Origin of the sequence: Brevibacillus sp. WF146, from assembly GCF_001673705.2 — a bacterium.
Lineage (GTDB): Bacteria > Bacillota > Bacilli > Brevibacillales > Brevibacillaceae > Brevibacillus > Brevibacillus thermoruber.
In genome coordinates this window covers 648,699-706,369 of record NZ_CP109943.1, presented here as the reverse complement: position 1 = coordinate 706,369, position 57,671 = coordinate 648,699, and the positions used below count along the sequence as shown (strand labels likewise).

The following is a 57,671-nucleotide window of genomic DNA, read 5'->3' as shown; positions in this document are numbered from 1 at the left end:
CAGGGCCACAGCCGTCTGCTCCCCCACCTCCATGCGCAAAAAGGTCCGATAGAGCCAGTTTTTCCAGGAGAGAAACGGCGTATAGCGGGCGATCTGAATCACGAGAAAGTTTTTGACCACTTTCCAAAAGCTGACGGTTCGGTACAACTGCCACAACGGGTTGGCCCCGTGGACGGGAAAGCGCCTGGTCTGTCTCATCTGCTCGTCCTTTCTGCCTCGCCTTCTACAAGTCGGAATCGCTGTCTTCCAGGATCATGTCAGACTGTTTCTTGGAAAAGTGGACGGCGGCATTGTAGCCCATCCGCTTCAAACGGAAATTCATCGCCGCCACCTCGATGATGACGGCCAGGTTGCGGCCGGGGCGGACCGGCACGGTAATGATCGGGATTTCCGTGTCCATGATCTTGATTTTTTCTTCATCCAGTCCCAACCGCTCGTACTGCTTGTGCGGTTCCCACAGCTCCAGTTGGACCACCATGGCGATGTTCTTCACATTGCGCACGGCGCCGGCACCGAACATCGTCATCACGTTGATGATCCCGACCCCGCGGATCTCCAGCAGATGCTGGATCAGCTCCGGCGCGCTGCCGACCAGTTGGCCGCCCTGGGTCTGGCGAATCTCCACGGCGTCATCCGCCACCAGGCGGTGCCCCCGCTTCACCAGCTCCAGCGCCGCCTCGCTTTTGCCGATCCCGCTCGAACCGATGATCAGCACGCCCACCCCGTAAATATCGGTGAGCACGCCGTGGATCGTCGTCGTCGGCGCCAGCCGGTTTTCCAGGTAGTTGGTCACTTTTCCGACCAGGGTGGTCGTCGCCAGCGGGGATTGCAGCACGGGAACGCCGCGTTCGTTGGAGACCTCCAGCACTTCTTCCGGGACCGGCTGGTTGCGCGTCACACAAAAACAGGGCGTCCGCTCCTGCATCAAGAAGCGCATCCGTTCCAGCCGTTCTTCCCGGCTCAACGTCTGAAAAAAGTTGATTTCCGTCAAGCCGAGGAGTTGGATCCGTTCGTCCGCGTAATAGGAGTAGTAGCCGGCGAGCTGCAGTCCCGGCCGGCTCAAATCCGTAACGGTAATCTCCCGGCCCAGCCCCTCTTCGCCGCTTAACACTTTCATATGGAAATGCTCTGCCAGATGACTCACTTTTGTCTTGCGCACGTTTGATCCCCCTTGGGCAATATCCTCGTCCTGTTTCTGTATTTTCATTGTAGCGAAACGGCCGCCAAAGCGACAACCTTTGGTCAAATGCAGAATTGTCGCATCATTTACATTTTTCGACTTATTTCATAAGATAGAAATGATGCCGCTGAACCGTGTTATATATATTATTATAGAAGCGTTACATTCAGCTACATACCCTGGTCTAGATTGAAAGGAGGCAAGACCTTGGAGTTCCTCTTGCGATTCGTACTTATTGACGTACCCGAAGCCTTCTTGTTGCTGGCCATAGGTTTTGCCGTCTTCAATCGTTCCGTCTTCGAAGATTGGAAGAAAGCCTTGTTTTTCAGCATGCCGTTTTCCGCCGCCGGAGAAATTCTGGGCTTGTCGCAGGTCGCGTATCAACCGAAAATCTTGTTGATGTTTCTCTTTTACATACTTTTGCTGCGTGTTGTTTTCCGCACGAGACTGCTGCTGTCCGTAGCGATGGCGACGGCTGCCATGGGCAGCATGATCATGTCGGAATTTGTTCTCTTCATGATTTTTAACAGTCAACATATCTACTGGATCGACATCCTGGAAGGCAAGTGGCTGCAGTACGCCGCCAGTTTTCTCTATCTGCTCGTCCTGTTCCTGTTCACCAGTATCTTGCGCGTGCTGAAAGTGGACTTGGGACGGCTCATTCCCCGGAATCGGCACAACCGCTACCTGTTGATGCTGATTCTGATGGGCAGCGTCGAGTTTTTGCTGATCCTGTTTATGAATACGTCCTTTTTCATCCGGGACAACAACTCGCCGCTCTTCCAATTTTACACGCCCCAATTTCAATTGGTCTTTCAGCTTTTGATTCTGGCCTTGTTTATCGTCATTGTGATTCTGTTTCGAATCTATATCAATTTGACGATCAACCGTGTCGAAGAAGAGACGGAAACGCCTTATCTGCAAAACATCAACGACCTGCTGACGGCCATCCGTTCGCTCAAGCACGATTCACTCAACCATTACACGGCGATCAACGGTTTTATCAAAGAAGGATTGCACGATCACGCTCGCGAATACGTACAGCAAATCCTGAAGGAGACCGTCTCCATCGAACAGGCGGCGGAGGCGAGCGTGCAGGTGCTGGAAGGCATCAAAAATCCCGCAGTCTCTTCCCTGCTTCAGTCCAAAATGGCAATCTGTCTGGCCGAACGGATTTCGTGTACCATTACCATCTCCGGCTCCGGTCAGTTTTCATTTATCAAGACCTACGACTTGATCAAGGTGCTGGGCAACCTGTTTGACAATGCCATTCGGGCCACCTCCCACGAGTTGGAGGAGGATCGTTACATACGCTTTGAGTGGGGGCAAACCAACAAGGAACAATACCTGTACATCGAGAACAGCGGTCCGACAATCCCGAAAGAAAAACTGCAGGAAATCTTTCAACTGGGCTATACCACGAAAAAGGACGGTGAGGGCGGAGTCGGTCTGGCGGTGGTCAAATCGGTGACCGAACGCTACGGCGGCAAGATTGCGGTGAAGTCCGAGAATGGCGTGACCAGTTTCCGCATTTCTTTTCTCTCCAAATAAAAGGAGGGGTTCTGATGGGCTGGACCCGGAAAGTATCCAATCGCATCGCCAAACGCCTGACCATGGAAGGTTCGCCTTATACGGCAGGCCAGATCTCCCACGGCATCGAGATTTTTCTGCTCAATCTGATCAACGCCGCCGTGCTGCTGCTCGCAGCCTGGCTGCTCGGGATCTTCCCGGAAACCCTGTGTTTTGCCTTTATCCTTTTCCTGCATCGCGTGATCACCGGGGGCGTCCACTTGAAAAATCCGTGGACATGCCTGATCGCCGGCCTCCTGATTATGCTGGGGGGCGGCTATCTGGTCAAACACGTTCCGCTGCTGCCGCCAGCAGCGGCCTATGCGCTGATCCTGCTCTCGTTTGGCACGGCGTTTGTCATCTATTATCGACACGCGCCCGCTGCGCACAGCTACGTCAACTATCAGCCAAGCGTCCGGCAAACAAGCAGAAAAATTGCGTTCAGTCTGCTGGGATGCGCTTGCTTTCTATCGCTGGTCCTGGTAGAATTCTCCTATAGACTAGCGATAACCTACACACTGGCTGTTTTTCTTCAATCCTTGCTGCTCCATCCGGTCGCATTCCGGCTGGTAGCCCGCCTGGAAAAAACCTTTTCGAAAGGGTGGTAGTGATGAAGAAACTGGTAAAGCTGTCGTGTGGTTTTTTTGCTTCCCTGTCAGCACTGAATCTCGCTGGCATTCTGAAAGTTGGCGTCTTTTACGAACCGCTTCCGCCGGAACAGCGCGATGAACTAGCATAGATCATACAGAACAGAACAGGTCCACTCCCTAAACGAGTGGACCTGTTCTTTTTCACCAGCGTTATCTTGTTCGCAGGGAGGGGAAGCATCGTCCGGATCGGCTGCCGGTTGTTCACCGCACCCCGCGCAGTTCCAACTCCCACCGCTCAAAAAATTGGACCATGAAGCGGTGCCGCTCTTCGGCGATCCGCCGGGCGGCCGGTGTCATCAACCTGTCCTTCAATCGGCTCAGCTTCCACTCGAACTCCTTGGCCGGCGTGTGCTGGTCCGGGTCGTCGGAATGGATCGGCTGACCGATCACCCCGGAGTAGGCAAACGCCCGGGCCACGCCGATGGCGCCGATGGAATCCAGTTTGTCGGCGTCAAACAAAATCTGCTCTTCCCGCGTCACCGGCGGCCTTTCCTTGCGATAGCGGTGAGCAAGAATCGCGCTCTGGACGCGGGCGATCAGCCCCTCGTCCATTCCTTCGTCGCGCAGCAGCACAGCCGCTTCACGCGCGCTGATTTCCGCGTGGCATTCTCCGGTCCGCCTCTCCTCGGCGCGGCCGATGTCGTGCAGCAGCGCGGCGAGACGAAGGACGGTCATGTCCGCTCCTTCCTCCCGCCCGATTCGCTCGCACAGGGCGATCACCCGCAGATTGTGCTGCCAGTCGTGGGCCGGGTCCTGTCCGTCAAAATAGCGCCGCGCCGTTTCCACCAGCCGCGGCGGCAGCGAAGCCAGCGCCTCTGCCGCGTACTCCATGCTCTCCTCGCCCCTTTGGTCCATTCGATCCGGTTCCGCCCGGACCGCATCGCTCCTCATATTGGGAAACTATTTGGAAACCAACTGCTCCAGCTTGGCCAGCGTCCGGGCGCGGTCCCGCTCCAGAATCGGCTTGAGGAACTGACCCGTGTACGAACCCGGCACTTCCGCCACTTCTTCCGGTGTACCCGTGGCGACGATCTGGCCGCCGCGCGTGCCGCCCTCCGGCCCCAGGTCGATGATGTAGTCCACCGTCTTGATCACGTCCAGGTTGTGTTCGATCACGAGCACGGTATCGCCGTTCTCCACCAGCCGCTGCAGCACTTTCAGCAGCCGGTCGATGTCGTCCGTATGCAGCCCGGTCGTCGGTTCGTCGAGAATGTACAGCGTCCGTCCGGAACTGCGGCGGTAGAGTTCCGACGCCAGCTTGACGCGCTGCGCTTCCCCGCCGGAGAGCGTCGTCGCCGGCTGTCCCAGCTTCATGTAGCCAAGCCCCACGTCCACCAGGGTTTGCAGCTTCCGCTCAATCCGCGGCAGGTTGCGGAAAAACTCCAGCGCGTCCTCGATCGTCATCTCCAGCACGTCGGCGATGCTCTTGCCCTTGTACTTCACTTCCAGCGTCTCGCGGTTGTACCGCTTGCCGTGGCACAACTCGCACGGCACGTACACGTCGGGCAGGAAGTGCATCTCAATCTTGATGATCCCGTCGCCGCTGCACGCTTCACAGCGGCCGCCCTTGACGTTGAAGCTGAACCGTCCCTTTTTGTAGCCGCGCACCTTGGCCTCGTTGGTGGAGGCGAACAGGTCGCGGATGTCGTCAAACACCCCGGTGTAGGTGGCCGGGTTGGAGCGCGGCGTGCGGCCGATCGGCGACTGGTCGATGTCAATCACCTTGTCCAGGTGTTCCAGACCGGTGATGCGCCGGTGTTCGCCCGGCTTCGCCTTGGCCCCGTTGAGCTCGCGCGCCAGCGCCTTGTGCAGGATTTCGTTGATCAGCGTGCTTTTCCCCGAACCGGAGACGCCCGTCACGGCGACGAACAGTCCCAGCGGAATCTTCGCGGTGACGTTTTTCAGGTTGTTTTCCCTGGCCCCTTCCACCGTCAGCCACTTGCCGTTGGGCTTGCGCCGCTCCAGCGGCACCGGGATGAACTTGCGGCCGCTCAGGTAGGCACCGGTCAGCGAGTTGGGGTCGTTCATCACTTCCTCCGGCGTGCCGGCAGCGACCACCCGGCCGCCGTGAATCCCCGCCCCGGGGCCGATGTCGATAATGTAATCGCAGGCGAGCATTGTGTCTTCGTCGTGCTCCACCACGATCAGGGTGTTGCCCAGCTTGGTCATGTGCTCCAGCGTCCGGATCAGGCGGGCGTTGTCCCGCTGGTGCAGGCCGATGCTCGGCTCGTCCAGGATGTAGAGCACGCCCATCAGGCTGGAGCCGATCTGGGTCGCCAGGCGGATGCGCTGCGCCTCCCCGCCGGAAAGCGTCCCCGCCGCCCGGCTGAGCGTCAGGTAATCCAGTCCCACGTCGATCAAAAAGTTGAGGCGGGACTTGATCTCCTTGACGATCAGGTTGGCGATCTTGGCCTCTTTCTCGCTCAGTTCCAGGTTCTCGATGAATTGGTACGCCTCCGTAATCGACAGATCGGTCAGCTCGGAAATGCTCTTGCCGCCGACCCGCACCGCCAGGCTCTCCGGCCGCAGCCGGTGCCCTTTGCAGACGGGGCAGGGCTTCTGGCTCATGTAGCCCTCGATCTGCTCGCGGATGTAGTCGGAGCTGGTCTCCAGGTGGCGGCGCTGCAGGTTGGGGATGACCCCTTCAAAGGCGACGGACGCTTCCCGCACCTGGCCAAACTCGTTTTCGTAGCGGAACTGGATTTTTTCCCCCTGGCTGCCGTACATCAGGATCTGCCGATGCTCGTCGGGCAGTTCCTCGTACGGAATGTCCATGCGGATGCCGAAGTGGCGGCAGGCCGATTCCAGAAGCTGCTGATAATAGGTGGACGACTTCGGCTCCCACGCTTCAATGGCGCCGTCGGCCAGCGTCTTGGTCACATCCGGCACGACCAGGTCCGGGTCCACTTCCAGCTTGACGCCCAGCCCGTCACACTCCGGGCAGGCGCCGTACGGGCTGTTGAACGAAAAGATGCGCGGCTCCAGCTCGCCGATGGAAAAACCGCACACGGGGCAGGCGTGCTTTTCGCTGAACAGGAGTTCTTCCTGTTCCATCACGTCGACGATCACCTTGCCGTCGGCCAGGCGCAGCGCCGTCTCCAGCGAGTCGGCCAGCCGGGCCTGCACGTCCGGCTTGACCACGATCCGGTCGACGACGACCTCGATGCTGTGCTTCTTGTTTTTCTCCAGCTTGATCTCTTCGGACAGGTCGCGAATCTCCCCGTCCACCCGGACGCGGACGAATCCCTGCTTGCGGATGTCCTCCAGGAGCTTGACGTGCTCCCCTTTCCGCCCCTGCACCATCGGGGCCAGAATCTGCAGGCGGGTGCGTTCCGGGTACTCCATCACCCGGTCCACCATCTGCTCGATCGTCTGCGACTTGATCTCGATCCCGTGCTCCGGACAAATCGCCCGCCCCACGCGGGCGTACAGCAGCCGCAGATAGTCGTAGATTTCCGTCACGGTGCCCACCGTGGAACGCGGGTTGCGGCTGGTCGTCTTCTGGTCGATGGAGATGGCCGGAGACAGCCCTTCGATCGAGTCCACGTCCGGTTTGTCCATCTGTCCGAGGAACTGGCGGGCGTACGCGGAGAGGGATTCCACGTAGCGCCGCTGTCCTTCGGCGTAAATCGTGTCAAACGCGAGCGACGACTTCCCGGAACCGGAGAGTCCCGTCAGCACGACGAACTTGTCCCGGGGGATGACCACGTCGATGTTTTTCAGGTTGTGGGCGCGAGCGCCTTTTACCACGATGTGTTCCAATGGCATGAACATACCTCTTTTCTTAGAGCTCCGCCTTCAGCTCCAGTATCAAGTCGCGCAGTTCGGCCGCGCGTTCAAACATCAGGTTGCGCGCCGCTTCCTTCATTTCTTCTTCCATCCGTTCAATCACGGCCAGGCGGTCTTTCTTCGACATCTTCTTGAAGTCGGCGTGCGGCAGGTATTCGGCTTTCTCTTCCGCCACCCGCGTCGCCTCGATCACTTCGCGGACGGCTTTCTTCACGGTCTGCGGCGTAATGCCGTGCTTTTCATTGTACGCGATCTGGATGGAACGGCGCCGCTCCGTCTCCCGGATGGCCGCTGCCATGGAGTCGGTGATCCGGTCGGCGTACATGATGACGCGTCCCTCGGCGTTGCGGGCCGCCCGGCCGATCGTCTGGATCAGCGAGCGCTCGTTGCGGAGGAACCCTTCCTTGTCCGCGTCGAGAATCGCCACCAGCGACACTTCGGGCAGGTCCAGCCCCTCCCGCAGGAGGTTGATCCCGATCAGCACGTCAAATTCCCCCAGCCGCAGGGAGCGCAGGATCTGCATCCGCTCGATCGTCTTGATGTCGGAGTGCAGGTAGCGCACCTTGATCCCGATTTCCTTCAGATAGTCGGTCAGGTCCTCGGCCATCTTTTTCGTCAGCGTCGTGACCAGCACGCGCTCATCCTTGGCGATCGTGGCCCGAATCTCGCCGATCAGGTCGTCGATCTGCCCCTTGATCGGCCGCACGGAAATGGTCGGGTCGACCAGGCCGGTGGGGCGAATCACCTGCTGCACCACGACCGGGCAGTGCTCCAGCTCGTACGGCCCCGGCGTGGCGGAGATGTAGATCGCCTGATTCACCTTGGACTCAAACTCTTCGAAGGTGAGCGGCCGGTTGTCCCGCGCCGACGGCAGACGGAAGCCGTGCTCGACCAGGACATCCTTGCGCGCCCGGTCCCCGTTGTACATCCCGCGAATCTGCGGCAACGTCATGTGCGACTCGTCGATGATGACGAGGAAGTCTTTCGGAAAATAGTCGAGCAGCGTGTACGGCGGGTGCCCCGGCGGCAGCCCCGTCAGGTGGCGGGAGTAGTTTTCGATGCCGGAGCAGAAGCCCATCTCCATCATCATTTCCATGTCGTAGCGGGTGCGCTGCTCCAGGCGCTGCGCCTCCAGCAGCTTGCCCGCGGCGCGCAGTTCGGCCAGCCGCTCTTCCAGTTCCGCTTCAATGCTCTGGATGGCCCGCTTCATTTTCTCCTCGCGGGTCACGTAGTGGGATGCCGGGAAGATGGCGACATGGTCGCGCTGGCCGATAATCTCTCCGGTCACCACGTCAATCGCCGTGATCCGTTCGATCTCGTCTCCGAAAAACTCCACGCGGATCGCCTGTTCGCCGTGGGACGCGGGAAAGATCTCCACGACGTCCCCGCGAACGCGGAAGGTCCCGCGGGTGAAGTTGATGTCGTTGCGGTCGTACTGGATGTCCACCAGCCGGTGCAGCACCTCGTCCCGGCTTTTCTCCATCCCGACGCGCAGCGACAGCACAAGCTCCCGGTACTCTTCCGGGGAACCCAACCCGTAAATGCACGAGACGGACGCGACGATGATCACGTCCCGCCGCTCGAACAAGGCGCTGGTGGCCGAGTGGCGCAGCTTGTCGATCTCGTCGTTGATGCTGGAGTCTTTTTCGATATAGGTATCCGATTGGGGAATGTACGCTTCCGGTTGGTAGTAGTCGTAGTAGCTGACGAAGTATTCGACGGCGTTTTTGGGGAAAAACTCCTTGAACTCGGCGCACAACTGCGCAGCCAAGGTCTTGTTGTGGGCGATCACCAGCGTCGGCTTGTTCACCTGGGCGATCACCTGCGCCGCCGTAAAGGTTTTTCCCGTACCGGTCGCCCCCAGCAGCGTCTGGTGCCGCTTGCCCGCCTTCACGCCCTCCACCAGTTCGGCAATGGCGGTCGGCTGGTCACCGGACGGCTGATACTCCGATACCAATTCAAAACGGTCCATTCCCTCGTTCATCTCCTTGTCACATGTCATTTTCCATTATAGCACAATCGTTCAAAAAATAAGCCGGAATTCGAACAAATGTTTGTCTTCACCCGCCGCCCGCTTCTGCCGATACTGATAGTGAGTCTCTACGTATGTGTGAACGACACACCCGACATGTCAGGGAGGATCGCCATGGCAGACACAGGAAGCGTTACCAACAATCCTTACATACAGCCCAGTTGGAGCTACAAGGGCAAAAAAGAGTTTACCACCGAGATGGACCAGAACGCCTTTATGAAACTGCTGCTGGAGCAGTTGAAAAACCAGGACCCGCTCTCTCCGATGGACAACTCGCAGTTTATCCAGCAGACCAGCATCATGACCATGGTGGAAAAAATCACGAAAATGGCCAACCTGATGGAGCAATCCAACAGCAGCATGCTCACCCTGCGCGAGTATGAGGGCCTGATCGGGAAGACGGCCACCTACGATTTGCAGAAGGTGGACGAGCTGACCGGCGAAGTGACACACGAGAAAAAGACGGGCGTCATCGAATCGGTCTCCATGGATAACGGCAAAATCTACTTCCGGATCGCGGGCGAGCAGACACCGATCCCGCGCGAATGGGTGAGCGGCCTGGAGTCCAAGGGCATGACCGGGACCGAACTGGACAACAGCCTGAAGTACGCGGAAATGATCGGCAAGCAGATCTCCTACAAGGAGACGCAGCAGGTGGACAAGGACGGCAATCCGGATACGACGGACGACATCACCACCGTTGACGAGATCAAGAACGGCGTGATTGTCGGCTTTACGATGAAGGATGGCAAAGTGGAATTCCAGTTGGACAACGGCAAGACCATCAAGCTGGAAGACGTGACCGGCATGTCGGTGAAGCCGGACAACCTGCCGATGAACAACACACTCCAGTACGCCCAGATGATCGGCTACACGATCACCTACACCGAGACGGCCACCAACCCGGACGGCACCACGTCCACCACCGAAAGCACCGGCGTGATCAAGGCGGTCAGCATGAAGAACGGCATGGTGGAGTTTGTCCTGGAAGACGACAAAAAGGTGAAGCTGAGCCAGATTGTCGGGTTCGAAGCAACTGCGCAATAACCCTAGCGCGAGCCCTCACACAAGACAAAAAAACAGCCGTACCGGCCGAACAGGCAGGTGCGGCTGTTTGGCTTTCGCGGGCGCGTTTCATTCACGGACGACGACGGTTCCGGTATGTCCATCCACATAAACGGTCAGGTCCACCTTCACTTCCACGCCGCAAAAGCAGTGGGAACGCGACTGCCGGAACGAGAGATCGTAGGCAAGCTGCCAGGTCTGCCCATCCGTGTGCGGCCGATCGCCGCGGACGTACACCAGCTCCAGCGGGTACGCGGCAAGCAGGGCCTGAACCGCCTGCTGTTCGGAGACGGCCGCGGCGGGCGAGGGATAACGGATGGCGGCCCAGTCAGGCAGGGCGAACGACACCTCCTGGATCGAACCGTCCAGCGGATTGACGGAAATAGTGTACGCACCTTCTTCCTCCCGCTCGTCCTCCCAAAAGACGGGAATGCCGTTGACGACCGGATCGGCGGTGATCCAGGTCCGGTTTTCTCCTCCCGTATCCTGCACGCGCAGCTTGTGGGTACCGGCCGGCAGCAGGCGCTCCAACAGGGCAGTGGCGGCCGCCCAATCCCGTTTTTTGTCCGTTGGGCGCCCCCCGTGCAGCCCATCGTCCAGCACGACGCGGATGAGCCGGCCTGACGCGGCGTCCGTTTCCAGCAGGACGTGGGTGCGCAGCGCCGGGCTCACGTCGCGGGGAAACTGGCCCAGGGCATACGCTTTGTCCCGGTCGCCCACGCCTTCGTCAAAAAACCCCCAGATAAAAAAGCGGTGCTGCTCGCCGCTGTCCCGCGCGTCCGTATAGACGGTCACCGGTAGCTTTTGCACATCCGCCCCCAGTGCCCGCCTGACCAGTTCCTGCGCTTCCGCTTCTGTCCGCGCTGTCCATGCTTCTCCTGTTCCCGTCACGGTCAGCGTGCGAACCTCCGCTTGTTGACGGGATGCCGCCAGCCGGCTCCCCTTCACGGCATCCAGCGCGCTGCCGGAGTGCGGGCCGCGCACCACGCCGTCCCTGATCGCGTAGACCAGCCGGGCCTCGACCGGTGTGCGGCCGTCGTATGGGCTCGGCAGCAGATAGACGGGCTCCAGCGGATGACTCTGGACGTAGCGCTGCTTGGCTGTCGCGGGGGACATGATCCGCTGCGCGGAAGGAAACGACGCCGGGCTCCATTTTTGATAAAGGGCGCCGTCAAAGGTGCGAAACCCGACAATCCGGCCGGACTGGTCGACCGTGACGAAGCAATCATAGCCGTCGTCGAGCGAGATGTTGCGGATGGTGCGGACGAAGCGGACCGTCCTTAGTTCGCCCTGGCGCGTCACGGCGCGGGGGTGGTACGACAAGCCGTGCGGATGCAGGCGGGACAAAAACGCCGATGCCTTTGCGATCACCTGCTGATCCCCAAGCACGGGGCCCGTATTGGGCTGCTCCGGCGTAATCTCCATGCTCAGCAGATCGCCCGTCTGCGGATCAAAGACGGCTTTGTCCCTGCTCTCCTCCGCACCGGCCCGGGTGAAGCCAAACGTGACCGCCTCGCCGCTGATGCCGGGACCGTCGACGGGTCCGGAGTAGACGACGAAGCGGCTGGCCAGCTCCGGAACGAGCCGGACCAGGTGCTGGACGCCTTTGGAGACCGGCGCGGGGACGGGAACGGGCGCCTTCTGCCCCTGTGCAGATTCTGCATGCGGCTGCGATCCGGGGTTGGCCGCCGCCACCGGCGAGACAAGCAGGCTTGCCGCCGTAAGCGCCCCTGTCCAGAACACCGCCGCAGACTTTCGATATGCTCCCATCGCGTTCATCCTCTCCCTTTTTCCATTCACACCCATTTGACGCGGAAACCGGATCATTCGTTGCGGTCTGTCAAGCCTGCCCGGCAATAAAAAAACCGCCCGAAACCCGGACGGCCGCTCGCATGCGGCAGGGTACGGGTTCAGGCGGCAGCTTACGCACCGATATTCAATTTTTCCAACTTTTTCTTGATCAGCTCCACCACGCCGGCCCGCTGCATGTCCACGTACACCCGGGTAGAGGCGTCCGGAACGACGATGATGCCGAGCTGATGGTGGTTGCCTGCGTAGACGGCGCACTGCACAAATTTGATCTCGCCGTCGCGGGTGAGCACCTCCATCTTGCAGAAGGCCGGGTTCACCTGCAGGGCCGGGTACAGGTCCTCTTTGCTGCGGACGCTTACCCCGTTTACCTTGACGATGACCTCGCCCGGCCGGATGCCGATCTCTTCCGCCGGCGTTCCCGGGATGACCGCCATCACCTTGACGCCCCGGGACGAGGGGACAAAATACGGCGCCCGCTGCCGTTCCTGCCATTGGCTCAACAGGAACAGCCCTTCATGCCCCAGGAGGGCGAACAGCGCGGCCAGCAGCGTCAACGGAGCCCACAGGACGGCGAGCGCAGCCAGGCCAAGCAGACCCACCGCGTACAGCGCCAACTGCCTGGCGATTTGACCCGCCTTCTGTTCCGGCGTCTGCGTCTGCGTCCAGTCGGAGTAACCGGTCACTGTCGGCAGCAGCAGGAGGCCGTACGAAGCGGTCCCGGGCGAAAAGAACGGCCAGCCCGGATAAAGCGCCCCGCTCAGACTGCCCGGCTCCACCTGCACAAACAGGGCCAGCGGCGTCAGCCAAAACGAATGCAGCAGATACGCGCCCACGATCCGCCCCCGCTTTCCTTCGACAAACACGGGCGAGGCGTCCCGTCCTCCGTTCCAGCGGACGAGCATGGCTTCGATCAGATGCATCACGGCGACCAGCGCCAGGAGCGGCAGCGGTTTTGCCTGTCCGATCGCGTTCCACACCGGGCCGATGACAGGGATGTCCACCGCTCCCGGGGCCACCTGCGCGATCGCGTGGAGCAGCGTCAGCAAGCCCGCCGCGTAGGCAAAACACAGAAAGCGCAGCCGAATCAGCGCGAGCAGCAGCGCCAGCCCCCACAGCAGCCAAAGGTCCTGCACCTGGACCACGACACCCAGCGCTCCGGCCATCAGGGAGACCAGCAGCCCTCCCGCCGCCCCCATGCCCAGCGAGCGCATCGTCTGGAGAAACGGCGTCTGGATCCGCACGGCAAACAACTGCCGTTCCAGGTTCATCTGCCTGCGGTAGTGCAGGTAGATGACGAACAGAAACAGGTAGAAAAACGGGTGGAGAAAAAACTGTCCAAACCCGTATGCAATCGAAAGGAGATCGCCTTGTAACGCCAATTGCCTCACCTCTCCTGCAAAAAAGGAAAACCACGGCGTTTCTCTGCCGTGGTTACCATTTCTACGGCTGGCGAGGGATTCCCTGCCTGGCCGCGCTGGTTTATTTTGCTTTCGCGTCGCGGCTGACGACGTCCAGCGCCTTTTGAAGCTGGAGGTCGTTGTCCGGCTTCCGGATTTCTTCCCGCAGGCTGTCCTCCAGAGCCGTCCGCGTCGCCGCATCCACCTTGCCGGTGACCGGCAGTTTGTGCGACGCCTGGAACCGCTTGACCGCCTGCTCCGTCTTTTCGTCGAAATAGCCGTCGTTTCGGCCCGGCGACAGTTTCAGGCCGCTGAGAATCAACTGCAGGTTTTTCACGTCGCTGCCGGCCATGTCGCGGGCCAGCACCTTGTCCGTCGGCAGTTGGGTCGCGTTGAAGTAGTCGGGCTGGGCGACCTTCACGTCCGGTTCGATGCCCTTTTCGTGAATCCAGTTGCCTTTGGGCGTCAGCCACTTGGCGATGGTCAGCTTGAGCTGGCTCTTGTCCGCCATCTCCATCGTGCTTTGCACCGTCCCTTTGCCAAACGACTTCTCCCCGACCAGTTTATAGCCGCCGCTCTCGCGCATCGCGCTGGCGAGGATTTCGGAAGCGCTGGCGCTGCCTGCGTTGATCAGAACGGCGATCGGATACGGTTTGGCTGCTTCGGCCTTGGAGAAGTACTCTTCCTTCTCCTTGCTGTTCGATCCGTATTCGATTTGGACGATCTTGCCCCGATTCGGGATGAGCACTTCGCCGATCTCTTTGACGGCCAAAAGATACCCGCCGGGGTTGCCGCGCACGTCGATGACCAGGCCGCCGATCCCCTTTTTCTCCAGGTCGGCCAGTTGTTCCTTGAAGTGGTTCGCCGTATCGCTGGAGAATTGGGTCAAGCTGATCACGCCAATGCTGACCCCGTTCTTCTCAATGATCTGGCTGGTGACCGTCTCAATCGGGATGTCGTCCCGAATGCAGACGATGGTCAGCGGCTCCGGCACGCCCGGCCGCACGATCTTGAGCACCGCTTTGGTGCCTTTGGGGCCGCGGATTTTGGTGACCGCCTGATGCAGGTCCAGCCCTTCCAGCGACTCGCCGTTGACGCTGATGATCTGGTCGTTTGGCTTGAGCCCCGCCTTTTCCGCCGGGGAATTCTTGAACGGGGAGACGACGGTAACGCGCCCGTTCTGCATCGTCACTTCCGTCCCGATTCCCTGGAAGGTGGAGTGGAGCGTCGAGTTGAACTCTTCCGCCGTCGCGGGGTCCATGTAGTCGCTGTACGGATCTTTCAGCGAACCGACCATGCCGCTGATCGCCCCTTCGACCAGTTGGTCGGTCGACACGTTTTCAATGTACTCCTGCTTGATGGCCGAAAAGGCCTCCAGCAGCTTTTTAAACTCTTTCGGATACTCCTGTTGGCTTCCGCTGAAAAGCGAGCTTGCCGAAGCGGTTATCGTCCCGCTGCTGCTCTCGCCAGCCGAGTTTTTCATCAGGCCCATGGTGAGAAAACTGCTGGCGACCATGGAGACAAGCACAAGCGCAAGCACGGAACGTCCATTCCATTTCATCGTCACGACACCATCCTTTGTGCTCCCGGTAGAAAAGGTATGCAGCTAGTGTATGCAACTCCGCGTGGCAATATTTGCCGGATCCCGTTACCGCATGCAGGGAGCAGGGTCGACAGCCGCATCGTTCACGTACATGCCAAAACGAAGATGATTGCCCGTTGTCCGTTTTCCTCGGACTGCTGACCGATTCACCCTGTTCATATCAGCCAGTGTGGCCGCTTCTTGGTTGGTTGATGCAAGAAACAGCAAACTTTTCCTCTTCTTTTTCGAGCCCGCGAAGCCTGTTCTCCTGCTTGTTCCGTTCCGCTTGCTCATCCCGTTGACGCTGTCTGCGGCCGCCTTCCGCCTGCAGGCGCCGGTGGAAACTGCGGTCCGATGGCACTCCTCCCTCATTGTACCACACGCGCGGGGTACGGCAGAAAGCTGCCGGAATGTTCCAACCGCCATCCGTGTGGTGAGGGGAAAGCGGATGAGCGTCATGCGGCACACAACCGCGAACAGCGGCAGCCGATTGAACAATCGGGAAGCCCGGAAAGTTTCCGCGATCCCTTCTTTCCGTGCTTCCCGTTTCTACCGGATGAACGTGTATGGCTATCTGAGATACGGCATCGGGTCGACGGCGACGTCATTGCGGTAGACGGTAAAGTGCAGGTGGTTGCCGGTGGAGCGTCCCGTGGAGCCGACTTTGGCAATCACCTGACCGGTTTCGACTCGTTGTCCCACCGACACCAGGATGCCACCTTCCATGATGTGGCCGTAGAGCGTGGTCAGCTCGTCGTTGTGCTTGATCATCACCGTGTTGCCGAATCCGCGGGCATAACCGGCAAACATTACGATGCCGGGTGCTGCCGCCTTGATTGGTGTCCCCTTGGGCGCGGCCATATCCACACCGTTGTGTCCCGCCGAGCGGCCGGTGAACGGATCGCGGCGCACGCCGAAACCGGACGAGAAGCGAAACAGTCCGTCATCGATCGGCAGCGCCAGGCGTCCGCCCTTGTAGCCGCTGCCGCTGGCGGTCATGGCGCGCAGCCGTTCCGCCAATTTGGCCTCTTCCTGCTTCATCAGGGCGAGCAGGCTTTGTTCCTCTTCTTCCAGAATTTCGTGGAGCTCGCTTTCTTTCTTTTTCAGCTCAGCCTTGACCACGACGCTCCGCTTGTACTGCTTGTCCAATTCGGCTTTGAGCCTCTCCGCCTCTTCGTACATGTCGGCGTAGACGGCCAGTTGATGGTCGATCTCTTTCTTTTTCTTTTCGATGGTTTCCTTGTCGCGGATGTTGTCTTCCAGAATGCGGGTGTCCTGCTCGGCAATCAGCTTGAGCCCCTGCATCCGGGTGAGGAAATCGCCGAAGTCGGAGGCGCCGAGCAGCACGTCCAGATACGAGACGTTGCCGCGTTCGTACATCGATTTGACACGCGTCTTGAGCAGGGCTTCACGCTTGGCCACGCGCTCCTTCGCCTCATCCAGCTGATCCTGCGCCTCGGCCGCCTTCACCTTGGTCTCTTCCATCTGCTTTTCCAGCTTGTCCAGCTTTTTTTGCGTCTCGTTGCGCTTCAAGTCGATGTGCATCAGCTCGTTCTCCAGGTCGGCCTGCTTACGCTGAAGCGACGAAATCTGCCCTTCGATCGCTTTTACCTGGTTCTGCTGTTCCTTTTTCTTTTTCTTGATCTCATTCAATTCCCGGTTGATCTTGTCTAGGGATGCCTTACTCGCTGCCAGGCCCACGGTCGCCGGTACGGCTGCCGCACCCAATAGGCCCGTCACCAAGAGTGATAGCAGAATCTTCTTCTTCCTCATGGTACTCCTCCCTAGTGAAAATTGTGTGGTCTCTTTTGTTGCGCATGTCCTAGATGCGCAGGAAGCGGCGGACAGACACCAGGCTGCCCCAAATACCGATAAACGCGCCGATGGCGGCCAGAATAAGCGCCACCTGGTAGGCGAGCGGGAACAGCGGCAGCAGTTTGAAGAGTTGGACAGCCGGCATGCTGCTGTAGACGGCGTCCAGCAAATAGTAGTAGCTGACGGTGAGCAGCACGATCGGAATCAGCGCGCCCAGCAACCCCATCAGCAGACCTTCGACAAAAAACGGCCAGCGGATAAACCAGTTGGTCGCGCCCACCAGCTTCATGATCTCAATCTCCCGTCGGCGGGCGACGATGGTCAGCTTGATCGTGTTGGCAATCAGAAACATCGCGGTAAAGCCCAGCCCGACGATAAAGGCGATGCCCACGTTGCGGATCGTACTGGTGGCGGCAAACAGCTTTTCGACCGTGCCTTGGCCGTAGTTGACGCTTTCGACAAACTCCAGCTTTTGGATCTGCCCGGCCACGTCGGCGGTGTCCTGCGGCAGCTTGGTCTTGACCACAAACGAGTCGGGGAGCGGGTTTTCCTTTTCCAGCCCCTCAAACAGGTACGCCTTCTCGCCCATGCTCTCCTTTAGCTGCTTGAGCCCCTCGGCTTTGGGAATAAACGCAACCGATTCCACTTTGGGAATCGCGCGAATGTTTTGTTCCACCTGCTTGACGTTCTCCGGAGTGGCCAGCGTATCCAAAAAGACGCGAATCTCCACCTGCTTTTCCACCGTTTGGGCCAGGTAGTTGACGTTCATCGCCAGAATGAGAAAGACGCCGAGAATCAGCAGGGTAATGGTCACGGCACTGATCGAAGCGAACGTCATCCAGCCGTTCCGGCCGAGGTTTTTGACCCCTTCGCGGACGTGGCGTCCCAGCGTTCTAATCTTCATAACCGTATTCCCCTCTCTGCTCGTCACGGACAATCTGCCCCGCTTCAATGGCGATTACCCGTTTTCTCATCGTGTTGACAATTTCGCGGTTATGCGTAGCCATTACCACCGTGGTGCCCCGCTGGTTGATCTCTTCAAACAGCTTCATGATCTCCCAGGAGGTGTCCGGGTCCAGGTTGCCTGTCGGCTCGTCGGCGATGATGATCCCCGGATTGTTGACCAGTGCCCGCGCCAGGGCGACGCGCTGCTGTTCGCCGCCGGACAGTTCGCTCGGCAGCATTTTGGCCTTGTGCTTCAGCTTGACCAGGCCCAGCACGTCCATCACCCGCGGCCTGATCTGCTTGGGCGGCGTCTCGATCACTTCCATGGCAAACGCCACGTTTTCGTACACGCTGAGCGTCGGCAGCAGCTTGAAATCCTGAAACACCACGCCGATGCTGCGGCGCACCATGGGAATCTGCCGCTCCTTGATCCGGCTGACATTAAAGCCGCCCAGGAAAATCTGGCCTTTGGTCGGCTTTTCTTCCCTGTACATCAATTTGATAAACGTGGACTTTCCTGCACCGCTCGGTCCCACCACGTAGACGAATTCGCCCTTTTCGATGCGAACATTGATCCCTTTCAACGCGTTGGTCCCGTTGGGGTAGGTCTTCCACACGTCAAACATCTCGATCAAGCCAATCACATCCTACCTTGTCAGTTCCTTGATATGTAGTACAAAAACGGTCCGCATCCATCCATGTATCTGTTGTTTGATCGTTTCTCTATCCGACAAAGCTCGCACATATCCGTCGTCCGCTGACGCATGGTGCTGAAACGCAGCGGTGACAGCTATCTCTCCTATTATACCACCCGTTTTCGATGTTGGTATCCACAAAATCTCTCATTTCCTGTCGATTTCCACAATCTTTCGCACCAATCCGACAGATTCGGTCCATGCTCGTCCCCAACTGGCCCCACTCCCGATGATGGGCTACAATAAAAGGGAATCCGCTCGGAAAGGAGACTTTTTCCATGGACAATTTCGTTTATCATAACCCCACCGAATTGATCTTTGGACGCGGGCAGTTGGAAAAGCTCAAAGAAAAGGCCGCCCAGCTCGGCTCCACCGTCCTGCTCGTCTACGGCGGCGGCAGCATCAAGCGAATCGGCCTGTACGACAAGGTCGTCTCCCTGCTGCAGGAGGCGGGCTGCACCATCCACGAACTGCCCGGCGTGGAGCCCAACCCGCGGCTTTCCACGGTGAAGAAAGGCATTGAGCTGTGCCGCCGCGAACGCGTGGACTGGATTCTCGCGGTGGGCGGCGGCAGCGTGATCGACGCCTCCAAAGCGATCGCGGTTGGCGTGCCGTACGAGGGAGACGTCTGGGACTTCTACACCCGCAAGGCCCAACCACAGACGGCGCTGCCGCTCGGCACCGTGCTGACGCTGGCGGCGACCGGCTCGGAGATGAACCGGGGCAGCGTCATCACCAACTGGGAAACAAAGGAAAAATTGGGCGCCGGCACAACCTTCCCCACCTTTTCCATCCTCGATCCGGAGAATACCTTCAGCGTCCCCCGCGACCAAACCGTTTACGGGATCTGCGACATGATGTCGCACGTGTTTGAACAGTATTTCACCCATACGCCGGAGATTCCGCTGCAGACCCGCTTTGCCGAGTCGATTTTGAAAACCGTGATCGAATACGCGGAACGGGTGCTGGCCAATCCAGAAGACTACGACGCCCGGGCCACCATTCTCTACTGCGGTACGATGGCCCTGAACGGCACCCTGCCGGTCGGCGTGGAAACGGACTGGGCCACCCACTCCATCGAACACGCGGTGAGCGCCGTCTACGACATCCCGCACGGCGGCGGCCTGGCGATCATTTTCCCGAAATGGATGCGCTACGTCTACCGTGAAAACGTGGAACGCTTCAAGCGCTTCGCCGTGGAAGTGTGGGGCGTCGACCCGTCCGGCAAGACGGACGACGAAGTGGCGCTGGAGGGCATCGCCGCCACGGAAGCGTTTTTTGCCCGCATCGGAGCCCCGACCCGCCTGGCCGACTACCAGATCGGCGACGAACATCTGGAGCTGATGGCGGAAAAAGCGACGCCGTTCGGCCCGATCGGCCGCTTCAAAAAGCTGACCAGCGAAGACGTGGCCGCCATCTTGCGGATGTGCCTGTAACGTCGGAACAAACGAGAAAACGGATAGGAGCCCCGTCAAGGCTTCTATCCGTTTTCTTCTTTGTATATCGCTGCTGGCCGGCAGGACCGTTTTCCGCCGGAGACCGGCGTCCCGACTCGTCCCGGCGGACCAGGATTTCGTCAACTGCACGGGGATGTCCTCCCTATCCCGCGCGATCAGCGCTCACACCGGCGAACCGACGTCAATCAGCGATTCAATCATCACTTTTTGACTGTTTTTCTCCACCCACGCATGCGTCTCGGCCAGCAGGCTGCGATACGCGGCGATCTGCGCCTCCACCTGGCTGCGGGCGGTGCCGCCCAGCACGTTGCGCGCATTGACGACCGTTTCCACGGCCAGCGCCTCGTACACGTCGTCCCCGATCGCCTCGGAGAACCGCTTGAACTCATCCAGGGTCAGGTCGAGCAGGTATTTTTGGTGCTCGATGCAGTAGAGCACCGTTCGGCCCACCACTTCGTGCGCCTGACGGAACGGCATGCCTTTGCGGACCAGGTAGTCGGCCAGATCAGTGGCGTTGGAAAAGTCCTGCGTTACCGCCTGGCGCATCCGGTCGGCTTTGACCTGCATCGTCCGGATCATCGGCGTCAGCAGGGCAAGCGCCCCGTGCAGCGTCGCCACCGTGTCGAACATGCCTTCCTTGTCTTCCTGCATGTCTTTGTTGTAGGCCAGCGGCAGCCCTTTCAGCACCGTCAAGAGGCCGATCAGGTTGCCGTAGACGCGTCCGGTTTTGCCGCGCACCAGCTCGGCCACGTCGGGGTTTTTCTTCTGCGGCATGATGCTGGAGCCGGTGCAAAACGCGTCATCCAGTTCCACAAACGAAAACTCCTGGCTGCTCCAGATGACCAGTTCCTCGCAGAGGCGGGAGAGATGGGCCATCAGGAGGGAAGCGTCCGCCAGAAACTCGACGATGAAGTCCCGGTCGCTGACAGCGTCCATGCTGTTCAGGTAGATGCCGTCAAACTGCAGCATCTCGGCCACGAACGCCCGGTCGATCGGGAACGTCGTGCCGGCCAGGGCGCCCGCGCCGAGCGGCAGGACGTTGACCCGTTTCCAGCAGTCGCGCATCCGCTCGATGTCGCGCTGCAGCATCGACACGTACGCCATCAGATGGTAGCCGAACAGGACCGGCTGGGCCCGCTGCAGATGGGTGTAGCCGGGCATGACCGTGTCGAGATGGCGGTTGGCCTGTTCCAGCAGCGCCTCCTGCAGGTACGTGGCGAGCTGTATGATCTCCATCAGCTTCTCCCGCAGATAGAGGTGCATGTCAAGCGCCACCTGATCGTTGCGGCTGCGCCCCGTGTGCAGTTTGCCCCCCACCGGGCCGATTTCCTCAATCAGCAGCTTTTCGATGTTCATGTGCACATCCTCGTGCTCCACGAGAAACTGCACCTGTCCCCGCTCGATCTTTTCCTTTACCTTTTTCAGACCGGCGATGATCTGTCTGACTTCCTCCATCGGCAGGATGCCGCACTTGCCCAGCATCGCCACGTGTGCCAGGCTGCCGACGATGTCTTGCCGCCACATCTGCTGGTCGAAGGTAATGGAAGCGGTATATTCTTCCACGAGCTGGTTCGTCGGCTTTGTGAAGCGTCCTCCCCACAGTTTCATTGCACGATCGCATCCTTTTCGTCCAAAATCTTGATCGCCGTTTTCGCGTTTTCGTGGAGCACGCCTTCGTTCACCTGGGCGTACACCTTGGTCGGCAGGCCCCACAGCTTGATGAAGCCGAGCGCCGCCTTGTGGTCAAACAGGTCGCCCGCCGCGTAGGTGGCCAGCTCGTGGCTGTAAAGCGACGACGCCGATTTGCGTCCGACGACGATGGCGTGCCCTTTGTGCAGCTTGACGCGAACGACGCCGGTGACGTACTGCTGTGTTTCCTCGATGAACGCCTGCAGCGCGTTGCGGATCGGCGAATACCAAAGACCTTCGTAGATCACCTGGGCCATCTTTTGCTCGATGATCGGTTTGAACTGAGCCACTTCGCGCGGCTGGGTCAGGAACTCCAGCTCGCGGTGCGCCAGAATCAGCGTGGTGGCCGCCGGCGTCTCGTACACTTCGCGGGACTTGATGCCGACGAGGCGGTTTTCCACGTGGTCGATTCGGCCGACGCCGTGGTTGCCGGCGATTTTGTTCAGCTTGAGAATCAGCTCGGCCAGCGGCAGCTCTTCCCCGTTCAGCGCGGTCGGCACGCCTTTGACAAACGTGATCTCAATCTCTTCCGGCTGGTCCGGAGCATCCGCGATCGATTTGGTCAGGTCGTACGCGCCCTCCGGCGGAGCCGCCCAGGGATCTTCCAGGATGCCGCACTCGCAGCTTCTGCCCCAGAGGTTTTGGTCGATGCTGTACGGATTGTCCAGATCGATCGGAATCGGAATGTTGTGCTTTTTCGCGTACTCGATCTCTTCGTCGCGGGACCATCCCCATTCGCGAACGGGCGCGACGATTTTCAGATTGGGATTCAACGCCGTAAACGACACGTCGAAGCGCACCTGGTCGTTCCCTTTCCCCGTGCAGCCGTGGGCGACCGCCACCGCCCCCTCTTTTTCCGCGATCTCCACCAGCACGCGGGAGATCAGGTAACGCGACAGCGCTGACACCAGCGGATACTTCCCTTCGTACATGGCGTTCGCTTTCAGCGCCGGCAGCACGTACTCCTGGGCGAACGCATCCTTTGCATCCACCACGATCGATTTCAGCGCCCCCACCTGCAGCGCCTTTTTCTGCACAAACTCCAGGTCCTTGCCCTCGCCCACGTCCAGCGCGACCGCGATCACGTCGTAGTTGTACGTCTCCTGCAGCCACTTGATTGCTACCGATGTATCTAAACCGCCCGAATAGGCCAATACGATTTTCTCTCTTGCCATCGTTCCCTCTCCCTGTTCGAAGATTTGTTCATGAGTAATTATACAAACGAATTTATAAAAATACAACCACTTTTCTATTCTGCTCCACTTTCTTCCATGATACAAATAAAGATAGAGAACGAATCGATGAGGAGGCGGCCGCGATGAGGCTATCTCGCCTGCACCCGGTGTTTTACCATGTGCGCGTATTCCAAAAACGGCTTTGCCGATCGATATCCGACAGGATCAGCGGCGTGCGGTTCGCAGCGGAACAGCAGGCGTCTTCCCTGCCTTTCACCTGCAACAGACACCAATCGCTGCTGCGGCGAAAGCTGGGAAGCACCGATCCCCGGCTGCAGGAAAACAAAGTGGTCAATCTGGGCATTGCCGTGCCGTCCATCGACGGCCTCTTGATCAAACCGGGCGAGACGTTTTCCTTTTGGCAGCGGGTGGGGAAGACGACGGCGGCCAAAGGATATGTGGAAGGGCTGCTGCTGTCGCAAGGGGAAGTGAGGACAGGCGTGGGCGGAGGGCTGTGCCAGTTGGCCAACTTGCTCTTCTGGATGGCGCTGCACACGCCGCTGCAGGTGACGGAGCGGCATCATCACCAGTTCGATCCGTTTCCCGACGACCACCGCGTCCTCCCGTTCGGCAGCGGTGCCAGCGTGTTTTACAACTATGTCGACCTGCGCCTGTTCAATCCGACCCGGCAGACTTTTCAGATCCGGGTCTGGCTGACGGACAACCACCTCAAAGGAGCCGTATTCACCGACCGGGAATGGCCCTGTGCGTACCATGTCGAAGAGCGCAACCACGCGTTTCTGCGGCAGGGAGGAAAACATTATCGGCTAAACGAAATATGGCGACTCGTCATTGACAAGCGAACAGGGAACCGCACCGGAGAGGAACTGGTGATCCGCAACTTTTCGGAAGTGAAATACGACCTGGCCGACATCACGCCCAACATGCAAAAAGCCGGACAACCCTGATGGTTGTCCGGCGCTTCCTTACTTGCGGGCGTAAGGCACCTCGGGAACGTATTCCTTTCCTTTGTGCGTGCCGATCCACTTCAGTTCGGCCAGGGCCAGCCGTTCAAAATTTTCCGCCACGTGAATGTCTCCCTGCGCCCTCCATCCGACGAAAATCGGGTACATCCGGCGGAAAAAGCCGTTGACAAACCACATGTCAAACAGCAGGTCGGGATGGACGAGGCCGTTTTTATGCAGCACCCCTACCATCTCGAAGAAGCCGTACAGCGCGACAAAGTGGTTATAGCCTTCGCTGCCGCGCGGATACAGGCGCAAAAACGCGTCGTAATCCAGCTCCTCTTCCGCCAGCGAGGTGGCGAACCACTGTCTCGCGGCCCGCAGCCGTTCCGATTCGAACTGATCGTACAATTTCAGAATAATGTCCGCATCCTGATACGTGGGAATCATGTGCTATCACCTCACAAAAAGATGCAACCCGATTCCAGTATGTCCCAGACCAGGTGAAAAGACAAGCGTTTGTTCGCATTTTTTCGCGCATGGCCTGCATCCGGACAGCAAATCCCCGGGCTCGTCCGAGCACCGGGGACTGCTCGTGAAGCGTCAACAGGAGGGTCCCCTATCGGGCCACCTCCTGCAGATGCCTTTGCGGCTGCGCGTCCTGCCGAATGATCGTTTCCAATTCATCGCGGGGCAGCTGCCTGATGATGCGTATGAAATGATAGGCCAGTTCGGCGTCGAACTGCGTCCCCGCCCCACGGCTGATCTCCTGCAGGGCCTCCTCTACCGGCAGCCCTTTGCGGTACGGCCTGTCCGCCACCATCGCGTCGAAGGCGTCAGAGATGGCCAGAATGCGGGCCATCAGCGGAATCTCCTCGCCGACCAATCCGTCCGGATAGCCCTTGCCGTCGATTCGCTCATGGTGCGAACGGATGGCCGGCAGCAGCTCGTGAAACATGCCCGCCTGCAGGATAATCTCATATCCAATCACCGTGTGCTGCTTGATCTTGTCGTACTCCTCCGGTGTTAATTTCCCACGTTTGTTGAGAATCTGATCCTCAATGCCGATTTTGCCGATGTCGTGCAAAATCCCGCCAAAATAAACCTCCTCCGCCTTCTCCTCCGGCAGCCCGATCGCCCGGGCGATCTCCCGTCCCCAATGGGCCACCCGCTGGGAATGGCCGCTCGTGTAATGGTCACGGGCATCGATGGAAGCGGCCATGGCGGTGAGGAATTTGTGGTTGAAGGATTTGATCTCGTCCATTTTTTGGCGCAGTTTTGTAAGACTATCGTAGTATTGATAAAAGACAAAACTCATGAGGACAAAAGCGACCATCATCGGTACGATGGCGGATAGCCCAAACGTTTCAACCAGGCGTGCACTGACGCCGCCGAGAATCAACAAAAGCAAGTAGGTAAGCGTTGTTCCATTCGCCAAATTTTTTACTGTCGGTATCCATTTCGACTTATGAAAATAGGAAATTCCTAATCCGCAAAGCATGATGTTAATAAACCAATACGCTACCACCAGGATTACATCCGTGATCATGGTGGGAACGGGAAGCACATTGCACGCCGTTTTCAGAACATCTACAGCCCATATCGTCAGCATAATTTGTCCGAAATTGGCGGCAGCTTTTAAGGGATTGGGTTTGACAAGGACGGATAAAATCAAAGCCTCAATAACGGCCGACCAGATTCCGACCCACGCACCGAAGAGCAGTATCCCTGAAAAAATAACGGCGTTGTTAAGTGTGAGTATATAGTTTAACGTCCTGACGGGCGCAAATGAAGAGATGATGGTGAGAAGTACATAGGAAATCAATATTTCCCAGTTTTCTCTGGGCTCCCAGTAAGGCAGGGAGTTCAAAATGATGAGGATACCGGAAACGGTAAACCCCAAAATCACCAGTAATCCTTTCAAAATGTATCGTTTCTCAGCTCTTTGTCGCATAACTTTTACCTTCTCGAAGTTGAAGTAACGAGATCGGCTTGTTCATCAAGCGCTGAACAAGCAGAAATGCCCCTAACATAATAAAAATATCACCGATACTGATCACCCTCGGAATAATGGACGGCATATAAATAATATCGGACAAAAAGGGCAGAACCGTTTGCTCTGTCAAGACCGTATGCTTAAAGTCGGTGCCGTTGAGTACCGGAGTGAGGTCGTAGGGCAGTTTCTTGGCTTGTTCCAGATCAATGGGCATTCTCCCGCCGTTCGTCCAAATGACAATCGCATTTAAAAACCAGCCGACCATGAGAATGCGGATATCTTCAAATTCCCGGTTCATGAGAAAAAAACCCAGAATAAACAAATAAGCTGCGGAGACAAAAATACCCCCGTACGCGGGAACAAATGCGGAGAGAATCTGCAGCGCAATACTGGCAACCAGCATCATTATTCCTTTAAATGTAGGGATTTCTTTTAGTTTTCCTCCCCTGAGCAGCGCAATCAGAAAAGAGAGAAGAATGACATCCAGCAACATACAAAATCCCCCAGACGGTAAGGAAAAAACACCACTTTTCAGTCAAGCGGTGTTTTTCCCTTGCCATTGAAATTATTAACCAATGTGATAATTAGCAGAAGTTGCAGCAACAATACCGGCTACCAGCAAGACAGCAACGAACCATTTTTTCATTCCAATTCCCCCCTTTTACATAGTGGAGAAAGCTGGTTTCGCTACTTGTGGACACACAGGCCAAGCGACCACATACAGCCTGTGCTCTTCTTTCCTCTTTCCGTTCGAAAAGAGGGCGGATTCGCTACTGGCTCCATACAGACCAAGCGACCAGATACAGTCTGTACTTCATCGCGCTTCCTACCTATATTTTACACGTTCATGACAAATTTCGGCAATCATAGATTCATAGTCTAATAGCTTCAATTTCTGAATGGTAAAATTTCCCCAGAACTATATTCACAACAGCGCTGCCAAGACAGCCTTCTGCGCATGGAGGCGATTTTCCGCCTGGTCAAAGACGACGGAGTGGGGACCGTCAATCACGCCGGCCGACACTTCTTCTCCGCGGTGCGCAGGCAGGCAGTGCATGAACAGGTAACCGGGATCGGCGTGTTGGACGAGCTGCTCGTTTACCTGATAGCCCGCAAAATCCTTGAGGCGCTGCTCGTTTTCCGCTTCAAAGCCCATGCTGGTCCACACGTCCGTGTAGATGACGTCGGCGCCGTTCACCGCTTCGGCGGGATCGTGCGTGACGCCCACCCGGCCGCCGCTGGCCAGCGCATACGCGGCCGCTTTCTTCACGATGTCGGCGTCCATCTCATAGCCCGGCGGCGTGGCGACGCGCACGTCCAGGCCCAGCAGGGCGGCCGCCAGCACGAGCGAGTTGGCGACGTTGTTGCCGTCGCCCACGTAGGCCAGCTTGACGCCCTGCAGCGTGCCCTTGTGCTCCCAGATCGTCAGCATGTCGGCCAGCGCCTGACACGGATGGAACTGGTCGGTCAGGCCGTTGATGATCGGAATGCTGGCGTGTTCGGCCAGCTCCTCCACCCCGGCGTGGGAAAACGTGCGGATCATGATGGCGTCGACGTAGCGGGACATCACCTTGGCCGTATCGCTGATCGGCTCGCCGCGTCCGAGCTGCAGTTCCTTGCCGCTCAAAAACATGCTCATGCCGCCCAATTGGTACATGCCTACTTCAAAGGAAACGCGGGTGCGCGTCGACGACTTGTCGAAAATCATCCCCAATGTCTTCCCCTTGAGCGGCTGATACGGTTGACCGCTTTTTTGCCGCTGTTTGAGATAGGCGGCAAAATGCAGGAGCTGAGTCAGCTCCTCTCCGCTGAATTCATCGACGCGGAGCAGGTCTTTTCCTTTACAACTGGCCAATTGCTCGCTTGCAAAGTGATCCAATATCTTCACAGGCTGCATGCCCGTCACCTCTTTTCTCCGTAATGGCTTCCACGTACAGCGCAAACGTCTCCGCGGCAGTGAACAGCGGAACCCCCTGCTGGACCAGCCGGCTCCGCAGAGCAAAGCCGCTGCGGCCGCGCCGGTTCCCCTTGGTGGCGGTGATGAGCGAAAAGGCTACGGTTTCCGTCTGCAGCAGCGCTGCCAGATCCCGCTCGTCCGCGACCACGTGCGTGACGGAAAAGCCGTTTGCGCCCAGCCAGACAGCCGTTCCCGATGTGGCCGCCCAGACCGCGCCCTGTTCCTGCATCTTCCGGATGGCCGGCAGCACGTCGTCCGTCTTGTCGGCATCGGCCAGGGAGACAAAGCAGACCTGCCCCCTCTGCCATGGGCGGTGCACGCTGTCTTTAAAGGCGAACGCCTTGCCCGCCGCTTCCGGGAAGGTACGCCCCAGTCCCAGCACTTCCCCGGTCGATTTCATCTCCGGTCCCAGGGCCGGGTCGACGCCGCTCAATTTCACGGTGGAAAAGACGGGCGCCTTGACGACGGCGAACGGAATGTCCGGCAACAGCCCGGTTCCATAGCCCATGCCGGCCAGTTTTTCGCCCAGTTGGGCGCGCACGGCCAGTTCCACCATGGGGATGCCGGTCACTTTGCTGGTAATCGGCACGGTCCGCGACGCGCGGGGGTTTACCTCCAGGACGTAGACCGTCTCGCCGTGAATCACGAACTGAATGTTGATCAGCCCGACCGCCCCCATCTCGCGGGCGATGGCCTCCGTGTAGCGGGCGATCGTCTGTTTGACGCCCTCGGACAAATCCGGAGCCGGGAAGAGCGCCACGCTGTCGCCCGAGTGGATGCCCGCTTTCTCCACGTGCTGAAAAATGCCGGGGATGAGCACGGACTCGCCGTCGCACACGGCGTCCACTTCTGCTTCCCGTCCGGGGACGAATTTGTCCACCAGGAGCGGGAAAAAGGCGCGGCTGTCGGGGAGGTTGAGCCACTCCGTGATCGTGGCCGACAGCTCCTCGACGTCATGGGCGACCACCATGCCCTGGCCGCCGATCACGTAGGACGGACGCAGCAGCACCGGGCAGCCGATCTCCGCCGCCACGGCGGCCGCTTCCTCCAGGGAAGACACCCCTTTGCCCGGGATGTGCGGAATCTCCAGCTTGCGCAGCATCGCGTAGAACCGTTCGCGATCCTCCGCCCGTTCGATCGCGTCCAGCGACGTGCCGAGCACAGTCAGGCCGGCGGCAGCCAGCTTGGCCGCCAGGTTGATCGCCGTCTGGCCGCCGAACTGGACCATGACGCCGTCCACCCCTTCACGCTCCGCCACGTGCAGCACATCTTCCACGTGCAGCGGCTCAAAATACAGATGGTTGGCCGTCTCGTAATCGGTGCTGACCGTCTCCGGGTTGTTGTTGACGACGACGGCGGCGATGCCCTTGGCCTTGAGTGCCTTGGCCGCGTGAACGGAGCAGTAGTCGAACTCGATCCCCTGTCCGATGCGGATCGGGCCGGAGCCGAGCACCAGCACTTTGCGCCCGGCAAGCTCCTCCACTTCGTCGCCCCCCTGCCAATCGGAGTAATAGTACGGCGTCTGGGCGTCAAACTCGGCCGCGCAGGTGTCCACGATCTTGTACGACGGCTGGATGCCGGCCTGATTCCGCAGCGCTTTGACCTCAGCCGCCGTGCGGCCGGTCAGGGCGGCGATCGTCTCGTCGGCAAAACCGCGCCGCTTCGCTTCCGCCAGCAGCTCGACGGTCAGCGTTCCGCTCTTTGCCAACTGCTTCTCCAGCGCCACGATCCGGCCCACGCTTCGCAGGAAAAACGGATCGATGCCGGTCAGGGCGTGCAGTTCGTCCTCGCCGAACCCTTTGCGGATCGCCTCGGCCAGTGCAAACAGGCGGACGTCGGTCGCGTCCCGCAGCAGGCCGACCAGCTCGTCCCGGCTGCATGCGGCCAGCTCGGGACGGGCGAGGTGGGTGCAGCCCTGCTCCAGCGAGCGGACGGCCTTGAGCAGCGCCGCTTCCAGGTTGCGGGCGATCGACATCACTTCGCCGGTCGCCTTCATCTGCGTGCCCAACTGACGGTCGGCCAGCGGGAATTTGTCAAACGGCCAGCGGGGAATTTTCACCACGACGTAATCCAGCGTCGGTTCAAAGCTGGCGTACGTATAACCGGTAATCGGGTTGAGCACTTCGTCCAGGTTGTAGCCCAGCGCCAGCTTGGCGGCGATCCGGGCGATCGGATAGCCCGTCGCTTTGGAGGCCAGCGCGCTGGAGCGGCTCACCCGCGGGTTCACTTCGATCAGATAGTAGCGATCCGACTTCGGATCAAGCGCAAACTGGATGTTGCAGCCGCCGACCACGCCCAGCGCGCGGATGACCTTGGTGGAGACGCTGCGCAGCATCTGGTACTGCCGGTCGGTCAGCGTCTGCGACGGGGCGACGACGATGCTGTCCCCCGTGTGGATGCCCACCGGGTCCAGGTTTTCCATGTTGCAGACGATGATGCAGGTGTCGTTCGCGTCCCGCATCACTTCGTACTCGATTTCCTTCCAGCCCTTGACGCTGCGCTCGATCAGCACCTGGCCGATCGGGCTGGCGGCGATGCCTTGGGCCGCCACCGTGCGCAGCGACTGTTCGTCGTCGGCGATGCCGCCCCCGGCCCCTCCCAGCGTATAGGCGGGCCGCACGATGACCGGATACCCGATCGAATCGGCAAACGCGACGGCCGCTTCCACCGACTCCACGGTGGCGCTCTCCGGCACCGGCTCGCCGATCTGCTTCATCAACTGCTTGAACAGCTCCCGGTCTTCCCCGTTCTGGATGGCGGACAGCGGCGTGCCCAGCAGTTCCACCCCGTATTGGGCGAGCACCCCCGCTTCGGCCAGGGCGACCGCCAGATTGAGCCCCGTCTGTCCGCCCAGCGTGGGCAGGAGGCCGTCCGGCCGCTCTTTGGCGATGATCGCCGTCACGGACTCTACCGTGAGCGGCTCCAGATACACCTTGTCAGCTACCTGTTCGTCCGTCATGATCGTGGCCGGGTTGTTGTTCACCAGCACGACCTGCACCCCCGCTTCCTTCAGCGAGAGGCAGGCCTGCGCCCCGGCGTAGTCAAATTCCGCCGCCTGGCCGATGACAATCGGCCCCGACCCGATGACCAACACTTTGTGAATGTGCGGCAATTTAGGCATATCTCTTCGCTCCCACTACGCGCATCGACTGCAAGAATTGGTGAAAAACGTGCGACGTGTCGTTTGGACCCGGATGCGCTTCCGGGTGAAACTGGACGCTCATGATCGGCAGGGAGGTGTGGCACAGCCCTTCCACCGACCGGTCGTTGACATTGCGGTACGTCACGGTCAACAGCCGTTTGTCCAGGGTTTCTTCCTTCACCACGTACCCGTGGTTTTGCGAGGTCATGTAGACTTTCCCGGTGGCCAGTTCCTTGACCGGATGGTTGCTGCCCCGGTGTCCGTAGGCCAGCTTTTCGGTCTTGGCGCCAAACATCAGCGCCAGCACCTGGTGTCCCAGGCAGATGCCCAGCGTCGGATACAGTTCCGCCGCCTTCCGCCACTCGCCGCAGTAGGCGAGCAGGTCGGCCGGGTCGCCGGGCCCGTTGGAAAAGAGCAGGCCGTCCGGCTGCAGCGCCTGAATCTGCGAAAACGGGGTGTCAAACGGCACGACCGTCACGCGGCAGCCCAGCTCCAAAAGCGATTCCAAAATCGACTGCTTCATGCCCAGATCGACGAGCACCACGTGTTCCTGATTGCCGGGGTAGCGCTGAATGTGGCGGCTGGAGACGTCGGCGACCAGCGACTTTTTCCGATGCGCGGAGCCAAGCGCCGCCACCTCCTCCACGCTCAGCGGCCGGTCGGCAATCGCGCCGAACAGCGGGCCCGACTGGCGCACCCGCTTGGTAATCGTCCGCGTATCGATCCCGGCCAGGATCGGGAAGCCAAACGCCTCCGCCGCTTCCGCCAGCGTGCGGCGGGACAGGTAGTGGCTCGGCGCAAGGCACAGCTCGCTGACGACCATTCCCGACAGGGCGGGCTTTGCCGCTTCGTAATCCTTGTCGTTAATCCCGTAATTGCCGATCAGCGGGTACGTGAAGGTGACGATCTGCCCCGCAAAGGACGGATCGGTCATCACTTCCTGGTATCCCGTCATCCCTGTATGAAAAACCACTTCGCCGTATCCTGTGAGCGGGGCGCCGTACAGCGTCCCGGCGAATACCTCTCCGTTCTCCAGCGTCAAATATCCGGGACCCAACCCTTGTTTCTCTCCGTTCATCTATGAAAGCCACTCCTCTCCAAAGGGCACTCTCTCACGAAAATTTATGCAACGTCATGTATTAATATACATTTTGAATTATAAAAATGCAACGAGTTTTTCGACGGGTTCAGAAAGCCGCGTTCCGACTCGCTGCATGCATGTGCCCGATCCATTCCCGTTCCCCCGCATCAGCCGCCAAGCCGGGCCGCACCGCCTTGCGATTTCGGCCGCGCCCCTGGCATTGGACCGCTTTCCCTTACAACTTCTCTACCGCCTCGCCGAGGACCGCTATCACCCGGTTCACTTCTTCCTCGGTCGTAACAAACGAGGGCAGCAGGCGGACGACCTGGGGACCGGCCAGCAGGACGAGTACGCCTTTTTCACGGGCGTAATCCACGACGGACGACGCCGGCACCGTCACTTCCACGCCCAAGAGCAGCCCCTTGCCGCGCACGGCCGTCACTTTGCCGGGATATTCCGCCCGCAATTTCTCAAGTCCGCTCACCAGTTGTCGATGCAGGCCGCCCACCCGTTCCAGCACGCGCTCTTCTTCCATCGTCTCCAGCGTGGCGATGGCTGCGGTCATCGCCAGCGGGTTGCCGCCGAACGTGGTGCCGTGGGTGCCGGGGGCAAACGCCTGGGCCGCCTCTTCGGTCGCCACCACGGCGCCGATCGGGAACCCGTTGCCCAGCGCCTTGGCCAGCGAGATCGCGTCCGGCTTGATCCCGTACTGCTGGAAAGCAAACCAGGTGCCCGTGCGTCCGATGCCGGTCTGGATTTCATCGACCAAAAGCAGCAGGCCGTGCTCGTCGCACAGTTGGCGCAGCCCCTTCACAAACGGCTCTTCCGCCGGGTGTACGCCCCCTTCCCCCTGCACCAGTTCGAGCATGACGGCGCAGGTCTTCTCCGTGACGGCGGCGCGCACCGCCTCCAAATCGTTGTAGGGCACGGAGACAAACCCGTCCGGCAGGGGACCAAATCCGTCCTTCACCTTGTCCTGCCCCGTGGCGGTCAGGGTAGCCAGCGTCCGGCCGTGGAACGACTGCTGAAACGTGATGATCTCGTATCGTCCGGTGCCTTTTACTTTTTGCGCGTAACGCCGGGCCAGCTTGATCAGTCCCTCGTTGGCTTCCGCGCCGCTGTTGCAGAAAAACGCGCGGTCGAGGCCGGACAGGCCGCACAGCTTCTGCGCGAGCACCTCCTGCTGGGGAACGTGCATCAGATTGGAGCAGTGCCACAAGGTGTCCAACTGTTCGTGCAGCCGTTTGGTCACTTTGGGGTGAACGTGTCCCAGCGAGGTGACGGCGATCCCCGAGACAAAGTCGAGATACTCGTTGCCCTGGTCGTCCCAGACGCGGTTTCCCTCTCCCTTGACCAGGCGGATCGGCCATTTTGAATAGGTATTCATCAGATGCAGGGGGGCAGCCACTGTGCTCATGTTACGATTCCTCCTTTTACGCTCCTTGCTTGAAGCGTGTACTTTACGCGCGGCGCCCATTACGCGCCTTTTGGGACGCCTGCCTTGATCGCGGTTCCCGCCGTTTGCCCGGCGCATACCGCCCGCAGCTCTTCCGCCGTTCCCCGGCAGATGACGACCCGGGATACGCCTTGCGAGAGGGCGTCCAGAGCGGCCTGTACTTTCGGGATCATGCCGCCGGTAATCACGCCGTCCGCAATCATCTGTCCGATCTCTTCCGCGTCCGTCTCCGCCACCAGCGTCTTGGCGCCGTCCTGATCGGGGCGCAGGATGCCCGGCACGTCGGTCACCATGACCAGACGCTCCGCCGCCAGGGCGGCAGCGATCGCCCCCGCCGCCACGTCCGCGTTTACGTTGTACGTCTCCGCGCCGTCTGCGCTCACGGCCAGCGGCGCAATCACCGGCACGTAGCCGCGTTCGAGGATGGCGGCCGGGATGGACGTGTCCACCCCTTTCACCTCGCCGACCAGGCCGAGCGGTTTTGGCGTCCGCTCTGCCGTCAGCATTACGCCGTCAATTCCGCTGACGCCCCACGCCCTGGCTCCCGCCTGCGTCAGCCGGCGAACCAGCCGCTTGTTGATCTGCCCGCACAATACCATCTCCACCACCTGCAGCGTCTCTTCGCAGGTGACGCGCAATCCGTCCACAAACCGGGGAGTGATGGCCAGCCTCTCCAGCATGCCGTTGATCGCCGGACCGCCGCCGTGCACGATGACAATCCGCCGGCCGGCCTGCTGCAGGTCGGCGACCGCTTGAAAAAACGCGTCGGGCAGCAGATCCATGGTGCTGCCTCCGCACTTGATGACCACTACGCCTTGCATGTCACATCCTCCTCTACGGGAACAGCGGCACCAGCGGCAATCCGGTCGCGTCCGGCCAGCCGAACATCAGGTTCATGTTTTGGACCGCCTGACCCGCCGCCCCTTTGACCATGTTGTCGATGACGGAAAGCACGATAACCCGCCCCGTCCGCTCATCCACATGGACGGAAATGTCACAATAGTTCGAACCGTACACCTCTTTGGTCCGCGGGTGGCTCCCCGGCTTTCGCAGCCGGACAAACGGCTTGCCTTCATACGCCGACCGGTAGAGCTGATGCACGTCGTCCGCCCTCACCGCCCGCTCCAACTGTCCGTAGGCGGTGACCAGAATCCCCCGTGTCATCGGCACCAGATGGGGCGTAAACTGGACCACATGCTCCACGCCGCCCTTTCTGGACAGCTCCTGTTCAATCTCCGGGGTGTGCTGGTGCTGGGCCACCTTGTACGCGTGAATGCTTTCGTTGATTTCGCTGAAATGAACCCCCTGGGAGACGCCGCGGCCCGCTCCCGACACCCCTGACTTGGCATCGACGATCCAACTGCGGGGGTTGACCCACCCGCTTTGTGCCAACGGAATCAGCGCCAAGAGCGCAGCCGTCGGATAGCAGCCGGGATTGGCCACCAACTGCGCGCCGGCCACCTGCTCCGCGTTCCACTCCGCCAGGCCGTACACCGCCCGATCCAGCCACTCATCGGGAGCCGGCTCCCGTTTGTACCACTGCCGGTACAGTTCCCCGCTCGCCAGGCGAAAATCGCCCGACAAATCGATTACCCTGGCGCCGCGCTTGAGCAGTTGCGGCGACAGTTCCGCGCTGACGCCGGCCGGCGTGGCCAGAAACACCACGTCGTTGTCGGCGCTCATCCTCTCCGCGTCGATCGCCGACAGATGGGGCAGGGGGTAATGCTGCACATGGGGGAAGACGCTGCCCAGCGCTTCTCCCTCCGTCGAACTGGAATACAGATTGGCCACCTGCACATGGGGATGGCCGGCAAGCAGACGGATCAACTCCACGCCGCTGTAACCGGTCGCCCCGACAATCCCGACCCGGATCATAGCTCTCTCCCTCTCTTGTATTTTTATACATGAATCATAATAAAAATTCAATCAGATGGCAACCCTTCTCCCCTAAAAATCTCGGCCCCGCTTACGGCTCCCGTCCCTCTGCCCCGATGCCGCCGCTCCGTGTATCCGTTCGTTGGGCGGTCCCCAAGCGGTCACCAAAAAGAAAACGCCCGGCCATTCGCCGGACGCTTCGCGCACGTGCTATTTCTTGTCGGCCAGCCAGGCGGCAACGGTTTCGGCATCTCCGTCCTTGACCAGTCCGCCTGGCATGCTCCCCTTCCCGTTCTTGAGGATTTCCAGGATTTGTTCCTTGGTGTATTTGCCCCCCACGTGCGTCAGGTTGGGGCCGACTGCCCCCTCCAGATTCTGACCGTGGCAGCTGGCGCAGTTGTTTTTAAACAACGTTTCGGCTGTCGCGGCATCATACTTGCCCGATGGAGCGGCAGGTGTTTCCGTCGGAGGTTTTTGCCCGGCGGGCGGTTGTGCTTGTTTGCCGCCGGTGGCACAGGCACCCAGGAAGAATACAAGCGCGATGGAAAGGATGGCAAACGGGAAACGCTTCATGCTGTTCCCTCCTTTGTATGAGTATTCTTCGCTAAGTATGCCTCCGCCCGGAACAAATCATTCTTCCGCTCACAGGGAATCCGTCTACGCCAGCGGCAGTTCCAGCGGGCTCCACTCCCGCAGTTCCAGCGTCCGGGCGCCCTCCTTCACGACCGGGTCCGCTTCCGCCAGGCGGCGCGCTTCCTCGGGCGATTCTGCTTTGTAGATGACCATTCCGCCTTGCTTGTCCGTAAACGGTCCGGCCATGACCACTTTCCCCTGCTTGTAGAGGTCATTGAGGTAGCTCAGGTGGGCCGGGCGCACCTTGGCGTTCAGTTCCTGGTCAACAATCGTCAGCACGGCAACGTACAGCATGACGTCCTCTCCTTTATCAAACGACTTGTCACTGGAAGTATAGCACAATTTCGACAACTCATTCGGTCGAAGAAGTAGGATTTTCCACGAAAACAGCGAACGATTGAAGGAGGAGCAACAAGAAAGGCGGTAGATAATGGGAAGGCAGATACAACTTTATACGTCCCTGTTTCAGAACAATCCTGACGCTGTCTTTACGGTTGACATGGAAGGCGGGTTTACGAGTGTGAATCCGGCCGGGGAAGCGCTTACGGGATACGCTGCAAACGAGCTCTTCGGCAGTAAGATCTGGGACATTCTCTCGCGCAAAACGGACGGCAATCATGTCGAAGAGATGGTCAAAGCTCTCTATGACGGAGTCCGCAAAAACCGCCATTATTTCCTTCGACATAAACACGGCCATTTCATCGAAATCAGTGTGACCAGTTTTCCCATTTTCGACAACGGAAAAGTGGCCGGGCGGTACGCAATTGCCAAGGACATCACGGCATACAAGCGGACCGAAGAGGCCCTGCACCAAATGGAAAAAAATTTTCGGCTCATCTCTGAAAACGTAATGGACCTGATCCGGATCACCGACACGAACGGCGTGATTCAATACGCCTCCCCCTCGCACCTTACCGTGCTGGGCATTGCGCCGCAACAGCTTTTGAATCTCCCTTGTTTTTCCCTGCTGCATCCGGACGAACGGGAAAAAGCCAGAGCATCCTATCGGCAGATGGTGGAAAGCAAGCGGCCGGTTGAAAAGGAGTACCTGTACCGGCATCAGGACGGGCGGACCCTGCTGTTTGAAGTGAAAGGGAGGCCGGTCATCGGCCCCAACGGAGAAGTGGAACATGTGGTGGTCATCGGCCGGGACATCACGGAGCGCAGGCGGACGGAAGACATGCTGCGCAACTCGGACAAGCTGTCCGTCCTGGGGGAGCTGGCGGCGGGGATCGCCCACGAGATCCGCAATCCGCTTACCGCGCTGAAGGGTTTTATCCAGCTTTTGCAGACGGAGCAGTCGACCAACGATCAGTATCTGCGCATCATGCTGTCGGAGATCGAACGGATCAACTTTATCACCAGCGAACTGCTGCTTTTGGCCAAGCCCCAGGCGCTGCGCTATCAGCGGCACGACCTGCTGCCGCTCCTGCAAACCGTGATCAAGCTGCTGGAGCCGCAGGCCAATCTGAAAAACGTAACCATCCAGACCCGGTTCCCCGATGCCGCCCCTTGTATCACCTGCGAAGAATACCAGATCAAGCAGGTATTCATCAACATCGTGAAAAACGGCATGGAAGCCATGCCGCACGGAGGAACGCTCACGGTTGACGTGTCGGCCGAGGGTACGGCCGAAGTGGTGGTCCGGATCATCGACGAAGGAGACGGCATCCCCGAGGAGATGATCCCCAAATTGGGCGAGCCCTTTTACAGTACCAAAGAACAAGGAACAGGCCTCGGCCTGATGGTGAGCCACAAAATCATTCGTGAACACCGCGGTTCCATCGCCATCCACAGCACGGTGGGAAAAGGCACCACGGTGGAGATCCGGCTGCCGATGTCAGACTTCTGCCCGTAACAGACGGACGACGGCACCGGGTGCATTGGTAATGATCCCGTCGGCTCCGCACGCGACCAGCCTTCTGACGTCCTCTTCCCGGTCTGCCGTGTACGCCAGCACCTTCACCCCTGCGGCATGAGCAGCGTGGACCAGTTCGGATGTGACCAGGTGATGCCACACGTGCAGGGACCCCACCGGGTACGGCAGACGGCGGAGATAGCCGACCGGATCGTACAGGACGGCCTCGTACAACAGCCCCAGACACAAATCAGGCTCTCGCCGATGTACCTCCTCCAAGACCTTGTGGTCAAACGAGGAGACGATCAGCGAGAGCTTGTGTTTCCAGGGGCTCAGCCGTTCTGCGACGGCCGAGCCGATTCCGTCGTACCAGACAGGCCCGTTTTTGATCTCCACATTGACCACCGCTCCGGCGGGAAACAGCGGGAGGACGTCCGCCAGCTCCGGCACCGTCTCGCCCGCGTGGCGGGAGGAAAACCAGGCCCCGGCCGAAAGCCCGGCGAGCTCCGCCATCGTTTTGCTTCCCACCAGTCCCGTACCGGTGGTCGTGCGGTCCAACACGTGATCGTGAATCACACAGAGACGGCCGTCCGCCGTCAGATGCACGTCCAGCTCGACGCCGTCCGCTCCCTGCTCCATCGCCAGCAGGAACGCGGCCCGGGTGTTTTCCGGCGCGTCGGCGGAAGCGCCCCGGTGTGCCACAATCGAGGGTCTGCCGGCCATCGCGACTCCTCCTATCGCTTGATCTGCGAACGCAGATAGGCGTCGATAAACGGATCAATCTCCCCGTCCATTACGGCCTGTACGTTGCCGACCTCCACGTTGGTGCGGTGGTCTTTCACCAGGCTGTACGGGTGGAAGACATACGAACGGATTTGGCTTCCCCAGGCGATGTCCTTCTGCTCGCCCTGGATGGCCTGCAGCGTTTTTTCCTGCTCTTCCCGCTTCCGCTCAAACAGGCGGGCTGCCAGCATTTTCATCGCCCGTTCCCGGTTTTTGATCTGGGAGCGCTCCGTCTGGCAGGTGACGACGATCCCCGTCGGCAGGTGCGTGATCCGGACGGCGGAGTCGGTCGTGTTAATGTGCTGACCGCCCGCGCCGCTGGAGCGATAGGTATCGATTTTCAGATCCTCGGGACGGATTTCCACGTCGGTGTCTTCCTCAATCTCCGGCAGCACATTGCAGGAGACGAACGAGGTGTGGCGTCGGCCCGAAGCGTCGAACGGAGAAATCCGCACGAGGCGGTGCACCCCTTTTTCCGATTTCAGGTAGCCGTAGGCGTTGTGCCCCTTGATCAGCAGGGTGACGCTCTTAATGCCGGCCTCGTCACCCGGCAGGTAGTCCAGGGTCTCCACCTTGAAGCCCTTCGACTCCGCCCAGCGGGTGTACATGCGCAGCAGCATCGACGCCCAATCCTGGGACTCGGTGCCGCCCGCGCCCGGGTGCAGTTCCAGAATCGCGTTGTTCTTGTCGTATTGGTCGCTGAGCAAAAGCTCCAGCTCAAAGCTCTCAAACTCTTTTTTCAGCGCCTGGGCGCTCTCGTACAGGTCCTGGATCATCGATTCGTCGCCTTCTTCAATGACCAGCTCCAGCATCACCTGCAGGTCCTCGTACTGGGCGTCCAGTTTGGCCATGGTCTCCACCAGGCCTTTGAGCGCATTCAGTTCGCTGATGGTTTTTTGCGCGGCGTCGTTGTCATCCCAGAAGTCGGGAGCGAGCATCCGCTCCTCCAGTTCGCCGATTCGTTCCTGTTTCGCAGGGAGGTCAAAGAGACCCCCTGATATCCGCTAATCGCTTAGCCATACTGGACATCTCTTGCTTGACGTCCGCAATGTCGATCAATGCCATGTGCGAATCACCTTCTCTTCCTTGTGCTATGTTACATTGTACCGCAAATCGGCGGATTCGCAACCGGACAACGTCGATTCGGGCGTGGCAGAGGCGTCAGCACGTCGTTACCCCTCCGGCGGGGCGGGCGCCGATCGGACGTCCTGCGGGGCGTTCCCCATGTCCCCGCTTCCCGCATGAACGAGCACGCTCCCTCCGGACGGTACCGCCCACCTGTCCGCGGCCTGCAGGCGCTCCGCCTGCTGCGTCCATCCTCCGGCGGCTTGACTGCGCGCGCACATCCCCGCCGCACCGCTGTGTCCGCCGTACGCTCGGAATCCGGCCGCTGCACCGGCCTTGTCCGGGATGACGCACCCCGCCGGCGCCGCTTTTGACCAATTGGGTTCCGGAATTTCACGCGTCAGCCTTTCATCGAGGTAGACGACGTCCCTCGCGGCAAACACCACCTCCGGCTGTCTTTCTCCCTCGTCAGTTTCCGGCTTGTCCATCTGTATCTTTCTGTCGGCCAGCAGGTAGGCCGGTTTCTGCTGGTGACCGGCCTGGACCGCATCCAGCGTGGCCGCAATACGCTCCAGCATCAGCTTCCCTTGTATGCCCATCACGTTACTCGACGTTCTCATGGTTCATTCCCCCGTCTCTCGTGTGGATGATTTCCAGGTAAAAGTGGTGTACTTCCGATTGTATTCATTTTGCCTGGTTTTTCCACGAGAATCGTTCGATGCCTTTTTCCAGTGTTAGACAAAACCGCCAAGTCTCTTCGGCGAGGCGCACCAGAAACGGGCGAATGCTGTCTAGCCGCAGGGAGACGGGGAGAAAAAAACCGCTCCTCCCGACACGGGAAGAGCGGTTTGCTATGCGCAGCGTTCTCTATTAGCAATTACTGGCCTCGCTTCATCTGACGGCGGCGTTCCTGTTCTTCCGCGCGGCGCTGGGCGCGGTTTTTCGGCTCCGCATCGCCGGACGTCTCGCCCACGGGGCGCTCCGAAGGGCCGGAGGTTTGCAGTTGGGCCGGATTGACCGCCTGGCCGCGCACCACTTCCTGACGCTCCAGGTTTTGGCTGACCTCCGCCTTCATGATGTACATCGCCACTTCTTCCTCGATGGAGGCGATCATGTTCTGGAACATTTCGTATCCTTCAAACTGATACTCGCGCAGCGGATCGTTCTGGCCGTACGCGCGCAGGTGAATTCCCTGACGCAGCTGCTCCATCGCGTCGATGTGGTCCATCCACTTGCTGTCCACGGCACGCAGCACGACCACTTTCTCGAACTCGTTCATCATCTCGCCGATTTCCGCTTTGCGCTTCTCGAACTGCTTCGCCACTTCGTTTTTCAGCAGTTCGGCAATTTCCTCGGCCTCTTTGCCCTTCAGCATGGAGACGGTAATCGTCTCGTCGTGCAGGAAGGTGTTGTTGGCCACCTCAACCAGCCCTTGCAGGTTCCAGTCTTCGGGAACCTCCTCCTGCGGGCAGTAGGCTTCCACGTTGCGGTCGATGACGCTGTGGATCATCTTGAGCACGACTTCGTCCAGGTTGTCCTGCTCGAGGATCTCGCGGCGCTGCTTGTAGATAACGGCGCGCTGCTGGTTCATCACGTCGTCGTACTGGAGAACCACTTTCCGCGCGTCGAAGTTGGCTCCCTCCACCCGTTTTTGGGCGGACTCGACAGCACGCGTCACCAGCCGGCTCTCGATCGGCATGTCTTCTTCCATGCCGAGGCGGTCCATCATGTTCATGATGTTGTCTGCACCAAAGCGGCGCATCAGCTCATCCTGCAGGGAGAGGAAGAACTGGGAGGAACCCGGGTCCCCCTGACGTCCGGCACGGCCGCGCAGTTGGTTGTCAATCCGGCGACTTTCATGCCGCTCGGTACCGATGATGTGCAGGCCGCCCAGCTCCGCCACGCCTTCGCCCAACTGGATGTCGGTACCGCGGCCCGCCATGTTGGTGGCGATGGTCACGGCGCCGTACTGGCCGGCACGGGCGACGATCTCCGCCTCGCGAGCGTGGTGCTTGGCGTTCAGGACGTTGTGCGGCACGCCTTTTTGCTTCAGCATTTGCGAGAGACGCTCCGAGTTTTCGATCGAGATGGTCCCGACGAGCACGGGCTGCCCCTTCTTGTGCCGCTCGACGATGTCGTTGACGACAGCGCGGTACTTGGCCGCTTCCGTTTTGAAGATCAGGTCGGGCAGGTCTTTGCGGATGACCGGCTTGTTGGTCGGAATCACCACCACGTCCAGACCGTAAATTTTCTTGAACTCTTCTTCCTCGGTCTTGGCCGTACCGGTCATGCCGGACAGCTTCTCGTACATCCGGAAGTAGTTTTGCAGCGTGATTGTCGCCAGCGTCATGCTTTCGCTCTGGACGCGCAGCCCTTCCTTCGCCTCGATCGCCTGGTGCAGACCATCGCTGTAGCGGCGGCCCACCATCAGACGGCCGGTAAATTCGTCGACGATCACCACTTCGCCGTCCTGCACCACGTAATCCACGTCCCGTTTGAACAGGACTTGCGCCTTGAGGGCGATGTTGATATGGTGGTTCAGGGTCATGTGGGCGGTGTCGTACAGGTTCTCAATGTTGAACGCCTGCTCCACCTTGGCCACACCCTCGTCGGTCAGGGTGACGATTTTCAGCTTTTCGTCCACGGTGAAGTCCTTTTCCGGCTCCAGCCGCTTTACAAAATGGGCGCAGATGTAGTACAGCTCCGTGGAACGGTTGGCCGCCCCGGAGATGATCAGCGGCGTCCGGGCTTCGTCGATGAGGATGCTGTCCACCTCGTCGATGATGGCAAAGAACAGGGGGCGCTGCACCATCTGCTCCTTGTAGAGCACCATGTTGTCGCGCAGGTAGTCAAAGCCGAATTCGTTGTTGGTTCCGTACGTGATGTCGCAGTTGTAGGCGGCCCGCTTTTCTTCGGCGCTCATCCCGGCCTTGTTCAAGCCGACGGTCAGGCCGAGGAAGTTGTACAGCTTGCCCATGATGGTCGCGTCGCGCTCGGCCAGGTATTCGTTGACGGTAACCACGTGCACGCCCTTGCCCAGGAGTGCGTTCAGGTACGTCGCCAGCGTCGCCACGAGCGTTTTCCCTTCACCGGTTTTCATCTCGGCGATGCGGCCTTCCTGCAGCACCATACCGCCGATCAACTGTACGTCAAAGTGGCGCATGCCGAGCACGCGCTTGGAGGCCTCGCGCACCACGGCAAACGCTTCGTTGAGAATATCGTCCAGCGTCTCTCCTTGAGCCAGGCGGTTTTTGAACTCCGTCGTCTTCTCGCGCAGCTGCTCGTCGGTCAACGCCGAAATGCTCGGTTCCAGCGCGTTGATCTTTTCCACGCGCTTAAACATCTTTTTGATTTCACGTTCGTTGCTGTCGCCAAAAATCTTTTTCACGAGTCCTAACATAAGGACACCCCTTCCTAGTGGCAAAGCTACCTCGAATTCCTTCCTTGCGCAGCCACATCCGGGTCCCCGCAGGGGGCTTCCTAGTGGCAAAGCTGCCTCGATTTCCTTCCTTGCGCAGCCACATCGAGTCCCCGCAGGGGAGACTCCTTCCACATGTTCCTAGCGAAAAAAAGCATCTCTACTATTTATGTTCTCTAAAAAGCTATTTTATCAAATTGCAACAAGCGGATACAAGTAAAGGGGAGTTGCCAGAAGAAAGCAACTCCCCTTGGTGCTCATCCTCGTCCCGGTCACTTCGGTTCGATCAGCCCGTAGCGTCCGTCGTTGCGGCGGTACACCACGTTGACGTCATTGGTCTCGCTGTTTTGAAAGACGAAGAAGTTGTGACCCAGCATATCCATCTGCATGACCGCTTCATACGCGTCCATCGGTTTCAGGTCAAACCGTTTGGTGCGAACGATGTCGATCTCCACGTCATCTTCCTCGTTCTCGTCCGTCGTCAGGACGGCGATGGATTCGTTATCGCGAAGGAGGGCTTTATTGTTGGTCTCGACGCGCAGTTTGCGCATCAGTTTGGTTTTATGCTTACGGATTTGTCGTTCCAGTTTTTCGGCCACCAGGTCGATGGCGGCGTACATGTCGTCATGGGTTTCTTCCGCCCGGATAATCACTCCGCCGAGCGGAATGGTTACCTCGATGGTGGCTTCGTTCCGCAGTACCCTCATGGTGACTTGGGCTTCAGCAGGCTGCGGAGTTTCAAAGTATTTTGCAAGACGGCCGACTTTCTTTACCACATACTCTCGAAGTGCTGCGGTGACTTCCATGTTTTCTCCACGAATATTGAATTTCATGGTTCAAACCTCCTTCCGTCTTTACCTATGTCTATTCCGTACCTATGGATAAAATCCTCCCCGCCCGCTACAAAAAACCTTTACAAAACCTTTACAATACGACAAAATCCGACATATTTCTGCCAACAATTTCTAATATCCCCTGTGCTATAATGATTCTAACCAATATATGCCGCCGACTTTCTTCGCACGGGAGGAACCATCATGGCAGAAGCAAAGCCTTCACGCTCCATTCTCGGAAAAACGCTGGCGCAGGATGTGTACAACCAATACGGTCTCCTGCTTCTGCCCGCCGGCGCGGTCCTGCACGAAAGCGACATTCGCCTGCTGTCTGCCCACCAGGTGGAAACAGTGCACCTGGCGGAATCCGAAGAAGATCCTGCCATGCCGACTCCTCTCATCCACTGGCAGGAGGCAGAGGCAGCCCGCCAATACATGGAAGCCGTCAAACAGACGGAGCACTTGTTTCTGCAGATCGCCAACGGCTCCATCCCTCCGCTGCACCAGTTTAACGAGGTCTTTTATCCGTTGCTGGACGACGTATTGAAGCAGCACGGCTTTCTCCGCTTCGTATACATAAAAGAAGGAACGGAACAATACACCTACCGCCATTCCCTGCACGTGGGCATCCTGTCCGCCCTGATCGGCAAACTGATGGGCCGCTCCCGGGAAGAGATCGTTCGTCTGGGACAAGCCGGCCTGCTGCATGACGTAGGCAAAATGCTGATGCCTCCAGACATCCTGATGAAACCCACCCGACTTACGGACGAAGAGTTCGCCATCATGAAACAGCATGCCAAGCTGGGTGAGCAGCTTCTCCGTTCCATGGAAGGGGCAGACGAGATCATCCCGCTGTGTGCGCTCATGCATCACGAGCGGCTGGACGGCAGCGGCTACCCCAATGGTCTCACGCAAGCGGACATCCCGCTCGAATGCCAAATCGTCAGCGTCGCGGACGTGTTTGACGCGATCTGCTCCGACCGCGTCTACCGCAAAGGGACATCGCCGTTTGAAGCGTCCAACGTCCTCTGGCAGTCGGCCTGCGAGGGCAAGCTGAACCCGGAGATCGTCACCCGGTTCATCCACTACGTCGTCATGCTCTACGTCGGTTCCCGCGCCTGCCTGAACAACGGCGAGCAGGTGGAAGTGGTGATGATCCACACGGACGAACCGATGCGCCCTCTGGTCCGCCGCGGCGACGACTATCTCGATCTGCGGCAGCACCGCTCCCTGCACATCCAGTCCATCATCGCGTAATAGAAAAAATCCCCCCGGTCTGTTCCATGGACCAGGGGGATTCGCTTTCCCGTCAGGTAAGCGTTTGCAATTGGCGATTAGCGCTTCACCACGTTAGCCGCCTGCGGGCCGCGGTCGCCGTCGACGATGTCAAACTCGACGGACTGCCCTTCTTCCAGCGTCCGGAATCCGTCAGCCTGGATCGCCGTGTAATGCACGAATACGTCGCCGCCGTCCTCCCGCTCAATAAATCCGTACCCTTTTTCTGCGTTGAACCATTTTACCTTGCCATGCATCGAAAAAAACAACCCTTTCTTTTGTAAAAACTTGGGATTGCCCATCCCTTGTGAATGACTATATCACCCAGAGAAACAAGAGTCAAATCTCCCCTTATTTGGGGGAATATTTCTTCTCCAAGCCCCTCACGACGACCCGCGACAGGAACAGGGTGAGCACCAGGTACACGGCCGCCTCCGTCAGGTACGGGGGATACCGCTCAAAGGTGTTTTTGGCCACGTTCATGGCCGCGTAGTTCAGATCCGGAGTGGCGATGACCGCCGTCAGCGAGGAGTCCTTCAACAGGGCGATAAACTCGTTGCCCAGCGCCGGCAGCATGCGGGTAAACGCCTGCGGGATGACGATCAGCCGCATCGCCATGCCCTTGGTCATGCCGAGCGAACGGGCCGCTTCCATCTGCCCCGGGTCGATGGACTGAATACCCGCGCGAAAAATCTCCGCGATGTAGGCGGCGGCGTTCAGGGACAGGGCGATCAAGCCGGAGTAGATCGCTTCCGGGCTGTTTTCTCCCGGAAAAAAGATTTCCCAGATTGAAGGGATGACGGCAAAGTGGATCAGCAGGATCTGCACCAGCATCGGCGTGCCGCGAAACAGCTCCACGTAAATCGCACAGGGAATGCGCAGCAGCCCGTTTTTCGACAGCTTCCCCAGACAGAGAAACAGTCCCAGCAAGGTCCCGAGCACCGTCGCGACGGTGGTCAGCAGGATCGTGTTCACGATCCCGCGCAGAAACAACTCCCGGTACTCGTAGATGACACTCCAATCCAGAGGGATTCCTCCTTTCACATGATGCGTTCCGCCGGATGGAAACAGCAACGGGTACGCCAGTGGACGACGTACCCGGCCGGTCGCGCTGTTTACTCGTTACCGAAGTACCGGTTGTAGATTTCCTGCAGTTTTCCGTTTTCCTTGATCGTTTTCAGACCCGCGTTGATCTTGTTCAACAGCTCCGTATTGCCCTTTTTCACAATGATGCCGTAATACTCTTTTTCAAAGGAATCGTCTTTGATCATCTTGAACTTCTTGTCCTTGAATTTCTTGACGTAGTACTTGATCATGCCGTCGTCGCCCACCACGGCGTCGACGCGTCCGTTGTAAAAGTCGTCGATCGCGGACGGCATGTCGTCGTAGCCTTTCAGCCCCTCATAAGTGTTGCCGAACGCCTTTTGCACGACCAATTCGCCGGTCGTCGCCGCCTGCACGCCGATCTTCTTGCCTTTCAGGTCGGCCAGCTTGGTGACCGGAGAGTTCTCCGGAACGAGGATCAACTGGTTGGCTTCAAAATAGGGTTCAGAAAAGTCGTACTTTTGCTTGCGGTCCTCGCGAATCGTGATCGACGAAATCCCGATATCCACGGTCCCCCTGTCCAGTCCGTCAAAGAGCGGGTCCCAACCGGTGTTTTTCCATTCGATCTTGAACCCGGCGGCTTCCGCGATAGCATTCATCACGTCGATGTCGTGACCGCTGATCTTGTCCGCCTCCATCATCTGAAACGGCGGATACGCCGCGTCGGTACCGACCACGTACACTTTTTCCGCCGCACCGCCGCCTCCCGAGGAACCGCTGCCGCTTGCCGCCGGCTTGTCACCCGTACCACAGGCGGATACCAGCAGACCGACCCCAACCGTCAGCACCAGCGACATCAACCATTTGTTTCCGCGCCTCATGTTTGAATAACCCCCTTGTCTGTATCTCTCTGCTTTGCTTTTCCCCAGCGCTGTCCACATCGAGATAACGGTCGCTTCGCGTTCTCCACAAAGTTGTCCACATTATCCACAGACGGTTGTGCACAAGCTGGGAATAACTCACCCCGCCCTGCGTCCCTGCTGCCCTCGGCGTCAGGGACAGGCAGGAAACAAGGTTCGTTCCAAAAAAAGAAAGAAGGATTCCTGTCAGAAATAGTTCTCTCTGATACACGGGAATCCTTCCAGAAAAAGTATTTTTATTGACAGAAAAATTTGAACTGTTATTCCTTTTCCACCAGGATGAGCAAGTCCACGCGGCGGTTGCGGGGGCCGTTCCCCGCGTTGGCCTTGTCCACCAGCGTGGCGTGTTCGCCCCAACCCGCCACGGTAAAGCGGGAGGCCGGCAGACCGTGGATGTTCACCAGTTCGCGCATCACCGCAATAGCCCGCGCCGACGACAGCTCCCAGTTGGAGCGGTACGGGCTTTGGGCAGCAGGGGTATCGTCCGTGCAGCCTTCGATCCGGACGCGGTACGAAAAGCGCTTCAAGACCCGCGCCACGACGTCCACGACCTGTTTTCCCTCGTCCTTCAGATCGGCGGAGCCGCTGCCGAACAGGATCGTTTCCGGCAGGCGCACCCGCAGCCCGTCCCCGGTCTCTTCGAAGTCGACATGCTTCGCCTGCAGCACGGAGGCGAGCTGCGTCCGGATGGTCTCCATGTCGCGCTTTGCCGCATCGCTGGCAGCCGGCGGCGCCTCCGGGCGGGGACGGCTCTCTCCCGCGCTCTTCCCCTCCACGGCGGCCGCCAACGCTTCGCGCCTCGCTTCCAGTTGGTGAATCTCCCGCTCCAGCTCCAGCTTTTGCAGGTTCAGCAGGTCGAGGCTCTCGTGCACCTGTTTCAAGCTGGCCTGCTGCCGGGCCGCTTCGTCCATCTGCACCTTGATCTTGGTCGCATGGGCCGCGGCGATAATGACGACAATCACAAACAGCAGGGTAAACAGGTCGCTGTAGCTGATCAGCCAGCTCTTTTCCAGTTCCTTTTCGTCGTACAGCCGGTCGTCATGCATGGCGATCCTGCCTTTCGATCGTTCCTCTGACGCTGCCCGGCGGCTTGATCAGCACCAGCTTGCGGTCCCCGGGCAGGAACGAATTCAGTTTTTCAAACAGCAGACGCGGCGTCTCCATCCGCTGCAGCCCGACGCACCCTTCGATGTAGAGCCGCTTTTCGAACATTTCCTGGTCGTGGATGTCCATCAGCCGGTAGTAGCACGGCAGGGCAACCAGGTTGGCCAAGAGCGCCCCGTACAGCGTCGCCACCACCGCCGAACTGAGGCTGTACCCGGTCTGGGTAAAGTCGGAGAGCGTCTTCAGCACCCCCGTCATCCCCAGCAGCGTCCCTACCAGTCCCATGCCCGGCGCCAGCAGGCTGATCAGTCGGAAGAAGCCGGCCGCCTGCTGGTAGCGGTACTGCTCCCCTTTCAGCTCGTTTTCCAGAATCATGCGCAGTTCTTCCTCCGGCACGCCTTCAATCGCCAGCAAGCTGCCGCGGCGGACGAACGAATCTTTCTCGTTCTGCAGTTCTTTTTCCAACGCCAGATACCCCTGTTCCTTCTGCACCAGGGCGTAGTAGTAGAATCGTTTGATCGTCTCTTCCACGTTTCCCTCCCGGCCGTGCACCAGGAGCCGGATCAAGGGGCGCAGTTCCAGGTGCCTGCGCTTGATCGCGTAGGCGATCAGCACGGCCAGCGCCACCAGCTCGATCGCCGTTACGTTCAGCAGATCGGCTGCGCTGCCGTTGAGGTAGACCGCGTGCACAAACATGAGCAAGACCGCTCCCACCAGCAGGAGCGAGCGACGTTTTGTCGACAAGAGGTGTCACCATCCCGTTGAGTTTGTTCTGTTACGTGTATCGGTTAATCGCTCGTGGTTGATGAATGCGTAGTGAAGCGGATGGATTCTTGGGTGAGGGGGCCCATCGACCAAACGCGTTTTTGCCCACACAAAAAAACGGCCGCTCCAGCCGTTTTTTGCTGATTTGGTTTTCTTATAGCAAACCGGTCGCGTCTTTCAGCTTTTGGATGTCCCGCTTTTGAAAGCGGTAGTCTTGATACAGAACCTTGAAATCGGCCTCCATGTTGTCGAAGCGCTGTTCGAAACGGTCAAACCGCTGGCTGAAGCTGGTCATTTCGGTTTTCATTTTGGTTGTTTCTGTGTTGAGGACCGTCACGTCCTCTTTCAGCTCGGCTACGTCTCGCTTGAGAACCGCCACTTCCACTTTCAGTTCGGCCACGTCTCTCTTGAGCTGCGCAACGTCCTCCTTGAGTTCCGCCACGTCCGTCTTAATCTGGACTATTTCCCCTTCCAAACGGCGCACATCCATGGTCAGTGCCTCCAGTTTGGAATTGGTTACCTCCTGGCTTTCCCTGATGGCCCTGAGCATCCCCAGGATCTCCTCCTGCATCGGCCAGCCCCCTTTTGCTCGCTCTTTCCCCTATTATAGCAAGAGCGCCGAGACAAAAATATCGGGAACCGCCGGATATTTTATTTGCAAGATGTTTTCTCTAATCCGCCGCAAGCAAAATGCCGATACCAAAATAGATCCCCATGTTTGTCCCATGAACCTGTACGGAAGAAGGTGAACGAACGTGAACATGGTCCAACTGAAGCAAGCCATCTCCATCAGCCTGACCAAACAGGTGCAGTCCACCGCCCAGGCGCTGGCTTCCACGATGCTGGAGGACTTCGCCAAAACCCAGCAAAACATCCAGCAGGCCGCACAGGCTCCGCATCCGACACTGGGGAAAGTGCTTGACGTGCGGGTGTAACCCGGGACAGAACGGGCAGGCTGTCGACGTTGACAGCCTGCTTGGTTTTTTGTGGCATGCGAGATGTGCCCGTTTGGCAGTTCGGATCGTCTCTTCCCCGTCCTTCCTCCCCTATCACCATCGAATCCCGATCTGACCCTTTACCATGAACCCCATTTTCGTCATATCCGAGAGTTTTTCCCGTCATTATCTATTCAGAAAAGCATCAGGATTATCTGCTATGCAAATGGAACAGCATGTCTCTTCTTTTGGAATGCACAGAAAAGGCCGCTATTAAAAAACCAGCAGCCTTTTCCATCCACCGTTCGCGTTAGTCTTTCCCTCAAGGGTTATATATCGAAAGACTGAAGTGATAAACGTCACGATCACTTACATTCTCTATTTTTCTGGCCGACGATGGTTGTGCAGCGTCGTATATGCCCTCGTAGAATTCAATATTTACAATGTCGTAGTAATGTGTTGCAAGCGGCAGAGAGTAAACGTGCTCCCCAATCGCTGCCGGCAAGATCATCTGAAAGGCGAAGCGCCCGTTGGCGTCTGTGATGAATTCCATCTGTTTGACGGCTGCCGAATTGAGATGGCCAAGGAAACGGAAGGTCATTTTTTCATTGGGCAGCGGATTTCCGCTGTGATCGGCAACAGTGCCTTCAAACGTAACCGGGACAAAATCATCCACACGCCACTTGTTTCCGTACCCATAGTTGATCGGGCCTCCCCCGCTTGGAGTGATGACATTGGTTATTTGAACGCTGCCTACATCTGCAGGCGTGTCCACGCGGTCATTTGGATCCGGCGTGCTGCGATACGTAAACGCGGATTTCAACGTGTAGGATTGCCCATCCGGGTTGACAACCGTGATATCAACCGTACCCTCTGTATTGGCCACAGGAGCTTTTACTTTCAAGTAACCGTCCGTATAGTAAGCCAGAATGCTTGCCTGGGTGTCCCCAAAGAATACCTTGACATCCGGCTTAAGATTTGCCCCCAGCAAGTATACCTCTTTTTCCTCCGCCAACAATCCACTGGATGGTGTCACACTTGTCAACTGCGGGGAAGGATCGGCCAAATAGGTATAGGCAGCGGCTAATGTTGCTTCTTTTCCGTCTGGGTTTACCACTTTTACATCAACCGTTCCCGGGGCATCTGCCGGGGGCGCTTCCACCTTCACTCGGCCTGTCCCGTAATAGGTGATGATCTTGGCTTCCTTGCTGCCCATGTACACTTTTAAACCTTGGGCGAAGTCTTTTCCGTCAATGTAGATCGCTTCGCCTCCTTGCAGTTTCCCGCTGGTCGGATTAATCTTTGTAATGCCCGGAATCAGCTCCGGCGGCGCCTGATACGTGTAGGCGTTGGCCAGCACCGCTTCTTTTCCGTCCGGGTTTACCACTTTTACGTCGACCGTTCCCGGGACATCTCCCGGGGGTGCTTGTACTTTCACTCGGGTCGCCCCGTAATAGGTGAGGAGCTTGGCTTCCTTGTCGCCCATGTACACTTTTAAGCCCTGGGCGAAGTCTTTTCCGTCAATATAGATTGCTTCGCCCCCTTCCAGTTTTCCGCTGGTCGGATTAATCTTTGTAATGCCCGGAATTAGCTCCGGCGGCGCCTGATACGTGTAGGCGTTGGCCAGCACCGCTTCTTTTCCGTCCGGGTTCACCACTTTTACGTCGACAGTTCCCGGGGCATCTCCCGGGGGTGCTTGCACTTTCACTCGGCCCGTCCCGTAATAGGTGAGGAGCTTGGCTTCCTTGCCGCCCATGTACACTTTTAAGCCATGGGCGAAGTCTTTTCCGTCAATGTAGATCGCTTCGCCTCCTTGCAGTTTCCCGCTGGTCGGATTAATCTTTGTAATGCCCGGAATCAGCTCCGGCGGCGCCTGATACGTGTAGGCGTTAGCCAGCACCGCTTCTTTTCCGTCCGGGTTTACCACTTTTACGTCGACCGTTCCCGGGACATCTCCCGGGGGTGCTTGTACTTTCACTCGGGTCGCCCCGTAATAGGTGAGGAGCTTGGCTTCCTTGCTGCCCATATACACTTTTAAGCCTTGAACGAAGTCTTTTCCGTCAATGTAGATCGCTTCGCCTCCTTCCAGCTTCCCGCTCGTCGGGGTAAGTTTAGTAATCGAAGGTGCCTCTGCTGCGTGTACTTGAAAGGATCCTACACCCGACAAAAGAAAAAACAAAATTAGAACAAGGAATACCGAGATGTTTTTTGATAGTGATCCATACTCTTGCTTCATTTTTTACACTCCTTTTCCAGAATGGTGATATATATAATTATCGGAACCATTATTAATTTTTGTTACTTTCGTACCATCCCTTCAATTTTTTTCTACATTTGTGTTTTTGACCGGGAGTTCGAACTGTAAGTCCCATCCTTATTTTCACGAAGTCGGTAACTGTTTCCTCAGATGCTGACATGATGAGAGTGAGGCAAAAGCTGTTCCATATCGTGTAGCTGTACATCTGTGATGGGAACCCAAAAACTACTACTTCTAAACAAAAGAAGGACCAAAGTCCTTTATAAGCAGGAACTTTGGTCCAACCTTTCATGACCCACAAATTATTTGTATTCAAATGGCATCGTATTGCTTTCTCTACCGTCCGGATTAACGACTTTAATATTGACTATTCCGGGCCCAGCTGCAGGAGGTGACTTGACGGTAAACCGTTTCGAATGATAATAATAGTCAATTTTCCCTTCTACATCGCCGAAATAGACTTTCATTCCTGGATCAAAATCGGTTCCGTCAATATATACAATCGTTCCACCCGCAACCGGTCCACTAGTCGGATAGATCTTGGTAATTTTCGGAGGTTGCGGCTCCGGTGGTTTATCATACGTAAAGGTTGTCGTTGCACTTTGTCCATCCGGTGTAGTTACTACTACGTCAACGGGACCGTATACCGAGCTGCTCGGCGTAATAAATCGAAAACGGGTGCTGTTGTAGTACGTAGCAATATTCACTGGTTTCCCGTTAACAGTCAGGGTCATGTTTGGATGGAAGTTTTTCCCGTCAATATAAACTTCCGTGCCGCCAGCCATCGGACCATTCGCGGGATAAATCTTGGTAATCGCAGGAACTGGCACCTGATACGTATACCCATTCGGGTACGTATACGTTTGCCCATCGGGGTTGGTAAGCGTAATGTCAACAGGACCTACATAACCGTTGGAGGGCGGAGCTTTGACGCTCACCCTGGAACTGTTGTAGTAGTACTCAAGAGAAACAGGAGTGTCTCCAAATTTGACTACTGCTCCCTTTTTGAAGTTGACACCGTCGATATATACCAATTCACCGCCTGTGGTTAGACCTGCATTAGGCGAAATATTGGTGATTTCTACGGGTTCCGGCTTGGGAGCAATATACGTATATGCTCCAGGAAGAACGCCTTCTTGTGAATCTGGATTCACAATTTTTACGTCTACCGGCCCGTCTATTGGCGAAGCTGGCGCTTTTACCAAGACCCGAAGCTTGGAATAGTATTGGGTGACAGGTGCTTCAACATTGCCGAAGTACACCTTCAGACCGCTGGCAAACTCTTTACCGTCGATGTAAACGTCAGTTCCTCCGGCAATTGGACCACTGGTCGGATAGATTTTCGTAATGCTTGGCGGTGCAGGAGGAGGTGGAGCAATATAGGTGTACCCATCCTCTTTTACTGCTTCCAATCCGCTGGGATTTACGACTTTCACTTCTACGGGACCTGCGACTGCAGATGCCGGAGCTTTTACCAAAATGCGCGTTTTGGAATAATACTGGGTAACAGGCGCTTCGATCCCGCCAAAGTATACTTGTAATCCACTGGCAAACTCCTTGCCATCAATATAAACATCGGTCCCTCCCGCCATCGGACCACTGGCCGGATTTATTTGTGTAATGCTTGGTGGTGCAGGAGGCGGAGGCGCAATATACGTATATCCTTCCGGCTTGACCGTCTCGTCCCCATTCGGATTCACAATCTTAACGTCCACCGGTCCAGCCACATTGGAAGAAGGAGCCTTTACCAATACACGAGTCTTCGAGTAGTGTTGGAGAATGGCTGCTTCCTGTCCTCCAAAGTACACCTTTAACCCGTTTTCAAAATTTTTCCCATCGATGTATACGTCGGTTCCCCCCGCTTGCGGACCACTTGCGGGGTTAATATTTGTAATGGTTGGCGGTTCAGGAGGAAGTTGTTCCAAATACGTGTAACCAAGCGGAAGAACGGCCTCTTGATTATCCGGATTTACCACTTTGACATCTACTTCGCCGGGAGCAGCCGCCGCCGGGACGTCAATGTTAATTTGTGAACTAGACAGATACGTTACAGTTGCAGCAGTAGTCCCAAAGAAAACTTTGGCGTTTGGCTGAAAATTCTTGCCTGAAATTACTGCCTTGTTTCCTCCCGCGAGCAATCCGCTGTTGGGCGTAATCGAAAGGATTTCTGGTTTGGGCAAAACCGGTGCCGGTTTATAGGTATAGGCATCTTTTAACGTTGCCGATTTGCCGTCAGGATTTACAGCTTTTACATCGACCACACCGGCTGCATCTCCCGCCGGAGCAATGACAGCAACTCGATTGGCAGCATAGTAGGTGAATAGAGTCGCTTCTTTCTCACCGAAATAGACTTTGACTGCAGGATCAAATTTCTTTCCTTCTACAAAAACCAACTCGCCGCCTTTAAGTTCGCCGGTAGTTGGCGAAATATACGAAATGGAAATTTCCTCAACCGGCGGAGCGTTATAGGTATATCCCCCGGGTACCGTTACAGTCGTTCCGTCCGGATTCGTTAGAACAACATCTACAGCTCCCGGTGCATCCCCTTCCGGTACGGTAACCCTGAAATAGGTCGAGGAGGTAAAGACCGTGACAGGTGCCGGTTTCCCCCCAATTGTCACTGTAATGCCATTCATGAAGTACTTGCCATTAAAATAAATGGTATTCCCGCCAGCCAACGGACCATTGTTGGGGTCAATAGAAGTGACAATCGGGTCCGCTTTGTAACTGTATGCAATGGTGCCATATTGACCATCCGGATTCGTGACTTTAACCAGTACACTGCCTTGCTTGCCCGGAGGTGTTACGGCTGTGATCTCATTGGCACTAACGACTTTTACGTTCGACGCGTTGAAATCACCAAATTTAACCGTCGCGTTCGGTCTGAATTTGTCACCCTTTATGACAACGGTTTCTCCACCATTTGGATGCCCGTAGCTTTGTTCAATAGAGGTTACGATCGGAGCCGGATAGGTTACCTGGAGATTGACATTGGGAATTGGTTTGCTGCGGTTTGCTCCAGCATAGTCTTTGTAGGTAATAATGGCATTTGCCGTCTTCGTGACGGGCAAAAAACCTGTCTTGTTCGGATCCTTTGGCCGAATTTTGTAGGTAAACGTCAGTGTATCGTTTTTCAACTCAGCAAACTTCCAAACCAAAGTGTTACCCGATACTTCCGGTTTCGGTATGTTATTTTCGTAAGACCCAGGTACAATTTCAAAATCAGAACCAACAACATCGGTTACGGTCACATCATAGGCGGAAGCCAGTCCAATTTCTTTTACGATAGCAGCATAAATTTCTTCCAACCCTTGAGAACCCAATACAAAATGATGATGGGCGGCCGTCGTCGCCATTTCTTTCAGCAGCAGGTTCGGACCACTTGTATCCGGATTATCTGTAGATTTCAACAATGCGATTGTATAGAAAACAATCCCGGCCTCTTTGGCCACCTGAGCTCGTTCTTTTGCATACTGGTATGCATTTCCTTGAGGCTCGGTGGCATCCCCGTCCGTCATAATTACGATAACCGGTTGAGCCTCCGGTCTATGATTCTCGAGTAGAGCAATCGCCTTGTCAATTGCATCACCGGTTGCTGTACCACCGTTTGCAGTGATTTTGTCAATATAATTCTTGGCTGCTGTTGCATCTGTTGTTAGTGGAAATGATCCGATCATTGACGTTGAACTAAAGTCAACAATTCCCACACGGTGTTTGGAAAAATCCATCAGGTCAATAAACCCTTTTGCCGCTTCTTTTGCAGCGGTAATCTTATCCTCACCGTTATTGTATTCGGGTCTCATACTTCCTGATTTGTCAATGATCAAAATAACATCGTTCGGCTGTACCACGTTTACTGGTGGCGTACCTTGGATGCTGAGAGATACTTCCGCTTCTTGTTCTGTGGAGATGGAAGTCGGATTTACGCTCTTGCTGACCGACATGTAGTCATTGACGGCTGCATGTAGGGGCTTGAGCGGGGTTCCGACAAGAACAAGAAGCAGTGCCAACATAAGAGTCACACTCTTCTTAATAATCCCCATATTTTCCCTCCTATTCTGAATATATGAAAAAACAACAGCTAGGAAGCCATTGCTTTTCCCACAGAAAGACTCGCTTTCATCGCTATTTTCATTTTTCGATATCCCATTAGTAATATCGGAGGTTTGGACAAAAATATTTACTCTCTTTACAATCCTCTCATCAAAAAAATATCAGCCAGATTTTGTACTGGCTGACCTCATAATCATTTTTTTACATCAAAGAATGCGCCGTAAGCTGTAGCTCCGTATGTGTAGTTATACTTATCAAAGGCGGACTTGTGCTGCTGAAGTTCACTTAATTTCTGTTGAACCGTTTCTTTCTGCTCCATAATCAAACTGCGTATGGTTTGATCAAGGCTATGTGCTTCCTGCAAGAACTGGCGCGATTTCATGCTTAATTGGCTGCCCTGGGAAATGGCTTCGTCAATGCGCGCCATTAACATCTGTCGTTGCTCCAAAAGTTGTCCCACGTGGCAACAGATTCTTCCTGGCACACGTCCGCATGGAACTCTCGTGTCACCTGGAGGATCTGGCTTGCCAGCATCTCTACTTGGTCGGGCATCATGATCACATCCTACCCTTGACGTTTGGCCAGGATCATTGCTTCCTTCCATGTATCCCGAAATTGCAGAAAAAATTCTTCTACTTCTTCGATTCCAGTGATGTCCTTTTTCACGTTGGCCTCAATCAGCCGCCGCAGCATATAATCGTACATCTTGCGGAACTGTTCGGAAATCGGATAGGCATCGTTCAAGGTATCCATTAACTCATATAAAATATTCTGTACCCGTATACAACTGTTGTTGGCTGTCTCAAAATCATTTGATTGCAGTGCCGACTTCGCTTGCTTTAAAAATCTGAGTGCGCCATTATACAGCATCAGCGTCAACTCAGCCGGAGTTGCTGTTGTTACTTGATTCGTTTGATAGGTCTGTGCAGCATTATGTAACATCGGCATCCCCCTCTTACTGTTGACCGCCTAACAAGTTCGTAAACCATGTGCTTTGTGATTGCATTTTGGCCAAAGCACTTTCCATGGCAGAAAAATTCTTCCAATACCGATCCTCAATCATTTTTAAACGTTCTTCCCATAGATTTATGTCCCTGTTAATATTGTCGAGACTGCGTCCAATGACACTGTCGTCAATCGGATTTGTGGAATTTCCCGCTTTGTCTGTCAGCAATTTGACAGTCTTGTCAATCTCGTCATACAATCGTTGAGCCAATCCGGTTTCATTATAATTTTTCGTGCTGCTGTATTGGGTAAACAGGTTGATTACTTTATCTCCATTTTCGCTGATTGCCTGCCGCAATTTTGTCTCGTCAATGTACAATTTTCCTTTTTCCAGGTACGCATATTTGCCATAGGGGGAACCGGTAATACCAATCTCACTTAAGGTGTCAAAAGCTGAGT

49 protein-coding genes and 1 riboswitch (2 of these 50 cut by a window edge) are annotated in these 57,671 nt (G+C 57.5%); of the genes, 9 read left to right on the top strand and 40 right to left on the bottom strand.

What is annotated here, in order from left to right; translation table 11 throughout:
- Together A6764_RS03460 and hprK are read right to left on the bottom strand one after the other, a co-directional pair.
- A protein-coding gene (locus A6764_RS03460) for an acyltransferase (protein WP_029100248.1) crosses the window boundary here: on the bottom strand, positions 1-198 show its 5' end (the start). The gene continues 303 nt to the left of window position 1, outside the view; only the first 198 of its 501 coding nucleotides appear in the window; it begins with the start codon at positions 196-198; its stop codon lies off the left edge, out of view.
- 25 nt (positions 199-223) lie between these two features.
- A complete protein-coding gene (gene hprK / locus A6764_RS03455; protein WP_029100249.1) occupies positions 224-1,159 on the bottom strand; it encodes an HPr(Ser) kinase/phosphatase in 936 nt (311 codons plus the stop codon).
- 228 nt (positions 1,160-1,387) lie between these two features.
- Between hprK and A6764_RS03450 the strand changes: the two genes are divergently transcribed.
- From A6764_RS03450 to A6764_RS03440, 3 genes are read left to right on the top strand one after another with little or no spacing between them, the layout of a single operon-like run.
- Positions 1,388-2,731 carry a sensor histidine kinase gene (locus A6764_RS03450; protein ID WP_029100250.1) on the top strand — a complete coding sequence of 448 codons (1,344 nt, stop codon included), beginning with the start codon at positions 1,388-1,390 and terminating at the stop codon, positions 2,729-2,731.
- Positions 2,732-2,745: 14 nt separating this feature from the next.
- On the top strand, positions 2,746-3,357 hold the full coding sequence (locus A6764_RS03445; RefSeq protein ID WP_065067350.1) for an accessory gene regulator ArgB-like protein: 612 nt from the start codon (positions 2,746-2,748) through the stop codon (positions 3,355-3,357).
- 2 nt (positions 3,358-3,359) lie between these two features.
- Positions 3,360-3,488, top strand: a complete 129-nt coding sequence (locus A6764_RS03440; RefSeq protein WP_255309705.1) for a hypothetical protein — start codon at positions 3,360-3,362, stop codon at positions 3,486-3,488.
- Between the two features lie 112 nt (positions 3,489-3,600).
- On the opposite strand, the gene A6764_RS03435 is transcribed toward A6764_RS03440, so the two are convergent.
- From A6764_RS03435 to uvrB, 3 genes are read right to left on the bottom strand one after another with little or no spacing between them, the layout of a single operon-like run.
- Positions 3,601-4,254, bottom strand: a complete 654-nt coding sequence (locus A6764_RS03435) for an HD domain-containing protein (protein ID WP_413541967.1) — start codon at positions 4,252-4,254, stop codon at positions 3,601-3,603.
- A gap of 45 nt (positions 4,255-4,299) precedes the next feature.
- The gene (gene uvrA / locus A6764_RS03430) at positions 4,300-7,167 is read right to left on the bottom strand and encodes an excinuclease ABC subunit UvrA (protein WP_065067352.1); all 2,868 of its coding nucleotides are present in this window, start codon (positions 7,165-7,167) and stop codon (positions 4,300-4,302) included.
- Positions 7,168-7,183: 16 nt separating this feature from the next.
- Positions 7,184-9,160, bottom strand: a complete 1,977-nt coding sequence (uvrB, locus tag A6764_RS03425; RefSeq protein ID WP_044898835.1) for an excinuclease ABC subunit UvrB — start codon at positions 9,158-9,160, stop codon at positions 7,184-7,186.
- A 174-nt stretch (positions 9,161-9,334) separates the two neighbouring features.
- Here uvrB and A6764_RS03420 point away from each other — a divergent pair, with 174 nt between their 5' ends.
- A complete protein-coding gene (locus tag A6764_RS03420; protein ID WP_065067353.1) occupies positions 9,335-10,267 on the top strand; it encodes a flagellar hook assembly protein FlgD in 933 nt (310 codons plus the stop codon).
- 87 nt (positions 10,268-10,354) lie between these two features.
- On the opposite strand, the gene A6764_RS03415 is transcribed toward A6764_RS03420, so the two are convergent.
- The 6 genes from A6764_RS03415 to ftsE all read right to left on the bottom strand — a co-directional run bounded on the left by A6764_RS03415 (position 10,355) and on the right by ftsE (position 18,471).
- A complete protein-coding gene (locus A6764_RS03415; protein WP_083989833.1) occupies positions 10,355-12,055 on the bottom strand; it encodes a YcdB/YcdC domain-containing protein in 1,701 nt (566 codons plus the stop codon).
- 152 nt (positions 12,056-12,207) lie between these two features.
- Complete coding sequence (locus A6764_RS03410; RefSeq protein WP_065067355.1) at positions 12,208-13,476, bottom strand: PDZ domain-containing protein; 1,269 nt, start codon at positions 13,474-13,476, stop codon at positions 12,208-12,210.
- Positions 13,477-13,576: 100 nt separating this feature from the next.
- The gene (locus A6764_RS03405; RefSeq protein WP_065067356.1) at positions 13,577-15,055 is read right to left on the bottom strand and encodes a S41 family peptidase; all 1,479 of its coding nucleotides are present in this window, start codon (positions 15,053-15,055) and stop codon (positions 13,577-13,579) included.
- Positions 15,056-15,646: 591 nt separating this feature from the next.
- Positions 15,647-16,849 carry a murein hydrolase activator EnvC family protein gene (locus A6764_RS03400; RefSeq protein WP_065067357.1) on the bottom strand — a complete coding sequence of 401 codons (1,203 nt, stop codon included), beginning with the start codon at positions 16,847-16,849 and terminating at the stop codon, positions 15,647-15,649.
- A 49-nt stretch (positions 16,850-16,898) separates the two neighbouring features.
- On the bottom strand, positions 16,899-17,795 hold the full coding sequence (gene ftsX / locus A6764_RS03395; protein ID WP_029100261.1) for a permease-like cell division protein FtsX: 897 nt from the start codon (positions 17,793-17,795) through the stop codon (positions 16,899-16,901).
- Positions 17,785-18,471 carry a cell division ATP-binding protein FtsE gene (ftsE, locus tag A6764_RS03390; RefSeq protein ID WP_029100262.1) on the bottom strand — a complete coding sequence of 229 codons (687 nt, stop codon included), beginning with the start codon at positions 18,469-18,471 and terminating at the stop codon, positions 17,785-17,787. Before ftsE ends, ftsX begins: the two co-directional genes overlap by 11 nt.
- Before the next feature lie 338 nt (positions 18,472-18,809).
- On the opposite strand from ftsE, the gene A6764_RS03385 reads away from it, so the two are divergent.
- Positions 18,810-19,967, top strand: coding sequence for an iron-containing alcohol dehydrogenase (locus A6764_RS03385; protein WP_035295820.1), 1,158 nt, complete (start codon positions 18,810-18,812; stop codon positions 19,965-19,967).
- Between the two features lie 183 nt (positions 19,968-20,150).
- On the opposite strand, the gene argH is transcribed toward A6764_RS03385, so the two are convergent.
- Entirely contained in the window at positions 20,151-21,596 is a 1,446-nt protein-coding gene (gene argH / locus A6764_RS03380) for an argininosuccinate lyase (RefSeq protein WP_029100264.1), read from the bottom strand.
- Positions 21,593-22,852, bottom strand: coding sequence for an argininosuccinate synthase (locus A6764_RS03375; protein WP_065067359.1), 1,260 nt, complete (start codon positions 22,850-22,852; stop codon positions 21,593-21,595). Before A6764_RS03375 ends, argH begins: the two co-directional genes overlap by 4 nt.
- 143 nt (positions 22,853-22,995) lie before the next feature.
- Between A6764_RS03375 and A6764_RS03370 the strand changes: the two genes are divergently transcribed.
- Positions 22,996-23,820: a VanW family protein gene (locus A6764_RS03370; protein WP_065067360.1), complete on the top strand. Its 825-nt coding sequence runs from the start codon at positions 22,996-22,998 to the stop codon at positions 23,818-23,820.
- An 18-nt stretch (positions 23,821-23,838) separates the two neighbouring features.
- Here the strand turns inward: A6764_RS03370 and A6764_RS03365 are convergent, their stop codons facing one another.
- The 11 genes from A6764_RS03365 to A6764_RS03315 all read right to left on the bottom strand — a co-directional run bounded on the left by A6764_RS03365 (position 23,839) and on the right by A6764_RS03315 (position 36,251).
- Positions 23,839-24,267 carry a DUF4760 domain-containing protein gene (locus tag A6764_RS03365; RefSeq protein ID WP_029100266.1) on the bottom strand — a complete coding sequence of 143 codons (429 nt, stop codon included), beginning with the start codon at positions 24,265-24,267 and terminating at the stop codon, positions 23,839-23,841.
- A gap of 169 nt (positions 24,268-24,436) precedes the next feature.
- A complete protein-coding gene (locus A6764_RS03360; RefSeq protein WP_065067361.1) occupies positions 24,437-25,771 on the bottom strand; it encodes an HD-GYP domain-containing protein in 1,335 nt (444 codons plus the stop codon).
- Positions 25,755-26,306, bottom strand: coding sequence for a DUF5317 domain-containing protein (locus A6764_RS03355; protein WP_029100268.1), 552 nt, complete (start codon positions 26,304-26,306; stop codon positions 25,755-25,757). The genes A6764_RS03360 and A6764_RS03355 overlap by 17 nt, the downstream gene beginning before the upstream one ends.
- Before the next feature lie 257 nt (positions 26,307-26,563).
- A riboswitch (cyclic di-GMP riboswitch) is annotated at positions 26,564-26,646 on the bottom strand.
- 92 nt (positions 26,647-26,738) lie between these two features.
- Positions 26,739-27,710, bottom strand: a complete 972-nt coding sequence (gene argF, locus A6764_RS03350) for an ornithine carbamoyltransferase (RefSeq protein WP_065067362.1) — start codon at positions 27,708-27,710, stop codon at positions 26,739-26,741.
- Positions 27,655-30,891 (bottom strand): carbamoyl-phosphate synthase (glutamine-hydrolyzing) large subunit, encoded by a 3,237-nt coding sequence (gene carB, locus A6764_RS03345; protein ID WP_264622394.1) that lies wholly within the window; start codon positions 30,889-30,891, stop codon positions 27,655-27,657. The genes argF and carB overlap by 56 nt, the downstream gene beginning before the upstream one ends.
- Entirely contained in the window at positions 30,884-31,990 is a 1,107-nt protein-coding gene (locus A6764_RS03340) for a carbamoyl phosphate synthase small subunit (protein ID WP_029100271.1), read from the bottom strand. Before A6764_RS03340 ends, carB begins: the two co-directional genes overlap by 8 nt.
- A 238-nt stretch (positions 31,991-32,228) precedes the next feature.
- Positions 32,229-33,410 (bottom strand): aspartate aminotransferase family protein, encoded by a 1,182-nt coding sequence (locus tag A6764_RS03335; protein WP_065067364.1) that lies wholly within the window; start codon positions 33,408-33,410, stop codon positions 32,229-32,231.
- Positions 33,411-33,469: 59 nt separating this feature from the next.
- Positions 33,470-34,270, bottom strand: coding sequence for an acetylglutamate kinase (gene argB / locus A6764_RS03330; protein WP_065067365.1), 801 nt, complete (start codon positions 34,268-34,270; stop codon positions 33,470-33,472).
- Between the two features lie 13 nt (positions 34,271-34,283).
- Positions 34,284-35,324, bottom strand: coding sequence for an N-acetyl-gamma-glutamyl-phosphate reductase (gene argC, locus A6764_RS03325; RefSeq protein WP_029100274.1), 1,041 nt, complete (start codon positions 35,322-35,324; stop codon positions 34,284-34,286).
- A 210-nt stretch (positions 35,325-35,534) separates the two neighbouring features.
- Positions 35,535-35,897 carry a cytochrome c551 gene (cccB, locus tag A6764_RS03320; RefSeq protein WP_044898826.1) on the bottom strand — a complete coding sequence of 121 codons (363 nt, stop codon included), beginning with the start codon at positions 35,895-35,897 and terminating at the stop codon, positions 35,535-35,537.
- Positions 35,898-35,981: 84 nt separating this feature from the next.
- Positions 35,982-36,251: a YciI family protein gene (locus tag A6764_RS03315; RefSeq protein WP_035295849.1), complete on the bottom strand. Its 270-nt coding sequence runs from the start codon at positions 36,249-36,251 to the stop codon at positions 35,982-35,984.
- 136 nt (positions 36,252-36,387) lie between these two features.
- Between A6764_RS03315 and A6764_RS03310 the strand changes: the two genes are divergently transcribed.
- On the top strand, positions 36,388-37,815 hold the full coding sequence (locus tag A6764_RS03310) for a PAS domain-containing sensor histidine kinase (protein WP_065067366.1): 1,428 nt from the start codon (positions 36,388-36,390) through the stop codon (positions 37,813-37,815).
- Here the strand turns inward: A6764_RS03310 and A6764_RS03305 are convergent.
- From A6764_RS03305 to hpf, 5 genes are all read right to left on the bottom strand, one after another.
- Complete coding sequence (locus A6764_RS03305; protein WP_029100277.1) at positions 37,798-38,538, bottom strand: glycerophosphodiester phosphodiesterase; 741 nt, start codon at positions 38,536-38,538, stop codon at positions 37,798-37,800. The genes A6764_RS03310 and A6764_RS03305 overlap by 18 nt on opposite strands.
- An 11-nt stretch (positions 38,539-38,549) precedes the next feature.
- Positions 38,550-39,663 (bottom strand): peptide chain release factor 2 gene (gene prfB, locus A6764_RS03300; RefSeq protein WP_141669699.1). Its coding sequence is split into 2 segments (ribosomal slippage): positions 38,550-39,581 and positions 39,583-39,663, totalling 1,113 coding nucleotides; the frame shifts between segments, so codons are not numbered across the junction.
- 107 nt (positions 39,664-39,770) lie between these two features.
- Positions 39,771-40,283, bottom strand: a complete 513-nt coding sequence (locus A6764_RS03295; RefSeq protein WP_141669700.1) for a hypothetical protein — start codon at positions 40,281-40,283, stop codon at positions 39,771-39,773.
- A 257-nt stretch (positions 40,284-40,540) separates the two neighbouring features.
- On the bottom strand, positions 40,541-43,063 hold the full coding sequence (secA2, locus tag A6764_RS03290; RefSeq protein ID WP_029100279.1) for an accessory Sec system translocase SecA2: 2,523 nt from the start codon (positions 43,061-43,063) through the stop codon (positions 40,541-40,543).
- Positions 43,064-43,353: 290 nt separating this feature from the next.
- Complete coding sequence (gene hpf, locus A6764_RS03285; RefSeq protein ID WP_029100280.1) at positions 43,354-43,914, bottom strand: ribosome hibernation-promoting factor, HPF/YfiA family; 561 nt, start codon at positions 43,912-43,914, stop codon at positions 43,354-43,356.
- Between the two features lie 204 nt (positions 43,915-44,118).
- Here hpf and A6764_RS03280 point away from each other — a divergent pair, with 204 nt between their 5' ends.
- Complete coding sequence (locus A6764_RS03280) at positions 44,119-45,171, top strand: HD-GYP domain-containing protein (RefSeq protein ID WP_065067368.1); 1,053 nt, start codon at positions 44,119-44,121, stop codon at positions 45,169-45,171.
- Between the two features lie 77 nt (positions 45,172-45,248).
- Here A6764_RS03280 and A6764_RS03275 read toward each other — a convergent pair whose 3' ends face one another.
- The 6 genes from A6764_RS03275 to A6764_RS03250 form a co-directional block, all read right to left on the bottom strand.
- Positions 45,249-45,446 (bottom strand): cold shock domain-containing protein, encoded by a 198-nt coding sequence (locus A6764_RS03275; RefSeq protein WP_029100282.1) that lies wholly within the window; start codon positions 45,444-45,446, stop codon positions 45,249-45,251.
- Between the two features lie 94 nt (positions 45,447-45,540).
- A complete protein-coding gene (locus tag A6764_RS03270) occupies positions 45,541-46,215 on the bottom strand; it encodes an amino acid ABC transporter permease (RefSeq protein WP_035296749.1) in 675 nt (224 codons plus the stop codon).
- Positions 46,216-46,304: 89 nt separating this feature from the next.
- Complete coding sequence (locus tag A6764_RS03265; protein ID WP_035295856.1) at positions 46,305-47,114, bottom strand: basic amino acid ABC transporter substrate-binding protein; 810 nt, start codon at positions 47,112-47,114, stop codon at positions 46,305-46,307.
- 299 nt (positions 47,115-47,413) lie between these two features.
- On the bottom strand, positions 47,414-48,199 hold the full coding sequence (locus tag A6764_RS03260) for an OmpA/MotB family protein (RefSeq protein WP_065067369.1): 786 nt from the start codon (positions 48,197-48,199) through the stop codon (positions 47,414-47,416).
- Positions 48,192-49,001, bottom strand: coding sequence for a motility protein A (locus tag A6764_RS03255; protein WP_029100286.1), 810 nt, complete (start codon positions 48,999-49,001; stop codon positions 48,192-48,194). Before A6764_RS03255 ends, A6764_RS03260 begins: the two co-directional genes overlap by 8 nt.
- Before the next feature lie 175 nt (positions 49,002-49,176).
- Positions 49,177-49,593 (bottom strand): hypothetical protein, encoded by a 417-nt coding sequence (locus tag A6764_RS03250; protein ID WP_065067370.1) that lies wholly within the window; start codon positions 49,591-49,593, stop codon positions 49,177-49,179.
- 184 nt (positions 49,594-49,777) lie between these two features.
- Here A6764_RS03250 and A6764_RS03245 point away from each other — a divergent pair, with 184 nt between their 5' ends.
- Positions 49,778-49,957 (top strand): hypothetical protein, encoded by a 180-nt coding sequence (locus A6764_RS03245; protein WP_065067371.1) that lies wholly within the window; start codon positions 49,778-49,780, stop codon positions 49,955-49,957.
- 322 nt (positions 49,958-50,279) lie between these two features.
- Here the strand turns inward: A6764_RS03245 and A6764_RS03240 are convergent, their stop codons facing one another.
- The 5 genes from A6764_RS03240 to A6764_RS03220 all read right to left on the bottom strand — a co-directional run.
- Positions 50,280-52,193, bottom strand: coding sequence for an IPT/TIG domain-containing protein (locus A6764_RS03240; RefSeq protein ID WP_264622393.1), 1,914 nt, complete (start codon positions 52,191-52,193; stop codon positions 50,280-50,282).
- Between the two features lie 323 nt (positions 52,194-52,516).
- Entirely contained in the window at positions 52,517-56,257 is a 3,741-nt protein-coding gene (locus A6764_RS03235) for an IPT/TIG domain-containing protein (RefSeq protein WP_083989834.1), read from the bottom strand.
- A gap of 203 nt (positions 56,258-56,460) precedes the next feature.
- A complete protein-coding gene (locus A6764_RS03230; RefSeq protein ID WP_264622392.1) occupies positions 56,461-56,727 on the bottom strand; it encodes a flagellar protein FliT in 267 nt (88 codons plus the stop codon).
- A 104-nt stretch (positions 56,728-56,831) separates the two neighbouring features.
- Positions 56,832-57,209, bottom strand: coding sequence for a flagellar export chaperone FliS (gene fliS / locus A6764_RS03225; protein ID WP_065067374.1), 378 nt, complete (start codon positions 57,207-57,209; stop codon positions 56,832-56,834).
- 13 nt (positions 57,210-57,222) lie between these two features.
- Positions 57,223-57,671, bottom strand: the 3' portion of a protein-coding gene (locus tag A6764_RS03220; protein WP_083989835.1) for a flagellar hook-associated protein 2. The gene runs 1,036 nt beyond the window's last position; the window shows 449 of its 1,485 coding nt (coding positions 1,037-1,485); its start codon lies off the right edge, out of view; its stop codon occupies positions 57,223-57,225.

Excerpts from the sequence above, each read along its gene's own strand:
- A6764_RS03445 (WP_065067350.1), top strand. The coding sequence starts at position 2,746 with ATGGGCTGGACCCGGAAAGTATCCAATCGCATCGCCAAACGCCTGACC.
- A6764_RS03440 (WP_255309705.1), top strand. The coding sequence starts at position 3,360 with ATGAAGAAACTGGTAAAGCTGTCGTGTGGTTTTTTTGCTTCCCTGTCA.
- A6764_RS03435 (WP_413541967.1), bottom strand. The coding sequence starts at position 4,254 with ATGGACCAAAGGGGCGAGGAGAGCATGGAGTACGCGGCAGAGGCGCTG.
- uvrA (WP_065067352.1), bottom strand. The coding sequence starts at position 7,167 with ATGCCATTGGAACACATCGTGGTAAAAGGCGCTCGCGCCCACAACCTG.
- uvrB (WP_044898835.1), bottom strand. The coding sequence starts at position 9,160 with ATGGACCGTTTTGAATTGGTATCGGAGTATCAGCCGTCCGGTGACCAG.
- A6764_RS03420 (WP_065067353.1), top strand. The coding sequence starts at position 9,335 with ATGGCAGACACAGGAAGCGTTACCAACAATCCTTACATACAGCCCAGT.
- A6764_RS03415 (WP_083989833.1), bottom strand. The coding sequence starts at position 12,055 with ATGGGAGCATATCGAAAGTCTGCGGCGGTGTTCTGGACAGGGGCGCTT.
- A6764_RS03405 (WP_065067356.1), bottom strand. The coding sequence starts at position 15,055 with ATGAAATGGAATGGACGTTCCGTGCTTGCGCTTGTGCTTGTCTCCATG.
- A6764_RS03400 (WP_065067357.1), bottom strand. The coding sequence starts at position 16,849 with ATGAGGAAGAAGAAGATTCTGCTATCACTCTTGGTGACGGGCCTATTG.
- ftsX (WP_029100261.1), bottom strand. The coding sequence starts at position 17,795 with ATGAAGATTAGAACGCTGGGACGCCACGTCCGCGAAGGGGTCAAAAAC.
- A6764_RS03385 (WP_035295820.1), top strand. The coding sequence starts at position 18,810 with ATGGACAATTTCGTTTATCATAACCCCACCGAATTGATCTTTGGACGC.
- argH (WP_029100264.1), bottom strand. The coding sequence starts at position 21,596 with ATGAAACTGTGGGGAGGACGCTTCACAAAGCCGACGAACCAGCTCGTG.
- A6764_RS03375 (WP_065067359.1), bottom strand. The coding sequence starts at position 22,852 with ATGGCAAGAGAGAAAATCGTATTGGCCTATTCGGGCGGTTTAGATACA.
- A6764_RS03370 (WP_065067360.1), top strand. The coding sequence starts at position 22,996 with ATGAGGCTATCTCGCCTGCACCCGGTGTTTTACCATGTGCGCGTATTC.
- A6764_RS03365 (WP_029100266.1), bottom strand. The coding sequence starts at position 24,267 with ATGATTCCCACGTATCAGGATGCGGACATTATTCTGAAATTGTACGAT.
- A6764_RS03360 (WP_065067361.1), bottom strand. The coding sequence starts at position 25,771 with ATGCGACAAAGAGCTGAGAAACGATACATTTTGAAAGGATTACTGGTG.
- A6764_RS03355 (WP_029100268.1), bottom strand. The coding sequence starts at position 26,306 with ATGTTGCTGGATGTCATTCTTCTCTCTTTTCTGATTGCGCTGCTCAGG.
- argF (WP_065067362.1), bottom strand. The coding sequence starts at position 27,710 with ATGCAGCCTGTGAAGATATTGGATCACTTTGCAAGCGAGCAATTGGCC.
- carB (WP_264622394.1), bottom strand. The coding sequence starts at position 30,891 with ATGCCTAAATTGCCGCACATTCACAAAGTGTTGGTCATCGGGTCGGGG.
- A6764_RS03340 (WP_029100271.1), bottom strand. The coding sequence starts at position 31,990 with ATGAACGGAGAGAAACAAGGGTTGGGTCCCGGATATTTGACGCTGGAG.
- A6764_RS03335 (WP_065067364.1), bottom strand. The coding sequence starts at position 33,410 with ATGAGCACAGTGGCTGCCCCCCTGCATCTGATGAATACCTATTCAAAA.
- argB (WP_065067365.1), bottom strand. The coding sequence starts at position 34,270 with ATGCAAGGCGTAGTGGTCATCAAGTGCGGAGGCAGCACCATGGATCTG.
- argC (WP_029100274.1), bottom strand. The coding sequence starts at position 35,324 with ATGATCCGGGTCGGGATTGTCGGGGCGACCGGTTACAGCGGCGTGGAG.
- cccB (WP_044898826.1), bottom strand. The coding sequence starts at position 35,897 with ATGAAGCGTTTCCCGTTTGCCATCCTTTCCATCGCGCTTGTATTCTTC.
- A6764_RS03315 (WP_035295849.1), bottom strand. The coding sequence starts at position 36,251 with ATGCTGTACGTTGCCGTGCTGACGATTGTTGACCAGGAACTGAACGCC.
- A6764_RS03310 (WP_065067366.1), top strand. The coding sequence starts at position 36,388 with ATGGGAAGGCAGATACAACTTTATACGTCCCTGTTTCAGAACAATCCT.
- A6764_RS03305 (WP_029100277.1), bottom strand. The coding sequence starts at position 38,538 with ATGGCCGGCAGACCCTCGATTGTGGCACACCGGGGCGCTTCCGCCGAC.
- A6764_RS03295 (WP_141669700.1), bottom strand. The coding sequence starts at position 40,283 with ATGAGAACGTCGAGTAACGTGATGGGCATACAAGGGAAGCTGATGCTG.
- secA2 (WP_029100279.1), bottom strand. The coding sequence starts at position 43,063 with ATGTTAGGACTCGTGAAAAAGATTTTTGGCGACAGCAACGAACGTGAA.
- hpf (WP_029100280.1), bottom strand. The coding sequence starts at position 43,914 with ATGAAATTCAATATTCGTGGAGAAAACATGGAAGTCACCGCAGCACTT.
- A6764_RS03280 (WP_065067368.1), top strand. The coding sequence starts at position 44,119 with ATGGCAGAAGCAAAGCCTTCACGCTCCATTCTCGGAAAAACGCTGGCG.
- A6764_RS03275 (WP_029100282.1), bottom strand. The coding sequence starts at position 45,446 with ATGCATGGCAAGGTAAAATGGTTCAACGCAGAAAAAGGGTACGGATTT.
- A6764_RS03265 (WP_035295856.1), bottom strand. The coding sequence starts at position 47,114 with ATGAGGCGCGGAAACAAATGGTTGATGTCGCTGGTGCTGACGGTTGGG.
- A6764_RS03260 (WP_065067369.1), bottom strand. The coding sequence starts at position 48,199 with ATGCATGACGACCGGCTGTACGACGAAAAGGAACTGGAAAAGAGCTGG.
- A6764_RS03250 (WP_065067370.1), bottom strand. The coding sequence starts at position 49,593 with ATGCAGGAGGAGATCCTGGGGATGCTCAGGGCCATCAGGGAAAGCCAG.
- A6764_RS03240 (WP_264622393.1), bottom strand. The coding sequence starts at position 52,193 with ATGAAGCAAGAGTATGGATCACTATCAAAAAACATCTCGGTATTCCTT.
- A6764_RS03235 (WP_083989834.1), bottom strand. The coding sequence starts at position 56,257 with ATGGGGATTATTAAGAAGAGTGTGACTCTTATGTTGGCACTGCTTCTT.
- fliS (WP_065067374.1), bottom strand. The coding sequence starts at position 57,209 with ATGTTACATAATGCTGCACAGACCTATCAAACGAATCAAGTAACAACA.